This window comes from Streptomyces sp. NPDC058619 (assembly GCF_042717785.1).
In the GTDB taxonomy this organism is placed as follows: domain Bacteria; phylum Actinomycetota; class Actinomycetes; order Streptomycetales; family Streptomycetaceae; genus Streptomyces.
The window spans coordinates 1-52,471 of the sequence record NZ_JBHXQN010000045.1 but is presented as its reverse complement, the minus strand read 5'-3'; the positions used below and the strand labels follow the sequence as shown (position 1 = coordinate 52,471).

At 73.4% G+C, this 52,471-nt stretch carries 39 protein-coding genes; 27 read left to right on the top strand and 12 right to left on the bottom strand.

Going from position 1 to position 52,471, the window contains the following annotated elements; genetic code table 11:
* Positions 1-192 precede the first annotated feature (192 nt).
* Positions 193-786, bottom strand: coding sequence for a biotin transporter BioY (locus tag ACFWTC_RS30110; RefSeq protein WP_384028017.1), 594 nt, complete (start codon positions 784-786; stop codon positions 193-195).
* A gap of 231 nt (positions 787-1,017) precedes the next feature.
* On the opposite strand from ACFWTC_RS30110, the gene ACFWTC_RS30105 reads away from it, so the two are divergent.
* From ACFWTC_RS30105 to ACFWTC_RS30095, 3 genes are all read left to right on the top strand, one after another.
* On the top strand, positions 1,018-2,400 hold the full coding sequence (locus ACFWTC_RS30105) for an amino acid permease (protein ID WP_383930287.1): 1,383 nt from the start codon (positions 1,018-1,020) through the stop codon (positions 2,398-2,400).
* Positions 2,401-2,544: 144 nt separating this feature from the next.
* A complete protein-coding gene (locus ACFWTC_RS30100) occupies positions 2,545-3,960 on the top strand; it encodes an amino acid permease (protein ID WP_383930285.1) in 1,416 nt (471 codons plus the stop codon).
* A gap of 202 nt (positions 3,961-4,162) precedes the next feature.
* Complete coding sequence (locus tag ACFWTC_RS30095) at positions 4,163-4,822, top strand: superoxide dismutase (protein WP_384028018.1); 660 nt, start codon at positions 4,163-4,165, stop codon at positions 4,820-4,822.
* Positions 4,823-4,985: 163 nt separating this feature from the next.
* Here ACFWTC_RS30095 and ACFWTC_RS30090 read toward each other — a convergent pair whose 3' ends face one another.
* Positions 4,986-5,633: a DsbA family protein gene (locus tag ACFWTC_RS30090; RefSeq protein WP_383930280.1), complete on the bottom strand. Its 648-nt coding sequence runs from the start codon at positions 5,631-5,633 to the stop codon at positions 4,986-4,988.
* A 129-nt stretch (positions 5,634-5,762) separates the two neighbouring features.
* Here ACFWTC_RS30090 and pepN (ACFWTC_RS30085) point away from each other — a divergent pair, with 129 nt between their 5' ends.
* From pepN (ACFWTC_RS30085) to ACFWTC_RS30065, 5 genes are all read left to right on the top strand, one after another.
* Positions 5,763-8,321: an aminopeptidase N gene (gene pepN / locus ACFWTC_RS30085; protein ID WP_384028019.1), complete on the top strand. Its 2,559-nt coding sequence runs from the start codon at positions 5,763-5,765 to the stop codon at positions 8,319-8,321.
* 187 nt (positions 8,322-8,508) lie between these two features.
* Positions 8,509-9,471 carry a hypothetical protein gene (locus ACFWTC_RS30080; RefSeq protein WP_384028020.1) on the top strand — a complete coding sequence of 321 codons (963 nt, stop codon included), beginning with the start codon at positions 8,509-8,511 and terminating at the stop codon, positions 9,469-9,471.
* Positions 9,472-9,583: 112 nt separating this feature from the next.
* A complete protein-coding gene (locus ACFWTC_RS30075; protein WP_384028021.1) occupies positions 9,584-10,108 on the top strand; it encodes a CGNR zinc finger domain-containing protein in 525 nt (174 codons plus the stop codon).
* 325 nt (positions 10,109-10,433) lie between these two features.
* Positions 10,434-13,751 carry a S8 family serine peptidase gene (locus tag ACFWTC_RS30070; RefSeq protein ID WP_384028022.1) on the top strand — a complete coding sequence of 1,106 codons (3,318 nt, stop codon included), beginning with the start codon at positions 10,434-10,436 and terminating at the stop codon, positions 13,749-13,751.
* A gap of 243 nt (positions 13,752-13,994) precedes the next feature.
* Positions 13,995-15,023, top strand: coding sequence for an aspartate-semialdehyde dehydrogenase (locus ACFWTC_RS30065; RefSeq protein ID WP_383930265.1), 1,029 nt, complete (start codon positions 13,995-13,997; stop codon positions 15,021-15,023).
* Positions 15,024-15,086: 63 nt separating this feature from the next.
* Here ACFWTC_RS30065 and ACFWTC_RS30060 read toward each other — a convergent pair whose 3' ends face one another.
* Positions 15,087-15,617 (bottom strand): DUF1203 domain-containing protein, encoded by a 531-nt coding sequence (locus ACFWTC_RS30060; RefSeq protein ID WP_384028023.1) that lies wholly within the window; start codon positions 15,615-15,617, stop codon positions 15,087-15,089.
* Between the two features lie 138 nt (positions 15,618-15,755).
* On the opposite strand from ACFWTC_RS30060, the gene pepN (ACFWTC_RS30055) reads away from it, so the two are divergent.
* Positions 15,756-18,353, top strand: coding sequence for an aminopeptidase N (gene pepN / locus ACFWTC_RS30055; protein WP_383930262.1), 2,598 nt, complete (start codon positions 15,756-15,758; stop codon positions 18,351-18,353).
* A 151-nt stretch (positions 18,354-18,504) separates the two neighbouring features.
* Here pepN (ACFWTC_RS30055) and ACFWTC_RS30050 read toward each other — a convergent pair whose 3' ends face one another.
* The 3 genes from ACFWTC_RS30050 to ACFWTC_RS30040 are packed head-to-tail and all read right to left on the bottom strand — an operon-like array spanning position 18,505 to position 21,347.
* Entirely contained in the window at positions 18,505-19,407 is a 903-nt protein-coding gene (locus tag ACFWTC_RS30050; protein ID WP_384028024.1) for a LysR family transcriptional regulator, read from the bottom strand.
* 10 nt (positions 19,408-19,417) lie between these two features.
* Positions 19,418-20,371, bottom strand: coding sequence for a DMT family transporter (locus tag ACFWTC_RS30045; protein ID WP_383930256.1), 954 nt, complete (start codon positions 20,369-20,371; stop codon positions 19,418-19,420).
* Positions 20,372-20,414: 43 nt separating this feature from the next.
* Positions 20,415-21,347, bottom strand: a complete 933-nt coding sequence (locus tag ACFWTC_RS30040; protein WP_383930253.1) for an EamA family transporter — start codon at positions 21,345-21,347, stop codon at positions 20,415-20,417.
* A 244-nt stretch (positions 21,348-21,591) separates the two neighbouring features.
* Between ACFWTC_RS30040 and ACFWTC_RS30035 the strand changes: the two genes are divergently transcribed.
* Positions 21,592-22,089, top strand: a complete 498-nt coding sequence (locus ACFWTC_RS30035; RefSeq protein WP_383930250.1) for a MarR family winged helix-turn-helix transcriptional regulator — start codon at positions 21,592-21,594, stop codon at positions 22,087-22,089.
* A 109-nt stretch (positions 22,090-22,198) separates the two neighbouring features.
* On the opposite strand, the gene ACFWTC_RS30030 is transcribed toward ACFWTC_RS30035, so the two are convergent.
* Positions 22,199-22,438 (bottom strand): hypothetical protein, encoded by a 240-nt coding sequence (locus ACFWTC_RS30030; RefSeq protein WP_267718618.1) that lies wholly within the window; start codon positions 22,436-22,438, stop codon positions 22,199-22,201.
* Between the two features lie 20 nt (positions 22,439-22,458).
* Complete coding sequence (locus tag ACFWTC_RS30025; protein ID WP_383930247.1) at positions 22,459-24,564, bottom strand: 4-alpha-glucanotransferase; 2,106 nt, start codon at positions 24,562-24,564, stop codon at positions 22,459-22,461.
* 226 nt (positions 24,565-24,790) lie between these two features.
* Here ACFWTC_RS30025 and ACFWTC_RS30020 point away from each other — a divergent pair, with 226 nt between their 5' ends.
* Positions 24,791-27,817, top strand: a complete 3,027-nt coding sequence (locus tag ACFWTC_RS30020; protein WP_384028025.1) for a beta-N-acetylglucosaminidase domain-containing protein — start codon at positions 24,791-24,793, stop codon at positions 27,815-27,817.
* Positions 27,818-27,847: 30 nt separating this feature from the next.
* Here the strand turns inward: ACFWTC_RS30020 and ACFWTC_RS30015 are convergent, their stop codons facing one another.
* On the bottom strand, positions 27,848-28,390 hold the full coding sequence (locus ACFWTC_RS30015; RefSeq protein WP_383931883.1) for an HNH endonuclease: 543 nt from the start codon (positions 28,388-28,390) through the stop codon (positions 27,848-27,850).
* 287 nt (positions 28,391-28,677) lie between these two features.
* Between ACFWTC_RS30015 and ACFWTC_RS30010 the strand changes: the two genes are divergently transcribed.
* From ACFWTC_RS30010 to ACFWTC_RS29935, 16 genes are all read left to right on the top strand, one after another.
* The gene (locus ACFWTC_RS30010; RefSeq protein ID WP_383931885.1) at positions 28,678-29,766 is read left to right on the top strand and encodes a mechanosensitive ion channel family protein; all 1,089 of its coding nucleotides are present in this window, start codon (positions 28,678-28,680) and stop codon (positions 29,764-29,766) included.
* Positions 29,767-29,912: 146 nt separating this feature from the next.
* Entirely contained in the window at positions 29,913-31,130 is a 1,218-nt protein-coding gene (locus tag ACFWTC_RS30005) for an ROK family transcriptional regulator (protein ID WP_383931887.1), read from the top strand.
* A gap of 153 nt (positions 31,131-31,283) precedes the next feature.
* The gene (locus tag ACFWTC_RS30000; protein ID WP_383931889.1) at positions 31,284-32,618 is read left to right on the top strand and encodes an ABC transporter substrate-binding protein; all 1,335 of its coding nucleotides are present in this window, start codon (positions 31,284-31,286) and stop codon (positions 32,616-32,618) included.
* A 157-nt stretch (positions 32,619-32,775) separates the two neighbouring features.
* Positions 32,776-33,657 (top strand): carbohydrate ABC transporter permease, encoded by an 882-nt coding sequence (locus tag ACFWTC_RS29995; protein WP_383931901.1) that lies wholly within the window; start codon positions 32,776-32,778, stop codon positions 33,655-33,657.
* Positions 33,654-34,493, top strand: a complete 840-nt coding sequence (locus ACFWTC_RS29990; RefSeq protein ID WP_383931891.1) for a carbohydrate ABC transporter permease — start codon at positions 33,654-33,656, stop codon at positions 34,491-34,493. The genes ACFWTC_RS29995 and ACFWTC_RS29990 overlap by 4 nt, the downstream gene beginning before the upstream one ends.
* 5 nt (positions 34,494-34,498) lie before the next feature.
* Positions 34,499-35,764, top strand: coding sequence for a 6-phospho-beta-glucosidase (locus ACFWTC_RS29985; RefSeq protein ID WP_384028026.1), 1,266 nt, complete (start codon positions 34,499-34,501; stop codon positions 35,762-35,764).
* Positions 35,755-36,750 carry an N-acetylglucosamine kinase gene (locus tag ACFWTC_RS29980; protein ID WP_384028027.1) on the top strand — a complete coding sequence of 332 codons (996 nt, stop codon included), beginning with the start codon at positions 35,755-35,757 and terminating at the stop codon, positions 36,748-36,750. Before ACFWTC_RS29985 ends, ACFWTC_RS29980 begins: the two co-directional genes overlap by 10 nt.
* Positions 36,751-36,954: 204 nt before the next feature.
* Positions 36,955-38,334: a hypothetical protein gene (locus ACFWTC_RS29975; protein ID WP_383931903.1), complete on the top strand. Its 1,380-nt coding sequence runs from the start codon at positions 36,955-36,957 to the stop codon at positions 38,332-38,334.
* Between the two features lie 143 nt (positions 38,335-38,477).
* The gene (locus tag ACFWTC_RS29970) at positions 38,478-39,419 is read left to right on the top strand and encodes a glutamate ABC transporter substrate-binding protein (protein WP_383931905.1); all 942 of its coding nucleotides are present in this window, start codon (positions 38,478-38,480) and stop codon (positions 39,417-39,419) included.
* Between the two features lie 89 nt (positions 39,420-39,508).
* Complete coding sequence (locus tag ACFWTC_RS29965; RefSeq protein WP_383931897.1) at positions 39,509-40,783, top strand: hypothetical protein; 1,275 nt, start codon at positions 39,509-39,511, stop codon at positions 40,781-40,783.
* Positions 40,780-43,776, top strand: coding sequence for a tetratricopeptide repeat protein (locus tag ACFWTC_RS29960; RefSeq protein WP_384028028.1), 2,997 nt, complete (start codon positions 40,780-40,782; stop codon positions 43,774-43,776). Before ACFWTC_RS29965 ends, ACFWTC_RS29960 begins: the two co-directional genes overlap by 4 nt.
* Positions 43,777-43,779: 3 nt before the next feature.
* Entirely contained in the window at positions 43,780-45,390 is a 1,611-nt protein-coding gene (locus tag ACFWTC_RS29955) for a protein phosphatase 2C domain-containing protein (RefSeq protein WP_384028029.1), read from the top strand.
* Between the two features lie 33 nt (positions 45,391-45,423).
* Positions 45,424-46,749 (top strand): VWA domain-containing protein, encoded by a 1,326-nt coding sequence (locus ACFWTC_RS29950; RefSeq protein ID WP_383917309.1) that lies wholly within the window; start codon positions 45,424-45,426, stop codon positions 46,747-46,749.
* A gap of 47 nt (positions 46,750-46,796) precedes the next feature.
* Entirely contained in the window at positions 46,797-47,864 is a 1,068-nt protein-coding gene (locus ACFWTC_RS29945) for an FHA domain-containing protein (protein WP_383917307.1), read from the top strand.
* A 93-nt stretch (positions 47,865-47,957) separates the two neighbouring features.
* Positions 47,958-48,620 (top strand): HAD family hydrolase, encoded by a 663-nt coding sequence (locus ACFWTC_RS29940; protein ID WP_384028030.1) that lies wholly within the window; start codon positions 47,958-47,960, stop codon positions 48,618-48,620.
* Positions 48,620-49,471 (top strand): DUF1932 domain-containing protein, encoded by an 852-nt coding sequence (locus tag ACFWTC_RS29935; RefSeq protein WP_384028031.1) that lies wholly within the window; start codon positions 48,620-48,622, stop codon positions 49,469-49,471. Before ACFWTC_RS29940 ends, ACFWTC_RS29935 begins: the two co-directional genes overlap by 1 nt.
* Before the next feature lie 6 nt (positions 49,472-49,477).
* Here the strand turns inward: ACFWTC_RS29935 and ACFWTC_RS29930 are convergent, their stop codons facing one another.
* Genes ACFWTC_RS29930 through ACFWTC_RS29920 form a run of 3 tightly spaced genes read right to left on the bottom strand, consistent with a single transcriptional unit; the run spans position 49,478 to position 52,305 of the window.
* Positions 49,478-50,974 carry a hypothetical protein gene (locus ACFWTC_RS29930; protein ID WP_384028032.1) on the bottom strand — a complete coding sequence of 499 codons (1,497 nt, stop codon included), beginning with the start codon at positions 50,972-50,974 and terminating at the stop codon, positions 49,478-49,480.
* Positions 50,975-51,028: 54 nt separating this feature from the next.
* Positions 51,029-51,685 (bottom strand): guanylate kinase, encoded by a 657-nt coding sequence (locus ACFWTC_RS29925; RefSeq protein WP_384028033.1) that lies wholly within the window; start codon positions 51,683-51,685, stop codon positions 51,029-51,031.
* Complete coding sequence (locus ACFWTC_RS29920) at positions 51,682-52,305, bottom strand: AAA family ATPase (protein ID WP_384028034.1); 624 nt, start codon at positions 52,303-52,305, stop codon at positions 51,682-51,684. The genes ACFWTC_RS29925 and ACFWTC_RS29920 overlap by 4 nt, the downstream gene beginning before the upstream one ends.
* Between the last annotated feature and the right edge of the window lie 166 nt (positions 52,306-52,471).

Sequence of the window (52,471 nt, the reverse complement as noted above, 5' to 3'; positions counted from 1 at the left end):
GAGACTGGGCCTGGGGTGTGGCCCGCTACTGGCGCCGCACGGCCGCCGAGCGCGCCTCGGTCTGACCTGTGGGGGGGGGGGGGGGCGGCGCGGCCGTCGCCCGCCCCGCCCCGCCCCGGAACGACAGCAGCCCCGGACCGCCGCTCGCGGTCCGGGGCTGCCGTACAGGCGCCCTACTGGGGGACGGGCCGCTCAGCCGAGGCGGCCCACCAGCTTCCAGGCGGCGGGCAGGGCGCCCATCGCCAGCGCGGCCTTGAGCGCGTCGCCGATCAGGAACGGGGTCAGGCCCGCCGCGACGGCCGCGGTCAGGGACATCCCGGTCGAGGCCATCAGGTAGGGCACGCCGACCGCGTAGATCACGGCCGAGCCGAGCACCATCGTGCCCGCGGTACGCAGGACCGAGCGGTCGGCGCCGTGCCGCGCGAGGGCGCCCACGACGGTGGCGGCCAGCAGCATGCCGAGCACGTAGCCGAAGGAGGCCCCGCCGGCCCCGGAGGTGCCGTTCGCGAACCACGGCACCCCGGCCGCGCCGACGAGGGCGTACAGGGCGAGCGCGAGGAAGCCTCGGCGGGCACCGAAGGCCGTGCCCACGAGCAGCGCGGCGAAGGTCTGCCCGGTGACGGGGACCGGGGAGCCGGGAACCGGTACGGCGATCTGCGCGGCGAGCCCGGTGAGCGCGGCTCCGCCGACGACGAGCGCGATGTCGCGGACGCGGCTCGCGGGCAGCAGGTCGGCGAGGACGGCGCCGGGCCGGAAGACGGCGGGCGAGACGGAAGCGGTGCTCATCGTGGCTCCGAGGGTGCGGGGTTCGACCGGGACACCGTGACGCTAACCCCGCCCCCCCGCCCGGCCCCACCGTCGCCCGGGACAAAGCGATGATCCCCGCAGTGGTGGGGTGTTCACAAAAAACCTCTACCAAGAGGTAACCAGAGCGTCCGAAGTGATGCGGATCACCCCTGCGATAAGCGCGTGAGGTCCGTTTTGCGTCGCCGCTCCTGACTCGGAGAGACTGTCGGAATGTCACAAGCACCCTTGTCGGACCTCCCGGCGGAACCGCTGAGCCACGGCCTCAAGCAGCGCCACCTGACCATGCTGGGCCTCGGCGGCGTGATCGGCGCCGGCCTCTTCGTCGGCTCCGGCGCGGGCATCGGGATCGCCGGTCCGGCGATCATCTGCTCCTACCTGCTCGCGGGCGTCCTCGCGATGCTGGTGATGCGCGCGCTCGGCGAGATGTCCGCCGCCATGCCCGCCTCGGGCTCCTTCTCCGTCTACGCGGAGAAGGCGCTGGGCCGCTGGGCCGGCTTCTCGGCGGGCTGGCTCTACTGGTTCCTGCTGGTCGTGGTGCTGGCCGTGGAGGCGACCGGCGCAGCGAAGATCGCGAACGGCTGGCTGCCGTCGGTGGACCAGTGGGTCTGGGTGCTGATCTTCATGGTGGTCTTCACCGTGAGCAACCTGGCCGCCGTGAAGAACTTCGGCGAGTTCGAGTTCTGGTTCGCCGCCCTCAAGGTCGGCGCGATCGTGCTCTTCCTGATCCTGGGCACCCTCGCGATCTTCGGCCTGCTCCCCGACACCGACCCGGTCGGCATGGCGAACCTGACCGGCCAGGGCGGGTTCTTCCCCGCCGGCATGGGCGGGGTGGTCGCCGGCATGCTCGCCGTCGTCTTCGCCTTCGGCGGCCTGGAGGTCGTCACGATCGCCGCCGCCGAATCGCAGGACCCGGCCCGCTCCGTGGCCCGCGCGGTGCGCAGCGCGGTGTGGCGCATCCTCTTCTTCTACGTCGGCTCCATGCTGGTCATCGTGACCCTGCTGCCGTGGGACTCGCTGGAGCCCGGCGAGAGCCCGTACGTCGCCGCGCTGGACTCCATCGGCATCCCGGCGGCCGGCCAGATCATGAACATCGTGGTGTTCGTGGCGCTGCTGTCGGCGCTGAACGCGAACCTGTACGGGTCCTCGCGCATGGTGTTCTCGCTGGCCGAGCGGGGCGAGGCGCCGACGTCGCTGCTGAAGGTCTCGGGCGGCGGGGTGCCGCGCCGGGCGGTCTTCGCCTCGGTGGCCTTCGGCTTCGTGTCGGTCGTGCTGAACCTGCTGTGGCCGGACACGATCTTCCTCTACATGCTCAACGCGGTCGGCGCGGTGCTGCTGTTCGTGTGGGCGCTGATCGCGGTCTCGCAGCTGAAGCTGCGCCGCGTCATCGAGCGGGACATGCCGGAGCGGCTCACGCTGCCGATGTGGCTGTTCCCGTACCTGACGTGGGCCGCGCTGGTCGGCATGGCGGCGGTGCTGGTGCTGATGCTGTTCGACGACTCGGCCCGGCCGCAGCTGCTGTGGTCGACCGGGGCCGCCGCCCTCGTGCTGCTGGTGGCGTGGGTGCGGGAGATCCGCGAGCGCCGGGCCGGCTGACGCCCCGACACGCGCCGCGGGTGCCCGGGGCCTTCGGGTCCCGGGCACCTGCGCGTCGTACGAGGAGGATCACGGCCGGTGAAACCGGTGTCCGAATGATGGACACACAACGTCCGATTATCGGACGATCGGCACACTGGGCGCATGAGTCAGCGCACGATCACGCACCCCGAGCAGCAGGCGCCGCCGCAAGCCGACGCCGGCTCCCCCCTCGGCAACGGACTGAAGCAGCGCCACCTTTCGATGATCGCCCTCGGCGGTGTCATCGGCGCCGGCCTCTTCGTCGGCTCCGGCGCCGGCATCGCGGCCGCCGGTCCCTCGATCGTGCTGGCGTACGCCGCGTCCGGGGTGCTCGTGATGTTCGTGATGCGGATGCTCGGCGAGATGTCCGCCGCCGATCCCGCCTCCGGCTCCTTCTCGGTGCACGCGGAGCGGGCGATCGGCCCCTGGGCCGGGTTCACCGCGGGGTGGATGTTCTGGACGCTGCTGTGCGTGGGCGTGGCCATCGAGGCCATCGGCGCGGCGCACATCATGACCGGCTGGTTCCCGGGCACCCCCTCGTGGATGTGGGTGCTGGTCTTCATGGCCGTGTTCTGCGGGTCCAACCTGGCCGCCGTCTCGAACTTCGGCGAGTTCGAGTTCTGGTTCGCCGCCCTGAAGATCGGGGCGATCGCCCTCTTCCTGGGCCTGGGCGTGCTCGCCGTCCTGGGCGTCCTGCCCGGCGCGGACGCCCCCGGCACCGCCAACCTCCTCCACGACGGCGGCTTCCTGCCCAACGGCGTGGACGGCCTGCTGGTCGGCCTGCTCGCCTCGGTCGTCGCGTACGGCGGCCTGGAGACCGTGACCATCGCGGCCGCCGAGTCCGAGAACCCGGTCAAGGGCGTCGCCCGGGCCGTGCGGACCACGATGTGGCGGATCGCCATCGTCTACGTCGGCTCGATGCTGGTCATCGTGACCCTGCTGCCGTGGAACGACCCGGCCGTGACGCAGGACGGACCGTACGCGGCCACCCTGGACCGCCTGGGCATCCCCGCGGCCGGCGAGATCATGAACGTGGTCATCCTGATCGCCCTGCTGTCCGCGATGAACGCCAACATCTACGGCTCCTCCCGCATGGCCTACTCCCTCGTCTCCCGCGGCCAGGGCCCGAAGGCGCTGGGCAAGGTCACCGGCCGGGTGCCGCGCCGCGCGGTGCTCGCCTCCTCCGGCTTCGGCTTCGTCACCGTGCTCCTCTCCTACTGGTACCCGGACACCCTGTTCGCCTGGCTGCTGAACATGGTCGGCGGGGTCATCCTCGTCGTCTGGGGCTTCATCGCCGTCTCCCAGCTCCTGCTGCGCCGCCGGCTGGAGCGCGAGGCCCCCGAGAAGCTGGTCGTGCGGATGTGGGGCTTCCCGTACCTGACGTGGGTGGCGCTCGCCGGGGTGGCCGGAGTCCTGGCGCTGATGGCCCTGGACGCGGACACCCGGGTGCAGGTCGTCTTCACCGGCGGGCTGACCGTCGCCCTCGCGGCGACCGGCTGGATCCTGCAGCGCCGGGCGGCCGTCCGCGCGGCGGGATAAGGCTCCCGTCCGGCGCGACACCCCCGCCGGACGGCAGGTCAGAGGCCGGGCCCATGCGCACGCATGGGCCCGGCTTCCGGCGTTCCGGGGGACTTGATCAGAGAGGTAACCCTTACGTGTCGTCCGGAATAGATACTGCTAGCGTGCAGTTGCGCATTGACTGCAATAAGCAGTTGGCACGCTGAGGGGACCGGACACACGCATGGCCATTTACACGCTTCCTGAGCTTCCCTACGACTACGCGGCGCTGGAGCCGGTGATCAGCCCGCAGATCATCGAACTGCACCACGACAAGCACCACGCGGCCTACGTCGCGGGCGCCAACACCACGCTGGAACAGCTGGAGGAGGCGCGCGACAAGGAGAACTGGGGCGCGCTGAACGGCCTGGAGAAGAACCTCGCGTTCCACCTCTCCGGCCACATCCTGCACAGCATCTACTGGCACAACATGGCCAGCCCCAAGACCGGTGACGGCGGCGGCATCCCGGACGAGAAGGACGGCCTCGGCGACCTGCCGGCCGCCATCACGGAGTCCTTCGGCTCCTTCGCCGCCTTCCGCAAGCAGCTGACCTTCGCGTCCTCCGCGACGCAGGGCTCCGGCTGGGGCGTGCTCGCGTACGAGCCCCTCAGCGGCCGCCTGATCGTCGAGCAGATCTACGACCACCAGGGCAACGTGGGCCAGGCCTCCGTGCCGATCCTGGTGTTCGACGCCTGGGAGCACGCCTTCTACCTCCAGTACAAGAACCAGAAGGTGGACTTCATCGAGGCCATGTGGAACGTCGTCAACTGGCAGGACGTGGCCAAGCGCTACGCCGACGCCAAGGCGAACACCCCGCTGCTGATCCCGGCCGACAAGGCCTGATCGGCGCCACCCGCCCGTCCGCCTCGTGATCGTCTTCTCAACCTTCACCGGCGGGCGTGTCCACCAGAAGGCCCCCGCGAGGACATGACTCGCGGGGGCCTTCTGCGTGCTCGGCGGAAGCCGCCGGCGTTCGGCCGTGCGTCCGTGCGCAGGCCCGGACGGGCTACTCGAAGGAGGGGCCCTGGGTGCGGGTGCGCTTGATCTCGTAGAAGCCCGGCGTGGAGGCGACGAGCAGGGTGCCGTCCCACAGACGGGCGGCGGCCTCGCCGCGCGGGGTCGGGGTGACGACCGGACCGAAGAACGCGACGTCGTCGCCCTCGGCGCCGGGGACGGAGATCACCGGGGTGCCGACCTCCTGGCCGACCCGGTCGATGCCGTTGTTGTGGGAGGCCCGCAGCACCTCGTCGTACTCGTCGGAGTCGGCGTAGGCGAGCAGCTCGGCCGGGAGGCCGGCCTCGTCCAGCGCCGCGGCGATGACCTCGCGGGTCGGGCCGTGACCCTCGTTGTGGATCTTGGTGCCGAGGGCGGTGTAGAGCTTGCCCGTGACCTCGGCGCCGTGCTTCTGCTGTGCCGCTATGACCACGCGCACCGGAGCCCAGCCCTTGGGGCCGAGCAGCTCGCGGTAGGTCTCGGGGAGTTCGTCGAGCTTGTTCTCGTTGAGGACGGCCAGGCTCATCACGTGCCAGCGGACCTCGACGTCGCGGACCTTCTCGACCTCGACCATCCAGCGCGACGTCATCCAGGCCCAAGGGCAGAGCGGGTCGAACCAGAAGTCGACCGGAGTCTTCTCGCGCACCTGGGTGTCGGTCATGTCTCTCCTCAAGTCAGACAAAGGCATCACTGGGACCACGTCCTCCGTCGCCAACCAGGCCGGGGCCCCGCGCATTCCCCCCGTGCGAGGATTCGACGGAAGAACGCGATCACGCACGAAGGAGTGCAGGTGCCCGGAGAGAATCTGTCCCGCGACGAGGCCCGTGGGCGGGCCGAGCTGCTGTCCGTCGACGGCTACGAGGTGGTCCTCGACGTCCGCTCCGCGGTCGAGGAGGCCGAGCCGGCCGAGGGTCCCCGGACCTTCCGCTCCGTGACGACGGTCCGCTTCCGGGCCGCCGCCCCGGGCACCGCCACCTTCGCGGACCTGATCGCCCCTTCGGTGAACTCCGTGACCCTCAACGGGCGCGCCCTGGACCCCTCGGCCGTCTTCGACGGGTCGCGGATCGCCCTGGACGGCCTGGACGCCGAGAACGTCCTGGTGGTGGACGCGAACTGCGCGTACAGCCGGACCGGGGAGGGCCTCCACCGGTTCGTGGACCCGGAGGACGGCGAGGTCTACCTCTACACCCAGTACGAGCCGGCGGACGCCCGGCGGGTGTACGCGAACTTCGAGCAGCCCGACCTGAAGGCGCCGTACCGCTTCGAGGTGACCGCCCCGGCGCAGTGGCAGGTGTGGAGCAATGGCGCCGAGGAGTCCCGGGAGGGCGGGGTCTGGCGGTTCGCCGAGACCGCGCCGATCTCCACGTACATCACGTGCGTGGTGGCGGGCCCGTACCACTACGTCACGGACTCCTACACGCGCGGGGACCTGACGATCCCGCTGGGCGCGATGTGCCGCAAGGGGTTGGCGAAGCACTTCGACGCGGACGACGTCTTCCTCGTGACGAAGCAGGGCTTCGACCTCTTCCACGAGATCTTCGACTACCCGTACCCCTTCGGGAAGTACGACCAGGCCTTCGTGCCCGAGTACAACCTGGGCGCGATGGAGAACCCGGGGATGGTGACCTTCCGCGAGGAGTACATCTTCCGCGGGAAGGTGACGCAGGCCGCGTACGAGCGCCGTGCGAACACCATCCTGCACGAGATGGCGCACATGTGGTTCGGCGACCTGGTCACCATGAAGTGGTGGGACGACCTGTGGCTGAAGGAGTCCTTCGCGGACTTCATGGGCTCCTTCGGGCTGGTCGAGGCCACCCGCTTCGACCAGGCGTGGGTGACGTTCGCCAACAGCCGCAAGGCGTGGGCCTACCGGGCCGACCAACTGCCGTCCACGCACCCGGTCACGGCCGACATCCGTGACCTGGAGGACGCGAAGCTGAACTTCGACGGGATCACGTACGCCAAGGGCGCAGCGGTGCTCAAGCAGCTGGTCGCGTACGTGGGGCGGGATGCCTTCCTGGAGGGCGCGCGCCGCTACTTCCGGGCCCACGCGTACGGGAACACCACCCTGGACGACCTGCTGTCGGTGCTGGCGGAGGTGTCCGGGCGGGACATGGCCGAGTGGTCGCGGGCCTGGCTGCAGACCGCGGGCGTGAACGCGCTGACCCCGGTGGTGACGTACGACGCGGGCGGGCGCGTGACCGAGCTGGCGGTGCTCCAGGAGGGCGGGGAGCTCCGGCCGCACCGGGTCGCGGTCGGCCTGTACCGGCTGGAGCCGGACGGCACCCTGGTGCGGTACGCGCGGGCCGGGGTGGACGTGGTCGGCGTGCGGACCGCGGTGGCGGAGCTGGCCGGGAGCGAGCGGCCCGACCTGGTCCTGGTCAACGACGAGGACCTCACCTACTGCAAGATCCGCTTCGACGAGGGCTCGCTCGCCACGCTGCGCGCGCACCTGGGCGACCTCACGGACCCGCTCGCGCGGGCGCTGTGCTGGTCCGCGCTGTGGAACCTGACGCGCGACGGCCTCATGCCGGCGCGGGACTTCACCGCGCTGGTGCTGGCGCACGCGGGACGCGAGAGCGACGTCGGCGTCCTGCAGATGGTGCACGCGCAGGCACTGACCGCGGTCACGCACTACGCGGCGCCGCAGTGGCGCGAGCAGGGCGGCCGGGAGCTGGCGGCCGGCGCGCTGCACGAACTGCGGCTGTCAGAGCCGGGGTCGGAGCACCAGCTCACCTGGGCCCGGTTCTTCGCGGCGGGCGCCACGACCGAGGGCGACTTCCAGCTGCTCCTGGGGCTGCTCGACGGTTCGGCGCGGATCGACGGCCTGGACGTGGACCAGGAGCTGCGGTGGGACTTCCTGCTGCCGCTCGCCGCGCACGGGGCGGTGGACGAGGGCGTGCTCGCCGCCGAACTGGCCCGGGACGACACCGCGTCGGGCAAGCGGCACCAGGTGCGGTGCCTGGCGGCGCGTCCGTCGGAGGCGGTCAAGGACCAGGCGTGGGCGGCGGTCGTCGAATCGGACGGCCTGTCGAACGCGCTGGTGGAGGCGACGATCGCGGGCATGCAGCAGCCCTCGCAGCGCGGGCTGCTGGCCGCCTACACCGGGCGGTACTTCGAGGTCCTCGAACGGGTGTGGGCCGAGCGGTCGATCCAGATCGGGATGGACGTGGTGAAGGGGCTCTACCCGTCGCTCCAGGACTCCGCGGAGACGGTGGGCGCCACGGACGCCTGGCTGGCCGGCCACCCGTCGGCCCCGCCGGCCCTGCGGCGGCTGGTCCTGGAGTCCCGCGACGACCTGGCCCGCGCCCTGCGCGCCCAGAGTTGCGACGCGGCCGCCTCCGCCTGACGCGCGACGGGCCGGGGCCCGGGGGCGGTTCCCCCGGGTCCCGGCCCCGGGACCTGCCCGTTCGCGGCGGGGAGCGGGCACCCCATCGGCAGTCGAACGCCCGTACTTTAGCCCCGCCTTGTCCCGGTTTGTCGACGGACGTGTAACAAGGGTTAGCGAGGCCATGGCCTGAGGGAACCTCAGCGTCATGAACCACAACGCGCCCCTCCCCCTCGCCCACCTCACCGGCACCCGCCCCCGCGTGCTGACCCTCGCCCAGCTGCGCCAGCACGGCGTCTCCGCCTCCGACGCCGCCGAGCGGCCCTGGCGGCAGATCCTGCCGGGGGTCTTCCTGCTCCACCCGGGGCCGGCCACGAGCGAGGAGCGGCTGCACGCCGCGCTGCTGTACGCCGAGCGCCGGGGCAACGGCGAGGCCATGATCACCGGACTGGCGGCGCTCGCGCTGTACCGGTTCTCCTCGGTGCCCGCGCTGCTGGCGCTCTCCCACATCGACGTGCTCGTCCCCGGCACCCGCCGGCTCCGCTCCACCGGCGACGTGCGGATCGTGCGGGCGCACGTCCCGCCCCGGTCGCAGGAGGTGACCGGGCTGCCGGTGGCTCCGGTCGCGCGGGCCGTGGCCGACGCCGTCGCACAGCTCGCGGACGCCGGCACCGTACGCCGCCTGCTCAGCGAGGCCGTCCGCGGCGGGCACTGCGAACCGGTCGCCGTCGTACGGGAGCTGACGCTGGCCCGGCTGCTGAACCGGCCGCACGTGGTCGACGCCGTCGAGTCGCTCCTCGCCGAGGGGCGGGCCATCGCCGAGGACCGGCTCTACCGGATCGTACGGGGCTTCGACCTCCCCGAGCCGGTCTGGAACGTGGACCTGCGGCTGCCCGGGGGCCCGCACCTCGGCGGGGTGGACGCGTTCTGGCCCGAGCAGGGTGTGGCTCTGGAGATCGACACCCGGGCGCCGCGCCAGGGCGAGGACGAGCAGTGGTCGGAGTCCGCCCGCAAGCGGGAGACCCTGGAGCGGCTCGGGATCACCGTCCTGCACGTCACCCCGCGCAAGCTCCGCGACTGGCCCGAGCAGCAGGCCGCGGTCGTCCGTACCGCCCTGACGGCGGCCGCCGACGACGAGCCCGCCGCGTACCTGGTGGTGCTCCCCCGGTGAGCCGCCGGAGGCGGACGGGCCGGGGCGCGCTCGGGGCGCCCCGGCGTGACCGCCGGCGCCGGCCGGCCCCGTACGCTTGAGGGGTTGGCGAGACGGTACGGAGGGGCAGGACATGGCGGCGGCGGACCCACGACCCCTGACCGGGGAGCCGGTCGTCCTCGACCTGCTGAACACCCGCTGGACCGTGGACGGCACCCCGCTGGACCTCTTCGCGGGAGCCGCCGGACTGACCCGCGTCGAGGGAGTCGCCGTCTGGCTGGAGAGCGCCGGCCTGGCCGACCGCTTCCGCGCCGATGCCCCGGCCCTGGTGCACCTGCTGACCGCCCGCGAGGCCCTGGCCCGGGCGGTGGCCGACCCGGCCGACGCGAGCGCCCGCGCACTGCTCGACGCGGTTTTGGAACACGGCCGCGTCCGCATCACCCTGACCCCCGAAGGCCCCGGCGAGCGGGCCGAGTTCGCCGATCCGGCCTGGGGGCCCGCCTGGACGGCGGTGCGCGCCTACCTGGACCTGCTGGGCTCCGCGCCCGGCCGCATCCGCACCTGCGCGTCCGATGACTGCGGGCTGCGCTTCCACGACACCTCGCCCGACGGCATCCGGCGCCGGTGCGGGACGGCCGCCTGCGGAGACCGGGCGTAGGCCCCGCTCCGCCCCCTCGTCACATCCGTACGCGCGCACGCGCGTGCGCTGGACGGATGGAATGTGTCACACCCGAGCCGGGAGCCGACCGCGCCCGGGCACCGAGGTGCGGTCGTGAAGTCTACAAATCCACTCTCCACCGCCGTCGTTTCACCCTGGTACGCCCCGGTACGGGCTCACTGGCGCATACCGCACCGTGGCGGGAGTCCGCCATGTCAGGTCTCGGTCAATGACATCCCTCCCCAAAGAGCGGTCACTTGCGCAAGGCTGACCGGTCATCCGGCACCGAAATCCGGACCGTATCTTTCACCTACCAGGGATGCTGATGACCCTCGAATCCCCCAGCTCCATATCCGGGCCCAGACGAGCGGCCCGAATAGCCGCCGCCGCGGGCCTCGTGGCCGCGCTCTGCGCGACCGGAGCCATGCCCGCCTTCGCGGCGGGAACCGTCGACGGGCCGCGCGCCACACCGCCGGTGAAGTCCGCGGACCAGAAGCTCGGCTCCGCCGATGCCGAGCTGCTGCAGGAGGCCAAGTCCAAGGGTGACAAGACCGTCACCGTCATGGTCGCGACCGCCCCCGGCGAGACGAAGCAGGTCGCCCAGCAGCTCGGCGCCGTCGAGGGTGCCTCGGTGGGCCGTACGTACGACGACCTCGGCTACGTGCGCGCCACGCTGCCCACCGGGAAGGCGGACGCCGCCCTCAAGGCGGCCGTCAAGCTGAACTCGGTGCACGGCATCGACCTGCGCCACGAGATCCAGCTGCCGGACCCGCGCCCGGACGCGGACCGCGAGGGCGCCGCGGCCAAGAAGACCGCGGCCGAGGCCTACCCCGCGCCGGACGCCAACACCCCGGCGAAGAACCCGTACAACCCGTCCTTCGAGACCGGCGCGGTGGACTTCGTCACGAAGAACCCCCAGGCCGACGGCCGCGGCGTGACCATCGGCATCATGGACTCGGGTGTCGACCTCGGCCACCCCGCGCTGCAGACGACCACGACCGGCGAGCGCAAGATCGTCGACTGGGTCACGGCGACCGACCCGATCACCGACAACGACGGCACCTGGCGGGCGCAGATCACCCCGGTCGCCGGCGCCTCGTTCGCCGCGGGCGGTTCGACCTGGAAGGCGCCCGCGGGCGCGTTCCAGTGGAGCCGCTTCACCGAGTCGATCACCGCGAACGGCGACATGGCCGGTGACGTCAACCGCGACGGCGACACCACCGACCGGTTCGGCATGCTGTACGACCCGGCGACCGGCACCGTGCGCGTGGACACCGACCAGGACCTCGACTTCACGAACAACGAGCCGATGAAGCCGTACAAGGACGGCTACCAGATCGGCTACTTCGGGACGGACAACCCGGCGACCCCCGTCGTCGAGCGCATCCCGTTCGTGATCGAGATCCGCAAGGACGTCCCGATGGACCCGCTGGGCGGGGACTGGGTCGGCAAGAAGGCCGACTTCGTCAACATCGGCATCATCGAGGGCACGCACGGCACGCACGTCGCCGGCATCACCGCCGCCAACAGCCTCTTCGGCGGCAAGATGAACGGCGCCGCCCCCGGCGCCAAGCTCGTCTCCTCGCGCGCCTGCACCTGGTCGGGCGGCTGCACCAACATCGCGCTGACCGAGGGCATGATCGACCTCGTCGTCAACCGCGGCGTGGACATCGTCAACATGTCCATCGGTGGCCTGCCGGCGCTCAACGACGGCAACAACGCCCGCTCGGAGCTCTACTCCAACCTGATCGACAAGTACGGCGTCCAGCTCGTCATCTCGGCGGGCAACGAGGGCCCCGGCGTCAACACGATCGGTGACCCCGCCCTGGCGGACAAGGTCCTCTCCGTGGGCGCGGCCGTCTCCAAGGAGACGTGGGCCGCCAACTACGGCTCGGGCGTGGCCAAGAAGTACAACATGTTCAACTTCTCCTCGCGCGGCCCGCGTGAGGACGGCGGCTTCACGCCGACCATCACCGCCCCCGGCGCCTCCATCAACACCGCGCAGACCTGGATTCCGGGTTCGCCGGTGAAGGAGGCCGGCTACGCGCTGCCGCCCGGCTACGCGATGCTCCAGGGCACCTCGATGTCGTCGCCGCAGGCGGCGGGCGCAGGCGCACTGCTGATCTCGGCCGCCAAGCAGGCGAACATCGCGCTGAAGCCCGCGGGTCTGCGCATCGCGCTCACCAGCACGGCGAAGAAGATCGCCGACGTCCCGGCGCACGCCCAGGGCGCGGGTCTGATCGACGTCGTCGGCGCGTGGGAGTCCATCCAGCGCGACGCGAAGGCCAACGAGTTCACCGTCAAGGCGCCGGTCGACACCGCGATCGACCAGTTCCTGAAGACCCCGGGCTTCGGCACCGGCGTCTACGACCGCGAGGGCGGCCTGAAGGTCGGCCAGAAGAAGGTCTACAACGTCGTCGTCACCCGCACCACGGGCGTCAAGTACGGCACCCGGCACGACCTGAGCTGGCGCAACAACGACGGGACCTTCAAGGTCATCGGCGGCTACGACTACGTCACGCTGCCGCTGAACAAGCCCGTCACCATCAAGGTCGAGGCCAAGGCCACGTCGGCCGGCGTGCACAGCGGCATCCTGCAGCTGGACGACGCGACGACCGAGGGCATCGACAAGCAGATCCTGACGACGGTCGTCGCCTCGACCCCGCTGGCGAAGCCGTCGTTCCAGCTGTCGGACACCTCCTCGGTGCAGCGCAACAGCCACAAGTCGTACTTCGTCACCGTCCCACCGGGCGCCAAGACCCTCGAGGTCGCCCTCGGCGGTCTGCAGCCGGGCAGCCAGACCCGCTTCATCTCGATCCACCCGTACGGTCTGGGCGTCGAGGACAGCGCGACCACCCAGTGCTACCCGAACTACGACAACCCGGCGAACACCTGCCGCCCCGACCTGCGTTCCTACGCCGACCCGCAGCCGGGCGTCTGGGAGATCGAGGTCGAGTCGCGCCGTACGTCGCCGCTGCTGGACAACCCGTACAAGCTGGACGTCTCCGTGCTCGGCGCGGCCTTCGACCCCGCGGTCAAGGTCCTGCCCGAGGTCAAGCTGGGTAGCCCGGCGCCGGTCCAGTGGACCGTCAAGAACGAGGCCGCGGCCATCACAGGCGGCAAGCTCAAGGGCGGCCCGCTCGGTTCCGCGAAGGTCGCCAAGCCGACCATCGCCACCGGTGAGACGCAGACCACCGAGGTCACGATCGGCGCGGGCGTGTCCCGCCTCGACATCGCGATCGGCAAGACGTCCGACACGGGCGCCGACCTCGACCTGGACGTGTACAAGGACGGCGTCAAGGTCGGCTCCTCCGCCGACGGCGACTCCGAGGAGGCCGTGAGCCTGGTCAACCCGGCCGCGGGCACCTACACCATCGAGGTGCTGGGCTACGCGATCCCGTCCGGCTCCACCACGTACGACTACCGCGACGTGTTCTTCTCGGCCGCTCTGGGCTCCGTCCAGGTCGACGAGGCCGCCGCGGTGAACCTCGCCACCGGCGCCACCGCGCAGGTCTCGGCGAACGTCCTGGTCAGCAGCGCGGCCCCCGAGGGCCGTCAGTTCTTCGGCCAGGTCCAGCTGCTCAACGCCGGGGGCACCGCCGCCGGCACCGGCAGCGTGCAGATCGAGAAGGTCCTCCCGTAACCCGGTAGGCACCTGACAGGCCGAGGGGGCGGCGCTCCGATGAGCGCCGCCCCCTCGTGTTTCCGCTCCGACCAGGCAAAACGGATGATCGCAGGGCGCGCGACAGGGCCGCCACGGAGACGTCGCACGGGTTCACATTCCGGACACCGTCCGTTCCTCGGACAATGGATTGGACAAGGCTCGTGGGGTCGAACGCATGATGGCTCCACGCGCGCCCGCGTCGTACGTACCAGAGGAGTCACCGTGAGGGTCGGAATCGTCGGAGCCACCGGACAGGTCGGCGGAGTCATGCGCGGCATCCTCGCCGAGCGGAAGTTCCCGGTGGACGAGCTGCGGCTGTTCGCGTCGGCCCGCTCCGCGGGCTCCGTCCTGGAGTGGGAAGGCCGGGAGATCACCATCGAGGACGCGTCCACGGCCGACTACTCCGGCCTGGACATCGTGCTGTTCTCCGCCGGCGGCGCCACCTCCAGGGCCCTCGCCGAGAAGGTCGCCTCGCAGGGCGCCGTCGTGATCGACAACTCCTCGGCCTGGCGCAAGGACCCCGAGGTCCCGCTCGTCGTCTCCGAGGTCAACCCGCACGCGATCAAGAACCGCCCCAAGGGCATCATCGCGAACCCGAACTGCACCACCATGGCCGCAATGCCGGTGCTGCGCCCGCTGCACGACGAGGCCGGACTGACCGCGCTGATCGCCACCACCTACCAGGCCGTGTCCGGCTCGGGCGTGGCCGGCGTCGCCGAGCTCGACGGCCAGGTCAAGGCCGTGGCGGGCGAGGCCACCGCGCTGGTACACGACGGCGAGGCCGTGGCCTTCCCCGAGCCGGGCGTGTACAAGCGGCCCATCGCCTTCAACGTGCTCCCGCTCGCGGGCTCGATCGTGGACGACGGCTCCTTCGAGACCGACGAGGAGCAGAAGCTCCGCAACGAGTCCCGCAAGATCCTGGAGATCCCGGATCTCAAGGTCTCCGGCACCTGCGTGCGCGTTCCGGTCTTCTCCGGCCACTCGCTCCAGGTCAACGTCCGCTTCGAGCGCCCGCTCGGCGTCGAGCGCGCCTACGAGCTGCTGAAGGACGCCCCGGGCGTCGAGCTCTCGGAGATTCCGACCCCGCTCCAGGCGGCCGGCAAGGACGCCTCGTACGTGGGCCGCATCCGGCTGGACGAGACGGCGGAGAACGGCCTCGCCCTGTTCCTCTCGAACGACAACCTCCGCAAGGGGGCGGCCCTGAACGCGGTGCAGATCGCCGAGCTGGTCGCCGAGGAGCTGCGCGGCTGATCCCGCGCCGGACGGGGCGGGGGAGGGGGCGGGCGCCGGACGGTGCCCGCCCCCTCCCCCGTCTCACGGCCGGCGGGGCTCGTGGCGGACCTCGCGGCGCACCTCGTAGAGGAAGCAGCCGTACTCCGCCGCCCGGACGTGCACGAGGGCGACCTCCGGGTCGGCGAACGCCTCGGCCAGCGCCCGCGCCACGACCCCGTCGGGCTCCTCCCCGAGGGCCAGTACCCGGCCGCCGACGATCCGGCCGGCCGCGTCGTAGCGCCGGGCGACCCGCAGCGCGCCCGGCGTCCCGAACGGCAGGACGCCGCCCTCCCCGGGGCCCGCGCACGCGTCGGCGTGCACGAACACGGGCCCCTGCTCGTCGTACGCCCCCGGGTCCGCACCGGACCGCGCCGCCCAGCGGCGCAGCGGCGCGTACGCGACCAGGGCGATGCGCTCGCCGGCGCGGCTGCGCCGCAGGCAGCAGCGGAGCGGGGCGCCGCCCTCGGGGTCCTGGTACGGCAGGCAGGGGCGGCCGGCGTCGTCGCCGCGGCGCAGTTGCGTCAGGACGGACGGGGCGATGGGGAGCACGGCGGGGCGGTTCGGCGGGGTCATGGGGCCGATCCTCCCGGCCAGGACCGGCCGAAGCTGGCGGATATCGGACGTCGCGTTCGCCCGTGGATTACTCGGGAGCCCCGGGCGGGGCTCCCGTGGAAGGATGGCCGGGACGTCACCATCGAAGGAGATGAACGCGTGCCAGGCACGAACCTCACCCGTGAAGAAGCCCAGCGGCGGGCCCAGCTGCTCACCGTCGACTCCTACGAGATCGAGCTCGATCTCGGCGGTGCGCAGGAGGGCGGCACCTTCCGGTCCGTGACCACGGTGCGCTTCGACGCCGCCGAGGCCGGCGCCGAGACCTTCATCGACCTGGTCGCCCCGGCCGTCCACGAGGCCGTCCTCAACGGCCACTCGCTCGACGTCGCCGCCGTCTTCCGGGACTCGCGGATCGCCCTGCCGCACCTGGCGGCCGGGACCAACGAGCTGCGCGTCGTCGCGGACTGCGCGTACACCAACACCGGTGAGGGCCTGCACCGCTTCGTCGACCCGGTCGACCAGCAGGCCTACCTGTACACCCAGTTCGAGGTGCCGGACGCGCGACGGGTCTTCGCCAGCTTCGAGCAGCCCGACCTGAAGGCGACGTTCCGGTTCACCGTGACGGCCCCCGAGGGCTGGACGGTCATCTCGAACTCCCCACGGGACACCTCTCAGGGGGCCGAGCCGAAGGACCGGGTGTGGGCCTTCGAGCCGACCCCGCGGATCTCCTCGTACATCACCGCGCTGATCGTGGGCCCGTACCACGCGGTGCACAGCTCGTACGAGGGCAAGGACGGCCAGTCCGTACCGCTCGGCATCTACTGCCGGCCCTCGCTCGCCGAGTTCCTCGACGCGGACGCGATCTTCGACGTGACCCGGCAGGGCTTCGACTGGTTCCAGGAGAAGTTCGCCTACGACTACCCGTTCGCCAAGTACGACCAGCTCTTCGTCCCGGAGTTCAACGCGGGCGCCATGGAGAACGCGGGCGCGGTCACCATCCGCGACCAGTACGTCTTCCGCTCGAAGGTGACGGACGCGGCGTACGAGGTGCGCGCCGAGACGATCCTGCACGAACTCGCCCACATGTGGTTCGGCGACCTCGTCACCATGGAGTGGTGGAACGACCTCTGGCTGAACGAGTCGTTCGCCACGTACACCTCCATCGCCTGCCAGGCCTACGCCGAGGGCTCGAAGTGGCCGCACGCGTGGACCACGTTCGCCAACTCGATGAAGACCTGGGCGTACCGGCAGGACCAGCTGCCGTCGACGCACCCGATCATGGCCGACATCCGCGACCTGGACGACGTCCTCGTCAACTTCGACGGCATCACGTACGCCAAGGGCGCCTCGGTGCTCAAGCAGCTCGTGGCCTACGTCGGCATGGACGCCTTCTTCAAGGGCGTGCAGGGCTACTTCAAGGCGCACGCGTTCGGCAACACGCGCCTGTCCGACCTGCTGGGCTTCCTGGAGGAGACCTCGGGCCGCGACCTGACCGCCTGGTCGAAGGCGTGGCTGGAGACGGCCGGCATCAACGTCCTGCGCCCCGAGGTGGAGACGGACGGGCAGGGCGTCATCACCGCGTTCGCCGTGCGCCAGGAGGCCCCGGCGCTGCCCGCGGGCGCGAAGGGCGAGCCGGTCCTGCGTCCGCACCGGATCGCGGTCGGCCTGTACGAGCTCCAGGACGGCCGCCTCGTGCGCACCGACCGGATCGAGCTGGACATCGACGGTCCGCTGACGGCGGTGCCGGAGCTGGTGGGCCGCGCCCGCCCGACGGTCGTGCTCCTCAACGACGACGACCTGTCGTACGCCAAGGTCCGCCTGGACGAGGTCTCCCTCGCCAACGTCACCGCCCACCTCGGCGACTTCACCGAGTCGCTGCCGCGCGCGCTGTGCTGGGCCTCGGCCTGGGACATGACGCGCGACGGCGAGCTCGCCACCCGCGACTACCTCGCCCTGGTCCTCTCGGGCATCGGCAAGGAGTCGGACATCGGCGTCGTCCAGTCCCTGCACCGGCAGGTGAAGCTGGCCGTCGACCTGTACGCCGACCCGGCGTGGCGCGCGGAGGGCCTGGCGACCTGGACCGAGGCCACCCTGGAGCACCTGCGGGCGGCCGAGCCGGGCAGCGACCACCAGCTGGCGTGGGCCAGGGCCTTCGCGGCCACGGCCCGGACCGAGGGGCAGCTGACGTACCTGTCGGCCCTGCTGGACGGCGCGGCGGAGATCGAGGGCCTGGCCGTCGACACCGAGCTGCGGTGGGCCTTCCTGGAGCGCCTGGTGGCCACCGGTGTCGCGGACGAGCCCGCGATCGCGGCGGAGCTGGAGCGGGACGCGACGGCGGCCGGCGAGCGCCACGCGGCGACCGCCCGGGCCGCGCGCCCGACGGCGGAGGCCAAGGCCGCGGCGTGGGCCTCGGTGGTGGAGTCCGGCGACCTGCCGAACGCGGTGCAGGAGGCGGTGATCGGCGGCTTCGTCCAGACCGATCAGCGCGAGCTGCTGGCCCCGTACGCGGAGAAGTTCTTCGCGGCGGTCAAGGAGGTCTGGGACACCCGCAGCCACGAGATCGCGCAGCAGGTCGCGGTGGGGCTGTACCCGTCCCTCCAGGTCACGCAGGAGACCCTGGACGCGACGGACGCCTGGCTGGCCGCCGCCGAGCCGAACGCGGCCCTGCGCCGCCTGGTGTCGGAGTCGCGCGCGGGTGTCGAGCGGGCCCTGAGGGCCCAGGCGGCCGACGCCGCCGCCGCTGCCGCCCAGGTGTGACGCCCGGCGCCGGCGGGCCGGGACCCCCTGCCCGCCGGCGCCGCGGCCCCTCGTCCGCGGCACGTCTGCGGCGGCGCGGCTGCGGCGGCTCCACCCCCGGCCCGGGCAGCGCACGGGGGCTCCGCGCAGCGGCACCACGCCCCGGCCCCGGCTACGGCCGGCCGGCGGCGGCCCGTCGCAGGGCGTCGAGGACGCGGGCGACGGCGGGGGCCGCTTCGGAGCCCCGCCGGACGGCGGCGATCACGTGCCGGGCCGGCCGCTCGTGCGAGAGCACCCGCACCACGGGCCCCGACGCGCGGCCCGACACCGTCCGGGGGACCAGGGCCACCCCCATGCCGGCGCCGACCATCGCCAGGATCGCCGTCCAGCCGGACGCGGAGTGCGCCTGCTCCGGGACGAAGCCGGCCGCCTCGCACGCGTTGCGGGTGATCTCCGACCAGGGGCCGCTGCCGCCGTAGATCCACGGGTCGCCCGACAGGTCCGCCAGCCGCAGGTCGGCCGCGTCCGCCAGCGGGTGGTCCGGCGGGAGCGCCACGTCCAGCGGGTCCTCCAGGAGGGTCAGCCGGGTGAAGCGGCCGTCGCGCGCGGTCGGCGCGTGGGCCGCCAGCGACAGGGCCAGGTCCACCGCTCCGGCGGACAGCAGCGCGTAGGACTCGGCGGCCTCCGCCTCCCGTACCCGGACCTCGATCCCGGGGTGCGTGCGCCGCAGCGCCGCCACGGCCGGGACCACCAGCGCCGGCACGGCGGTGGAGAAGGCGCCGATCCGCACCTCGCCCGCGTCCCCGGCGAGGTACCCCGACAGCTCCGCCTCGGCCCGCTCCAGCTGGGCGAACACCGCCTCCGTGTGCCGCAGTACGAGGTGCGCCGCGTCGGTGAGCCGGACCCGTCGGCCCTGGGCCTCCAGCAGGGGCACCCCCAACTGCCGGGCGAGGTTCGTCAGCTGCTGCGAAACGGCCGAGGGCGTCATGTGCAGCGCCTCGGCCGTCGCGGTCACGGTCCCCCGTTCGGCCAGGGTCCGCAGGATCCGCAGCTTCTTGATGTCCCACTCGGTCATGGGACCGAACCTACCGCCGGGCACCCGCGGCGCTCCCCAGTCCCACACCACCGAGGATCAGCGCCATGCACAGCAGTTGCGCCGGGCCGGTCCGCTCGCCCAGCAGCAGCAGGCCGAGCCCCGCCACGCACACGGGCTGGAGGTAGTACACGATTCCCGCGCGGGCGGCGCCGATGACCGCGACCGCCCGGTTCCAGGCGAAGAAGGCGACGGCCGAGGAGAACACCCCGACGTACAGCAGGGGCCCGACCGATCCGGGGGTGAGCGCGAAGCCCCCCTGGACGGTGAGCGAGACGGCGTAGGCGGGGGCCAGCATCAGCGCGCCCAGCGCGAAGGTGGTGATCAGGAAGGCGGGTCCGCCGAGTTCGGCGGGCTTGCGCTTGAGAAGGGCGCTGTACGTGGCGAAGGACAGGGCGGCGCCGAACATCCACAGGTCGCCGGCGCCGAAGTCGAAGCCGAGGGAGCCGTCCCCGACCAGCAGCAGCACCCCGAGGGCGGCCACCAGCATCCCGACGGTGCGCCGGGGGCCGAGCCGGTCGCCGCCGAGGCGGGCGTAGCAGGCCATGACGACGGGCGAGGCCGCCATGATCATGCCCATGTTGGAGGCGGAGGTGGTCAGCCCGGCCTGGTGCACGAGGGTGTTGTAGAGGGTGACGCCGAAGAGGGTGGCGAGGGCGACGTAGCCGAAGTGCTGCCGGATCACGGCCCGTTGCCGCCAGGCCTGCCGGGCGGCGAAGGGGGCGACGGCGATCAGCGCGATGATCCAGCGCCAGAAGACGGCCTGGACGGGCGGGACGGTCTCGGCCATCCCCCGGGTGGCGACGAAGCTGCCGGACCAGACGACCGTCGCGAGCAGGGCCAGGAGCACGCCGACGCCGAGTCCGGCGGTGGCGCCCGTCCTCTCCGTGCCGTGGGACTGCTGCTCTGCGTTCGGGACGGTGCGGGCGCGGTCCGTGACGGCCACTGCGGGTCTCCCCCTCGGGGTTCGGTGTCGTAGGTCGTGGGGACTACCGTCGCACCGGCCCATCGGTCAGGTCTATCGAAATGTTTTGATCAGTCTTTTCAGCTGAACTGAACGGTCGGGCGGTGCGCGCGACGGCGAGCTGCCCGGCGACGGTGGCGCCGAAGGCGATCGCCATGCCCACGAGCTGTACGGGCGACAGCGCCTGCCCGAGGGCCGCCCAGCCGATCACGGCGGCGGTGAGCGGGGAGAGCGGGCCCAGCAGGGTGACCGAGGTGGCGGAGAGCTGCCCGATGCCGCGGAACCAGAGCCAGTACGCGATGCCGGTGTTGATCAGCATCATGTAGCCGTAGCCGAGGAGGGCGTCGCCGTCGAGGGCGGGCGGGGCCCCTTCCACGAGGGCGGCGACGGGGATGATGACCAGTCCGCCGGCGGTGAGCTGCCAGCCGGTCACCGCCAGCGGGCCGACGCCCTCGGGGCGGCCCCAGCGCTTGGTCATGACGGTGCCCGCGCCCATGGAGGCGGAGGAGACCACCCCGGCGATCACGCCGACCAGGTCGAGCCCGGCTTCGGCGGTGAGCACCACCATGCTCACGCCGAAGGCGCCCACGACGGCGGCGAGCACGGTGCGCACGCCGGCCCGCTCCCCCAGCAGGAGGGCCGCGAGCCCGACGACGAACAGCGGTCCGGCGGCGCCGAGCACGGCCGCGACCCCGCCGGGGAGCCGGTACGCGGAGAGGAACAGCAGCGGGAAGAAGGCGCCGATGTTGAGCGTGCCGAGCACGGCGGACTTCCACCACCACGCGCCCGTGGGCAGGGTGCGGGCCAGCGCCGTGAGCAGCAGCCCGGCGGGCAGGGCCCGCATCACCCCGGTGAACAGGGGCCGGTCGGGCGGCAGCAGCTCGGTGGCGACGGCGTACGTGGAGCCCCAGGAGACGGGGGCGAGGGCGGTCAGGGCGACAGTGGCGAAACGCTTCACGGGGGTGACTCCTCGGGCAGGTGAGGAAGGCGGGGACTGCGGTGCGCGGGGCGGTTCAGGCGGCCGCGGGGGCCGGCGGTTCGGCGTGGACGGCCTCGGCGGGCAGGTGGCGGTCGGCACGCGCCGTGACGGGGGAGACCGCCGAGCCCCCCGAGTAGGTCGATTGAAAGTAGCTTACCTCTAAGTTACTTTCCGTCAAGCAACTTTCTTGCGAACGAGTGAGGGAACGTCGGATACTGCACCCATGACCGACGCCAACAAGGACGCCGTCGACGCGATCGCCGCCCAGTGGTACGCGGTACGCCCCGACCTGGACACCGCCCCCATGGCCGTCTTCGGCCGCATCTACCGCATCGCCAAGGCGATGGGCGACTCGACGGAGCGGACCTACAACCGCTACGGCATCTCCCGCGGTGAGTTCGACGTCGTAGCCACCCTGCGCCGGTCCGGGAGCCCGTACACGCTCTCGCCCCGCCAGCTGTCGGCCACGCTGATGCTCACCACGGGCGGCATGACCGGGCGCCTGGACAAGCTGGAGAAGGCCGGGCTGCTCTGCCGCAAGCCCGATCCGCACGACCGCCGCGGCCTCCAGGTGACGATCACCGACCGCGGTCTCGCCCTCGTCGACGAGGCCGTGTCCGCCGGGCTGGAGGTGCAGAGCGCCGCCCTGACCGGGCTGGAACCCGAGGAGGTCGAGCTGCTCACGGGCCTGCTCCGCAAGCTGCTGGCCGGGGTCGCGTGAGCACGACGGGGCGCCGGGGGTCCGCACCGGCGGCTTGACGCACCGGCTCCGCGGACCCCCGGCGCCCCGGAGGTCTTCTGTGCGCCGCCCCCGCGGGGGCGGCCTGGGTTCAGCTCTGGTTCTGCGGCTTGCGCGACTTGTCGCCGACCATCACGAGGCCCGCGATCACCAGGAACAGGATGATCGGCGTGGCCACGAACAGGCCCAGCGTCTGGGCAATGCTCAGGCCCGGGGCCGGGTCGTCGCCGTCGTCGCGGGTCAGCGCGAGGGCGGGAGACGTCATCAGCAGCATCATCAGCGTCGTTCCGGCCGTGACGGCGCCGGCGCGCAGAGCGTTCTTCTTGTCCACGGTGCAAACGTAGCGAACACCTAAACGGCCCGCGCGCCCGGGGGTGCCGTACGGGGTGCGCCGCCCTCCCGCACCGCGCTCAGCAGGGCGTTCGCCCGGGGCGAGGCGGCCAGGTCCTCCAGGGTCAGCGGCCGCCCGGCGGCGTCGGCGAGCGGCAGCCGCCAATTGGGGTACTGGTCCCAGGTCCCCGGCAGGTTCTGCGGCCGCCGGTCCCCCACCGCGTCCGGCAGCCAGACCCCGACCATCCGGGCCGGGGTGCGCAGCAGGAAGGCGTACAGGGCCTGTACGGCGGCCTCCTCGTCCTTGGTCTCCAGGCCGAGGCCGTCCAGCAGCTCCAGCCACTCGGCGGTGTCGGCGGCGTCCTCGGCAAGCTCCAGCGCGACCGGGCGGGTGAGCAGGCCCAGCCGGTCGCGCAGTTCCACGTGGGCCCCGGCCAGCTTGGCGGCGGAGGGCGGCAGGTCGTGCGTGGTGGCGGTGGCCAGGCAGTCGGCCCGCCAGGCCCCGGGGGCCAGCGGTTCGCCCGCGCCCGCCCAGTCCCGTTCGAACCAGAGCACCGAGGTGCCCAGCACCCCGCGCCGGGCCAGCGCCTGGCGGACCCACGGCTCCACCGTCCCGAGGTCCTCGCCGATGACCAGCGCCCCGGCCCGGTGGGCCTCCAGGACCAGGACGGCGAGCATGGCCTCGCCGTCGTACGCGACGTACGTGCCGTCCGCGGCCGGGGTGCCCTCCGGGATCCACCACAGCCGGAACAGCCCCATCACGTGGTCGATGCGCAGGGCGCCCGCGTAGCGGAAGACCCCGCGCAGCAGCTGCCGCAGCGGCGCGAACCCGGCTTCGGCCAGCCGGTCCGGGCGCCACGGCGGCAGCCCCCAGTCCTGGCCGCGCGCGTTGAAGGCGTCCGGCGGGGCGCCCACCGAGACGTGCCGGGCGTGGAAGGGCTCCGTGAGCGCGTCCGAGCCGTCGGGGTGCACCCCCACCGCGAGGTCGTGCACGATGCCGACGGACATGCCGGCCTCGCGGGCGGCCCGCTGGGCGGCGGCGAGCTGGGTGTCCGTCAGCCACACGAGCCAGCGGTGGAAGTCCCCGCGTTCACGGGGCTCTTCCCCGGCCGCGGAGGCGCACCAGGCGGCGTGCCGGTCCAGCGCGGGCCCCTGCTCGGTGCGGAACCGGCCGTAGGCGGCGGCGCGTTCCGGGGTGCGCGGGACGGCGTACAACAGCTCCAGGGCCCGGCGTTTGAGCGCCCAGACCGCGTCCCGGTCGATCAGCGCGCCCTTCTCCAGCACCTGGCGGCGCAGCTCCCCGCCCCGGGCGGCGAGTTCGTCGAGGGCCCCGCGGTCGGGGCAGTCCGCGTACTCGGGGACGTCCTCGATCCGCAGGTGGACCGGGTCCGGGAAGCGGCGCGACGACGGGCGGTACGGGGAGGGGTCGGTCGGCGTGCCCGGGACGCCCGCGTGCAGCGGGTTGACCTGGATGAAGCCGGCGCCGTGCACCTCGGCGGCCCAGCGGGCCAGCGCGGCGAGGTCGCCGAGGTCGCCCATGCCCCAGGACCGTTCGGAGAGCAGCGAGTAGAGCTGGACGAGGAGCCCGTGGGTCCGCTCGGGCGGTGCCGGTGCCCGAGCGGGAGCCAGGATCAGGGTGGCTCCGGCGGTGCGGCCGTCCGGCAGGGTGGCGGTGATGCGGTGGACGCCCAGCGGCAGCCCGCCGGGCAGCGCTCCGCCGGGCCCGGTCTCCCAGACGACGGGCGCGACGCCCTCCCCGCCCCTAGCCCCGCCGCCTTCCCCGCCGCCTTCCCCGCCGCTCGCCCCGCCTCTCGCCCCGGCGGTGTCCGCCGAACCCTCCGCGTCCGCGTCCAGCCTGATGCGGGTGCCCGGCGGCAGGGCGGCCAGCGCGGCCGGCGGCTCCTCACCCGCCCAGCCGACCAGGACCGGCGGCAACAGCCGCGCCGCGCGCAGCCCTTCGGCCCGCTCCAGCTCGGCCCGGACCTCGTCGGGGGTGTCGGTGCGCACCCCGATCAGTCCGAGCACCGCGACCACTGTGGCCGGCGGGACCGCGACGGTGGTGTCCGCGGCGGGCTGGTAGGTGGTGGCGATGCCGTGCAGGTCCGCGAGCCGGGACAGGTCGTCCATCTACGGGCACTCCTTCGTGCGTGAGGGCGGGTCAGAAGGGTGGTGCAGAAGGCGCCGCAAAGGTGGGGGCATCGCCGGGGAACACCGCAGCCATACCCATTCGAAGGCGTCGCATTCGTGGCGTATCCCGGTCAGACCACCCCCGTGCATTGACACTCCGCCCGCACGGGTGGTGGGCTCGGGCGCGTTCGTCCGAATGGGGGACGTCTCGGGACGGGGAGGTTCTGTGCAGCTCAGGGGCAGGAAGCGGGCGACCGCCGCCGCGGTGGCCGTGATCGGGACGCTGCTGGGCGGCGCCGGCGCGGCCGCGCCGCCAGCGGCCCTGGCGGTGGCGGGCGCGCCGGAGGGGCCGGCCCGCGAACCGGCCCCCGCAGCGGGCCGGGGCGCCGCCGCCGCGCCCGCCACCGCCGCCGCGCCCGCCAGCGCCTCGCCCGCCGCCGACCCCGGCGCGGAGGCCGTGCGCGCGGCCGCCGAGGGGCCCGCCGTGTGGCCGCGACCGCAGTCCATGACCGCCGATCCGGCGCGCGCGGTGCCGTTGGGCGCGGAGGCCGTGCTGGTGGCCCCGGCCGACGCGGACCCGTACGCCGTCCAGGTCGTGCGGGACGCCCTGCGCCGGGCGGGCGTGCGGACCCTGCACGAACGCGCCCCGGGGGCTCCGCTGCCCGGGCACGGCACCGTCGTACGGCTCCAGGGCCGGGGGGCCGAGGAGGCACTGCGGGAGCTGGGCGCGGCCGGGGCCGGCGACCTGCCGGACGGCGGCTACCGGCTGGCCGTGGGGCGGTCCGGCGGCCGGGGCACGGTCGCGCTGGCCGGCGTGGGCGCCGGCGGGCTGTTCCACGCGGCGCAGACGCTGCGGCAGTTGCTGGACGCCGGCGGGCGGACGGTGCCGGGGGTCCGGGTCCGGGACTGGCCGGCGGCTCCCGTGCGCGGGATCACCGAGGGCTTCTTCGGGCAGCCGTGGACGTGGGAACAACGGGTCGCCCAGGTGGAGTTCATGGGCCGCACCAAGCAGAACCGGCTGCTGATCGCCCCGGGCGACGACGCCTACCGCACGACGGACTGGCGCGAGGAGTACCCGCGCGAGCAGCGGGAGGAGTTCCGCGCGCTGGCCGAACGGGCCCGCGCCCAGCACGTCGTACTGGGCTGGGCGGTCACCCCCGGCCAGTCGATGTGCCTGTCGTCGGCGGCCGACCGGGCGGCGCTCGCGCGCAAGGCGGACGCGATGTGGGAGCTGGGATTCCGGGCGTTCCAGGTGCAGTTCCAGGACGTCAGCTACACCGAATGGGGCTGCGCTGCGGACCGCGAGCGGTACGGGAAGGGCCCCGCGGCGGCCGCGAAGGCACACGCGGAGGTCGCGAACGGCCTGGCGGAGCACCTGGCGGCGCGGCACCCGGGGTCGGCGCCGCTGTCGCTGCTGCCCACCGAGTACTACCAGGCGGGGGCCAGCGCCTACCGCACGGCCCTGGCGGGCACGCTCGACCGGCGGGTGGAGGTGGCCTGGACGGGCGTGGGCGTGGTGCCCCGCACGATCACGGGCCGGGACCTGGCCGGGGCCCGCTCGGCGCTCGGCCACCCGCTGGTCACCATGGACAACTACCCGGTGAACGACTGGGATCCGGCCCGGGTCTTCCTCGGCCCCTACACGGGCCGCGAGCCGGTGGTGGCGGGCGGGTCGGCCGCGCTACTGGCCAACGCCATGCCGCAGGGCGCCCTGTCCCGCATCCCGCTCTTCACGGCGGCGGACTTCGCGTGGAACCCGCGCGGCTACCGGGCCGCGGAGTCCTGGGCGGCCGCGGTGCGCGAGCTGGCCGGTTCCGATCCGCGCAGCCGCGAGGCGGTGGCCGCGCTGGCCGGGAACACCGCGTCCTCGGGCCTGGGGCAGGAGGAGTCGGCGTACCTCAGGCCGCTGGCCGAGCAGTTCTGGACGGCCCGCGCCGCGGGCGACCCGGCGGCAGGGGCGGAGCTGCGCAGGGCCTTCACGGTGCTGCGCGAGGCCCCTGCCAGGCTCCCGTCCCTGGCGGGCGAGGCGGGACCCTGGCTGGACCGGCTGGCGCGCTACGGAACGGCCGGCGAGCTGGCGGTGGACGTCCTGCAGGCGCAGGCCCGCGGCGACGGGGCCGCCGCCTGGCAGGCCTCCCGGGCCCTGGCGGACGCCCGCGCGGCCCTGGAGCGGCCGGGCCCGGCCCGGGTGGACGGGGCCGTACTGGACCCGTTCCTGGCGCGGGCGGCGGCCGAGGCGGACGCCTGGACGGGCGCGGCCCGCCCGACGGGCACCGTGACGAAGGACGCGGACACCTGGACGGTGCGGCTGGACGGGGCGCGCCCGGTCGCGGCCGTGACGGTGATGACGGACCCGCTCCCGGCGGGCCTGCGGGGCGCGGCGGTGGAGGCCCACGTACCGGGCGAGGGCTGGCGCAAGGTCGGCGAGGCGGCGGCCTCGGGCTGGACCCAGGTGGACACGGCGGGCCTGCGGGCCGACGCCGTACGCCTGTCCTGGGCGGGTCCGGCCCCGGCGGTGCACCGGGTGGTCCCCTGGTTCGGGGACGGCCCGCAGGCCCGCTTCGAGCTCGGCGGCGGGGCGGTGGTGGACGCGGAGATCGGCGGCGCCCCGCGGCGGGTCACGGCGGAGCTGTCCGCCCTGGGACCCGGCGAGGTCCGGGGCGCGCTCGCGGCGCGGCCCCCGGCGGGCATCGGGGTGCGCCTCCCGCAGGGCGCGGTGGCGCCGCGCGGCGGCCGGGTGTCGATCCCGCTGGAGGTCGTCGTGGCGCCCGGGACCCCGCCCGGCAGCCACCAGGTCCCGGTGACCTTCGGCGGGGAGACCCGCACCCTGACCGTACGGGCCGTGGTCCGCACCGGCGGACCGGACCTGCTGCGTGGTGCGCGGGCGGTCTCCTCGGCCGACGAGACCCCGGACTTCCCGGCCGCGGCGGCCGTGGACGGCTCCCCCGCCACCCGCTGGTCCTCGCCGGCGGCCGACGGCGCGTGGTGGCGGGCGGAGCTGGCGGCCCCGGCCCGGGTGGGCCGGGTGGAGCTGCACTGGCAGGAGGCCCACCCCGCGTCCTACCGCGTCGAGACCTCCGCGGACGGCGTCACCTGGCGGCCGGCCGCGACCGTGGCGGCCTCGCGCGGCGGGGCGGAGTCCCTGCGCGTGGACGCGCCGGACACCCGCTTCCTGCGCGTCACGTGCGACACCCGGGCGACGCGGTTCGGGTGCAGCCTCTGGTCGGCGGAGGCCTACGCGGTCCAGCCCTGAGCGGCACGGTCCTGCGCACCCGGGGAGCGGCTACGACGCCGCGACCCCGATGCCGATGCGCTCCAGCGCGTCCTCGGCCCCGTACGGCTGGAGGTACGGCATCCACCGGGGGTCCCGGTGGCCGGTGCCGATGATCCGCCAGGCCAGGCCGGAGGGCGGGGCGGGCTGGTGGCGCAGCCGCCAGCCGAGTTCCAGCAGGTGCCGGTCGGCCTTGACGTGGTTGCAGCGGCGGCACGCGGCGACGACGTTGTCCCAGGCGTGCTGGCCGCCCCGGCTGCGCGGGATGACGTGGTCGACGCTGGTGGCGACGGCCCCGCAGTACATGCAGCGCCCGCCGTCGCGGGCGAACAGGGCGCGCCGGGTGAGCGGGACGGGGCCGCGGTAGGGCACCCGGACGAAGCGCTTGAGCCGGACCACGCTGGGAGCGGGGACGGCTCGCGTCGCGCTGTGCAGAAAGGCGCCTGATTCTTCCAGGGAGACCGCTTTGTTCTCCAGGACGAGGACGAGCGCGCGGCGGAGCGGTACGACGCCGAGCGGCTCGTACGACGCGTTGAGGACCAGGACGTGCGGCACGGACTGCCTCCTTGTACGCCGGCGGCGCGTGGCTTCGCGCCGGGACGATCTGCCCTCCAGTCTCTCCTTATGGCTGGTCGAAGCGCCACCACGCGCCCGTAACGGGTCCGGGGTGTTTTCAACCACACCCCCGGCCCGTCCCCGGGTGAGTCTGGTCTCTCCCTCGAACACCGGACGGGGCGGCGGGTCATGCCCCGTTAGTGTGGTTGGTCTGCCCGCACACCCGCCGCCCGACTCCGTCGGGGGCACCCCCGGCGGGCAGGCCGCGATACCTGGAGGTTCCCGCCGTGCCCTGGCCCGCCGCCCTGCTGCCGCTCGCAGCCGACACCCCGGACGCGTCCACGACGCTCAAGGAGACGCACGAGAGCGTCACCGAGGCCGCGAGCTTCATCGAGGAGAACTGGGCCGACTGGCTGTACCTGGGCCTGAAAATCCTGCTGATCATCGTGATCGCGGGGGCCCTGCGGTCGGTGGTCCGCAAGTCGCTCACCAAGCTGATAACGCGGATGAACCGCGGCGCCGAGGCCATGGAGGGCATGGCACTGGGCGGGCTGCTGGTCAACGCCGAGCGGCGCCGCCAGCGTTCCGAGGCGATCGGCTCGGTGCTGCGCTCGGTGGCCTCGTTCCTGATCCTCGGCACGGCCGGGCTGATGGTGCTCGGGGCGCTCGACATCAACCTGGGGCCGCTGCTGGCGAGTGCCGGTGTGGCCGGTGTCGCGATCGGCTTCGGCGCCCGGAACCTGGTGACGGACTTCCTCTCCGGCGTGTTCATGATCCTGGAGGACCAGTACGGCGTCGGGGACAAGATCGACGCGGGGGTGGCCTCCGGCGAGGTCATCGAGGTCGGACTGCGCGTGACCAAGCTCCGCGGGGACAACGGCGAGATCTGGTACGTGCGCAACGGCGAGATCAAGCGGATCGGCAACCTCAGCCAGGGCTGGGCGACCGCGACGGTCGACGTCCAGGTCAAGCCGACGGAGCACCTGCCGCGGATCCGCGAGGTGGTCCAGGAGGTCGCCGACGGCATGGCGAAGGAGTCGCCGTGGGACGAGCGCCTGTGGGGCCCGGTGGAGGTGCTGGGTCTGGACGAGGTGCTGCTCGCGTCGATGACCGTGAAGGTGTCGGCCAAGACGATGCCGGGCCAGCAGTTCGCGGTGGAGCGGGAGCTGCGCTGGCGCATCAAGGAGGCCTTCGACGCGGCGGGCATCCGCATCGTGGGCGGGCTGCCGGACGGGGACGAGGAGGACGCCCCGGCGGACCCGTCGGCCGGGGTCGCCGCGCCCTCGGCGCTGGCGAACCCGACGTCGCCGCAGTCGCTGGCCACCGCCCCGATACCGCCGCAGAGCGCGTCCGGCGCCCCGAGGATCACCAAGTAGGCCCGCGCGGGAACCCCCGCCGGGTACTCCGCGCCCGCTTCCGCCGCCCCGCAGGACTTTTCCTGCGGGGCGGCGGCATTGACAGAGATCGAACCGCGATAGGAAACTTACCTAACAGTTCATCTCGGTGAGGGAGAGACCCCGACATGCCCGCCGCCACGCCCGGAACGCCCAGCCTCCTGCGCGCCATGAACGACCGGGCCGCCCTCGACCTCCTGCTGGCGCATGGCCCGCTCTCCCGGACCCGGATCGGGCACCTGACGGGGCTGTCCAAGCCCACCGCCTCCCAGCTGCTGGCCCGCCTGGAGGCCGCCGGACTCGTCGTCGCCACCGGCACCGACGGCGGCCGCCCCGGACCCAGCGCCCAGCTGTACGCCGTCAACCCCCGGGCGGCGTACGTGGGCGGGCTGGACGTCACCCCGGAGCGCGTGCTGGCGGCCGTCGCCGACCTCACCGGCACGGTGGTCGGCACCCACGAGGTCCCGTACGCCGAGGGCGCCGAAGCCGTCGACCAGGTCTGCGAGGCCCTCGGCGGCGCCGTCAAGGCCGCCGGGCTGCACCGCTCCGACCTGCACCGGGTGGTCATCGCCACCCCCGGCGCCTTCGACCCGCAGACCGGCCGGCTCCGCTACGCCAGCCACCTCCCCGGCTGGCACTCCCCCACCCTCCTCGAGGACCTGGCGGCGGCCCTGCCGATGCCCGTCGAGTACGAGAACGACGTCAACCTCGCAGCCGTCGCCGAGCAGCACCTCGGCGCCGCCCGCGGCCACGAGGACTTCGTCCTGCTCTGGAACGAGGAGGGGCTCGGCGCCGCCCTGGTGCTCGGCGGCCGGCTGCACCGCGGCTGGACCGGCGGCGCCGGCGAGGTGGGGTTCCTGCCCGTGCCCGGCCACCCGCTGGTCCGCCAGGTCACCCGGGCCAACTCCGGCGGCTTCCAGGAGCTGGCCGGCTTCCAGGTGCTGCCCCGGCTGGCCGCGGAGCTCGGCGTCGAGGTCCCGCCCGGGCCCGCGCCCGACGGCCCGTACGCCCCGCAGGTCGCCGCGGCCGTCGCGCTGCTCGCCCGGGCCGCGGAGACGCCCGAAGGGCCGTACCTGGCCTTCCTCCAGGCGTACGCCACCGGTCTGGCCACCGGTCTGGCCTCGCTGGTCGCCGTACTGGACCCGGAGATCGTGGTCCTGTCCGGAGCGGTGATCACCGCGGGCGGGGAACCGCTGCGCGGCCTGCTGGAGGCCGAGCTCGCCGAACTGGCCCCCTCCCGGCCCCGCCTGGTCGCCGGCCAGGTGCGCGAACGGCCCGTGCTGCACGGCGCGCTGGAGAGCGCGCTGGCGGCCACCCGCGACGCGGTGTTCGACACCCTCCGCTGACCGGGACCGACCGCCGGGACCGACCGTCTGGACCGGCCGCCGGGACCGACCGCCGGCCCCGGAAGACCTCCCCGAACCCTCCCCCGAAGGCCCACCCCGCACCTCCCCTGGCACCCCTCCCGGAAGTTCCTCCCGTAGAGAGCGAGCACCGCCATGCCCAGAACCGGACGCCTGACCGGCGCGGCCACCCTCCTCGCCGCGATATCCGTACTCGCCGCGGCCTGTACGGGCCAGAGCGGGAACGCGGCCGCCGACGATCCGACGAAGGACGTCACCCTCTCCTTCTGGCACGGCTGGTCCGCGCCGAGCGAGGTCAAGGCGATCGAGGAGAACATCGCGCGGTTCGAGAAGGCCCACCCGAACATCGAGGTCAAGGTCACCGGCAACATGACCGACGACAAGATCAACCAGGCCCTGCGGGCGGGCGGGGACGGCGCCCCCGACGTGGTCTCCTCCTTCACCACCGACAGCGTCGGCAAGTTCTGCAACTCCGGCGCCTTCGCCGACCTGAACCCCTTCCTGGAGAAGTCCGGGGTCGACAAGACGAAGGTCTTCCCCAAGACCCTGCTGGAGTACACCCAGTTCAACGGCAACCAGTGCACGCTGCCGCTGCTGAACGACGCGTACGGGCTCGTCTACAACAAGACCGCCTTCGCCGCCGCCGGCATCACCGAACCGCCCAGGACCTGGAGCCGGTTCACCGAGGTCGCCCAGAAGCTGACCAAACCCAAGGGCGACTCGTACGAGCAGGTCGGGCTGATGCCCACCTTCCACGGGTACGAGACCAAGCCCACCCGCCTCGCCGCCCAGTGGGGCGCCACCTACTTCGGCGCCGACGGGAAGGCGGGCCTGGCCAAGGACCCGGCCTTCGCGCAGATGCTCACCGCGCAGAAGGACCTGGTCGAGAAGCTCGGCGGTTACGAGAAGCTGGAGAGGTTCCGCAGCACCTTCGGCGACGAGTGGAGCGCTGAACACCCCTTCCACCGCGGCCAGGTCGCCATGCAGATCGACGGCGAGTGGCGGGCCGCGATGGCGAAGGAGGCGGGGGTCGGCTTCGAGATCGGCACCGCGCCGCTGCCCGTGCCCGACGACCAGGCCGCCGACTACGGCAAGGGCTACCTCTCCGGCACGATCATGGGCATCGCCTCGGTCAGCACGAAGCAGAACGCCGCCTGGGAGCTGGTCGAGTACATGACCACCGACACCGAGGCGGTGGTGGCCTTCGCCAACGCCATCCACAACGTGCCGTCCACCCTGGCGGCGCTGGAGTCCCCCGACCTCCAGCTGACGCCGGAGTTCAAGACCTTCGTCGACATCGCCCGGCACCCCAAGTCCAGCACCACCCCCGCCCGGGCCGACGGCGGCACCTACCAGCTGACCTTCGAGGACTTCGCGTACGGGGTCGAGAAGGGCGCCGTCGCCGACATCACGGCCGGCCTCGCCAAGGTCGACCAGCAGATCGACACGGACATCGCGAAGGCGAAGTAGCCCGATGACCGCCGCCGCCGCACGCACCGCGGCCCCCACCGCCCCGGACGGGGCCCCCGGCACGGCCGCGGACGACGCCGCGGACGACGCGGCCGTCCGCACCGCCCGCGCCGCGCGGACGAGGCGCCGGCGGTCCGCCCTGCGGACCGCGGCCTTCATGTCCCCCTGGCTGATCGGGTTCGCGGTCTTCTTCGCCTACCCGCTCCTGTCCACCGTGTACTTCTCCTTCACCCGGTACGACGGCTTCCGGCCGCCCGTCTTCAACGGGCTCGACAACTGGTCCTACGTCTTCACCGACTCGCCCGCCTTCTGGCCGGCGATGCGCAACACCCTGTGGCTCGTCGTGGTGATGGTCGGCTGCCGCGTCGCCTTCGGCCTCGGCATCGGCCTGCTCATCACGAAACTCAAGACCGGCACCGGGATCTTCCGGACCCTCTTCTACCTGCCCTACCTGGCCCCGCCGGTCGCCGCCACGCTGGCCTTCGTCTTCCTGCTCAACCCCGGCACCGGACCCGTCAACACCCTGCTGGACACGGTCGGACTGCCCACCCCCGGCTGGTTCACCGACCCGGTCTGGTCCAAGCCGGCGCTCACCGCCCTCGCCCTGTGGGGCGTCGGCGACCTGATGGTCATCTTCATGGCCGCCCTGCTCGACGTGCCGAGGGAGCAGTACGAGGCCGCCGAACTGGACGGCGCCGGCGCCTGGGCGCGCTTCCGCCACATCACCCTGCCGAACATCTCCCCGATCGTCCTGTTCGCGGTCGTCACCGGGGTCATCCAGGCCATGCAGTACTACACCCAGCCGCTCGTGGCCGGGAAGGTGGCGGCCGGGGTGATCGGCGGCTCGGGCCAGCAGTTCGAACCGGGCTACCCCGACAAGTCCACCCTGACCCTGCCCCAGCTCGTCTACAACCTCGGGTTCCAGCGCTTCGACTACGGCACCGCCTGCGTCATCGCGCTGGTCCTGTTCGCCCTGTCCATGGCCTTCACCGCGCTCCTGATGCGCCGCCGTGGCGGACTGATCGGAGCAGATGAGTGAGCACGCGCAGCCGCAAGGCCGTACTCCACTGGGTCGGGGTGCACTCCCTAGGCGTGGCCGCCGCCCTGTTCTTCGTCCTCCCGTTCGTCTTCCTCCTGCTGACCTCCCTGATGGGCGACCGGCAGGCCCTGACCCGCGACCTGTGGCCCGACACCTGGGAATGGGGCAACTACGCCGCGGTGTGGAACACCCCGGGCTTCCTGACCTGGTGGCGCAACACCCTGCTGTACGCCGGGCTCGGCACCCTGCTGACCGTGGTCTCCTCGGTGCCCGTGGCCTACGCCCTCGCCAAGTTCCGCTTCCGCGGACGACGCCTGTCGCTGATGCTCGTGATCGCCATGATGATGCTGCCGCCGCAGGTGGTGGTCATCCCCATGTACCTCTTCTGGGCGAAGCAGCTCGGCCTGACGGGCAGCCTGTGGCCGCTGATCGTCCCGATGGCCTTCGGCGACGCGTTCTCCATCTTCCTGCTCCGCCAGTTCCTGCTGACCATCCCCGACGAGTACCTCGACGCGGCCCGCGTCGACGGCTGCGGCGAGCTGCGCACCCTGCTGCGCGTCGTCCTGCCGATGGCCAGGCCCGGCATCGCGGCCGTCGCCCTGTTCCAGTTCTTCTACGCCTGGAACGACTACTTCGGGCCGCAGATCTACGCCTCGGACAACCCGGCCGCCTGGACCCTCAGCTACGGGCTGGAGTCCTTCAAGGGCGCCCACCACACCAACTGGAACCTGACCATGGCCGCGACCGTACTGGTCATGGCACCGGTGATCGTCCTCTTCTTCTTCGCCCAGAAGGCGTTCGTCGAAGGCGTCACCCTGACCGGAGTGAAAGGCTGATGACCATGAAACTCGCAGTGGTGGGCGGCGGTTCCACCTACACGCCCGAGCTGATCGACGGCTTCGCCCGGCTGCGCGACAGCCTGCCGGTCTCCGAGCTGGTGCTGATCGACCCCGCCGCCGGGCGGCTGGAGCTGATCGGTGGCCTGGCCCGGCGGATCTTCGCCCGGCAGGGCCACCCCGGGAGGATCACCACCACCTCCGACCTCGACGCCGGGGTCGAGGGCGCCGACGCGGTGCTGATCCAGCTGCGCGTCGGCGGCCAGGCCGCCCGGCTCCAGGACGAGACCTGGCCGCTGGAGTGCGGCTGCGTCGGCCAGGAGACCACCGGCGCGGGCGGCCTCGCGAAGGCCCTGCGCACCGTCCCGGTGGTCCTCGACATCGCCGAACGGGTGCGCCGGGCCAGCCCGGACGCCTGGATCATCGACTTCACCAACCCGGTCGGGATCGTCACCCGGGCCCTGCTGCAGGCCGGGCACAAGGCCGTCGGACTGTGCAACGTCGCCATCGGCTTCCAGCGGAAGTTCGCGGCCCTGCTCGACCTGGCGCCCGCCGACATCCACCTGGACCACGTCGGGCTCAACCACCTCACCTGGGAGCTGGGCGTCCGCCGGGGCGGCCCGGAGGGCGAGGACCTGCTGCCGCGGCTGCTCGCCGACCACGCGGACGCGATCGCCGGTGACCTGCACCTGCCGCGCGCCGTGCTGGACCGGCTCGGCGTGGTGCCCTCGTACTACCTGCGCTACTTCTACGCGCACGACGAGGTCGTCCGGGAGCTCGGCTCCAAGCCCTCGCGGGCCGCCGAGGTGGCCGCGATGGAACGCGAACTGCTCGCCCTGTACGGCGACCCCGCGCTCGACGAGAAGCCCGCGCTGCTGGCCGAGCGGGGCGGCGCCTTCTACTCGGAGGCGGCCGTGGACCTCGCGGCCTCGCTGCTGGGCGGCGGCGGGCCGGCCGTGCAGGTGGTCAACACCCGCAACAACGGCACCCTGCCGTTCCTCCCCGACGACGCGGTCGTCGAGGTGCAGGCCCGGGTGGACGGCTCCGGCCCGGTGCCGCTGGCCGCGCCCCGGCTGGACCCCCTGTACGCCGGGCTCGTCGCGCACGTGACGGCGTACGAGGACCTCGCACTGGACGCGGCGGTCCGCGGCGGGCGCGAGCGGGTCTTCAACGCCCTGCTGGCGCACCCGCTGGTCGGCCAGTTCGACCGGGCCGAAGCGCTGACCGACCGCCTCCTCGCGCACAACAAGGAGCACCTGGCATGGCTGTGACCCTCCCCGCGGTGCTGGCGATCGACGCGGGCAACAGCAAGACGGACGTGGCGCTCGTCGCGCCGGACGGCTCGGTGACGGCCACCGGCCGGGCCGGGGGCTTCCAGCCGTTCCGCACGGGGGTCGCCGCGGCCGTCGACGTGCTCGCCGAGGCGATGGCCTCCGTCGGGCTGGACCACCGCGGGGAGGGCGGCACCGGGCCGTGCGCCGAGTACGTCTCGGCCTGTCTGGCGAACGCGGACTTCCCGGTGGAGGAGCGGGAACTGGGCCACGAGATCCGGCGCCGCGGCTGGGGCCGCGTGACGGCGGTGCACAACGACACCTTCGCGCTGCTGCGCGCCGGACTGCCGCCGGGCGCCGCGCCGCGCGGCGTCGCGGTGGTCTGCGGCGCCGGCATCAACTGCGCCGGGATGACCCCGGACGGGCGGACCGCGCGCTTCCCCTCGGTCGGCCGCGTCTCCGGCGACTGGGGCGGCGGAGGCGGACTGGCCGAGGAGGCCCTGTGGTTCGCGGCCCGGGCCGAGGACGGACGCGGCGAACCGACCGAACTGGCCCGGGCGCTGCCCGCGCACTTCGGCCTGGCCTCGATGTACGCGCTGATCGAGGAGCTGCACCTGGGCCGGGTCCCCGCCGAGCGGCGGCACGAGCTGACCCCGCTGCTGTTCGCGGTGGCCGCGGCGGGCGACCCGGTGGCGCTGGCCCTGGTGCACCGGCAGGCGGACGAGGTGGTGTCCATGGCGACGGTGGCGCTGCGCAGGCTGGACCTGCTGGACGAGGAGGCGCCCGTGGTCCTCGGCGGCAGCGTGCTGGCCGCCCGCCACCCGCAGTTGAACGACCGGATCGCCGCGGGCCTCGCCGAACGCGCTCCGCACGCACGGATCTCGGTGGTCACGGCGCCCCCGGTGCTCGGGGCCGCGCTGCTCGGCCTGGACGCGCTCGGCTCCGAACCCTTCGCCCACAGCAAACTCCGTGCCCGTTTCGGGTGAACCCGCCCGAACGGGCCGCGCGTCTGGAACCGTGGCGGTCGCAGGGACGTATTGACGGTGAAGGGGCGCAGGGGACGCCCCCGGGGACGTATCGCCCAAGATCGAGGACCGGTGCTGTGACGGGCCGTCCCTGCGTCCATACTGCTGCGCAGGCTCCCGGCCACATCCGGGGGTGCACAGACCGAGGGGGAGGTCACGGTGGCCATCACGACACGCGCGCCCGCGCCGCCGGGCGCTCACGCCGGGCCGCCCGGCGGGCCGCCGGGACGGGGCACCGCATGGGCCGAGGGCGTGGAGCGGCTGCGCGCGGCCGCGACGACCGAACCCGGCCGGCTGCGGATCGTCGGCGCCGCCGTGGCCGCCCTGATCCTGCTCTTCGGCACGGTGAGCGTCTGGGAGATGTCCGGCCGGGTCGGCGCCGCCGAGGACGTCGTGGGCCGCAGCCAGCCGCTCAGCGCGGACGCCGCCAGCATCTACCGCTCCCTCGCGGACGCCGACACCACTTCCTCCAACGGCTTCCTCGCGGGCGGCCAGGAGCCGCGCGAGGTGCGCCGGCGGTACGAGAAGGACATCGCCAACGCCTCCAAGCTGCTCGTGAGCGCGGCCGCCAACACCCGGGTCGACGAGGAGTCCCGCGCGCAGATCTCCCTGCTGAGCGAGGGTCTGCCCCGCTACACCGGGCTGATCGAGCAGGCCCGCGCGACGAACCGGCAGGGCCTGCCGCTGGGCGGCGCCTACCTCCGGTACGCCAACGAGCAGATGACCACCCAGCTGCTGCCCGCCGCCCAGCGGCTCTACGAGGCGGAGACCCGGCGGCTCTACACCGACCATGACGAGGCCCGGTCCTGGCCGCTGGCCTCGATCGGCACCGGCCTGCTCGCCCTCGCCGCCCTGGCGTGGGTGCAGCGGCGCAACTACCGGCGTACGAACCGGGTCTTCAACCACGGCCTGGTCGCCGCGACGGCGGCCTCGCTGGTGGTGCTGCTGTGGCTGGTCGTGGGGCACACGGTGGCCCGGGCCGACCTGAGCCAGGCGCGGGCCGACGGGCAGGAGTCGCTGAAGGTCCTCAACGACGCGCGGATCGCGTCGCTCCAGGCGCGGGCCGGGGAGAACCTGACGCTGATCGCGCGGGGCGCCGTACTGGCCGAGGACAAGAAGTCCGACAAGTACGACGTGGACTTCACGCACAACATGAAGCAGCTGGACACCGGCCTGGCGGCGGCCCTGCGGCTCGCCGACGACCAGGCCGGCCGCGAGCCCCTGAGCCGGGCGGCGAACGGCGTGGAGCAGTGGAAGACGCGGCACGCGGCGGCCCGGGAGTCGGATCTCAAGGGGGACTACGCCGCCGCCCGGGACCAGGTCGTCGGCAACGACGCGCACAAGGAGAGCAGCGGCGCCGCCTTCGACACGGTGGACGCCTCCCTGGCACAGGCGGTTGCCCACGAGCAGCAGCAGTTCACCCGGGCGGCCCGGGACGGGCTCGGCGCCCTGGGCGGTTTGATGACGGGCGCGGCGGCCCTGGCGGCCCTCGGCGCGGCGGCGGCGCTGCTCGGTATCGGGCGCAGGCTTTCGGAGTACAGGTGAGAGCGATGCGGAAACGAGCGGTACGCGCCCCCGGGGCGAACGGCGCCGGCGCGGACCACGGGGTCCCGGCGGCGGAGCCGGGCGAGGCCGGCGGCGTCCGGCGGGCCTCCCGGCGCCTGCGCGGCTGGGGCGGGGTCAGCGCGATGGCCGCCGCCTGCGCGGTCACGGCCGCGGCCGTCCTGCTCCCGCTGGCCCAGGCCGCCCCGGACACCGGCCGCCCGGCCGCGGTCCACGGACCGGCCTCCCTCGCGGTCGCCCCGGCCGCGCCGGCCGACACCTGCCAGAACCCGGAGGCGAGCCTGCGCCCGTCCACCGTGGACGGGGCGACCATCGCCCGGATCAGGTCAGCGGGCAAGCTCGTGGCGGGCGTCGACCAGAACAGCTTCCGCTGGGGGTACCTCAACCAGGCCCGCGGCGGTGTCCTCGACGGCTTCGACATCGACCTGGTCCGGGCCATAGCCAAGGACATCCTCGGCGACCCCGACGCGGTCATCTACCAGGCCATCCCCACCAGCCAGCGCGTCCCCGCGCTCCAGGAGGGGCGGGTCGACGTCGTCGTGCGGACCATGACGATCAACTGCAAGCGCCTGGAGGACGTCGCCTTCTCCACGGCCTACTTCGAGGCGGGGCAGCAGGTGCTGGCTCCCAAGGGGTCGCCGATCACCGGTTACGACACCTCGCTGAAGGACAAGCGGATCTGCTTCGCGGCCGGTTCCACGGCGGAGGCGACGCTGACGGCCCAGTCGTACGGCTCGGTGCCGGTCACCGTGCCCAACCAGCTGGACTGCCTGGTGCGCCTCCAGCTCGGCGAGGTCGACGGCATCGTCACCGACAACGCCCTCGCCGCCGGCCAGGCCGCGCAGGACCCCTCGGTGCAGCTGGTCGGCTCGCCCTTCACCCGCGAGTTCTACGGCGTGGCGATGAACAAGGACGCCTCCGACCTCGTCCGCCGGGTCAACAAGGTGCTGGAGGACTACCGCGCGGGCGGGGGCGGCAGCCCGTGGATGACCTCCTACGGCGTCCACCTCAGGGCCGTGCTGCCCAACGTCGGCGGACCGCCCGAGCCCAAGTACCGGGACGGCTGAGGCCGGTGGCGGAGTCGCAGTCGCAGTCGCAGTCGCAGCAGCGGGCGCCGTCGGGTGGCGCGGAGTCGGGGGAGGCGGGATCGGCAGTGATGGACCGGGACGACGTCGACCGTGCGCTGGCCCGGCTGGGCTCGGAGCACGAGGCCGTGGAGACCTCCCTGCTCGCCCTCCAGGACCACGCCGGCCGCCGGCTGCTGGAGGGCGCCGCGCTGACCGGGATCACCGCGGAGCGCTGGGCGGCCGCCGACGCGGACATCACCCGGCTGTGGACGTACTTCGACGCCTACAGCGGGGCGCTGACCGCCGCCCGCAAGATCCGCGAGCGGCGCCGCTGGCCGAACCGCGAGGAACTGGCCGAGCTCACCGAGCGGCTGCGCGGGCCCGGGGTGCTGATCGCGGGGGCCGCGGTGGAGGGGTCCGCGCTGGCGGAGCGGTTCTCGCTCGCGGAGCTGGTGGCCCGGATGAACGAGCTGTACGCCCGCTCCCTCGACGTGGTGGTGGCCGCCGACGCGGTCTGGTCGGCGCTGCCCGCCCGCATAGACCTCCTCGGCGCCGAGTTGCACCGCACCCGCTCGCTGGCCCACTCGGTGGGCGTGCGCCCCGGCGAGCACCCCTCCGGCGACGACCTGGAGGACATCACGGCCGAGCTGACCGGGCTGCGGGCGCGGGTGATCGAGGACCCGCTGGCGTTCTGGGTGCCGGTCGCGGGGAGTTCCGCGCCCGGCGGCGGCCGGCCCGACACCGGGCGCTACGACCGCGCCGCGCTAGCGCTGGAGGACGTACGCCGGGAGGTCGAGGCCGTACTGGACGTGCGGCAGGACGCCGAGCAGCGGCTGATCAGCCTGCGGGACGTGCTGTCGCGCGCGGACCGGACCCTCGCCGAGGCGCGGACCGCGCGCGGCGAGGTGCTGGCGAAGATCGCCGCGTCCGAGGTGCCCGCCGTGAGCGGGCCGCCCACGGCGCTCCAGGAGCAGCTCGCGGCGGCGGCCGAGCACCGGCGCAGGTCCCGGTGGCACCGGCTCTCGCCGCTGCTGGAGTCCCTGGAGGAGCGCGCCGAGGAGGAACTGCGGCGGGCCCGTGAGTCGTTGACGGCGGTGACGGCCCCCCTCGCCGTCCGGGCCGAGCTGCGCGGACGCCTCGACGCGTACCGGGCGAAGGTGGCCCGGCACGGAATGGCGGAGGACCCGGTGCTGATCGAGCGCTACGACACGGCCCGGCGGATGCTGTGGAGCGCGCCCTGCGACCTGCGGGCCGCCGAGATGGCGGTCCTGCGCTACCAGCAGGCGACCGCCGAGTCACTGCTGCCCCAGCAGCCCCTGCCGGATCACCACTGGCCCACCGGGCCGGGGAAGGAGGACGCATGAGCCTGACCGGAACGACGTGCGTTCGCCCCGGCTGCCCGGGGACGTACGAGGACATGGGCGGCGGCGAGCTGTACTGCGACACCTGCGGGCTGGCGCCGGCCGGCGCGGTCGCCGCGGGGGCGGAGGAGCTGGTCTCGCCGCCGACGGGGATGACCAGCGCGGCGAAGGGCTCCCTGGGGTCCGGCGGGTCCCGGGGCTCGGGGGGCTCGGCGGGCTCGCACGGCTCCCGGGGTTCGCACGGCTCCCACGGCTCGGCGCGGTCCTCGGGGTCGGCGCGGTCCTCGCGCTCGTCCCGTTCCTCGCAGTCCCGGCGCTCCGTGTCGGGGCGGCTGTCCCGGGCCCTGTCCGGGACCGCCTCCACCCGGTCGGTGTCGGTCCGCAGCTCGGGCTCGGCCTCCTCGTCCTCGGGGCGCGGGCGGCTCGGCGCCGGGCTGGTGACGATGCCGGAGGTGCCGCGTCCGGACCCCTCGGCGGCGGTCCTGGAGAACCCGGAGGTGCCGGAGCGCAAGCGGTTCTGCTCGCGCTCGGACTGCGGGGCCCCGGTGGGGCGTTCCCGGGGCGAGCGGCAGGGCCGGACGGAGGGGTTCTGCACCAAGTGCGGGCACCCGTACTCCTTCGTGCCCAAGCTGCGCGCGGGCGACGTGGTGCACGGCCAGTACGAGGTGGCGGGCTGCCTGGCGCACGGTGGGCTCGGCTGGGTGTACCTGGCGGTGGACCGGGCGGTCTCGAACCGGTGGGTGGTGCTGAAGGGCCTGCTCGACACCGGGGACCAGGACGCGATGGAGGCCGCGATCTCCGAGCGGCGCTTCCTCGCGGAGATCGAGCACTCCAACATCGTGCGGATCTACAACTTCGTGGAGCACCTGGACCAGCGGACCGGTTCGCTGGACGGGTACATCGTCATGGAGTACGTCGGCGGCAAGTCGCTGAAGGAGATCGCCAACGAGCGGCGCCGGCCGGACGGACGGCGCGATCCGCTGCCGGTCGAGCAGGCGTGCGCGTACGGGATCGAGGCGCTGGAGGCGCTCGGCCACCTGCACAGCCGGAACCTCCTGTACTGCGACTTCAAGGTCGACAACGCGATCCAGCAGCAGGACCAGCTGAAGCTGATCGACATGGGCGCGGTCCGCCGGATGGACGACGACGAGTCGGCCATCTACGGGACCGTGGGCTACCAGGCGCCGGAGGTCGCGGAGCTGGGCCCGTCGGTCGCCTCCGACCTGTACACGGTGGCGCGGACGCTGGCGGTCCTGACCTTCGACTTCCAGGGCTACACCAACGTGTTCGTGGACTCCCTGCCCGACCCGGAGCACATCGAGGTGTTCGGGCGGTACGAGTCCTTCTACCGGCTGCTCGTCCGGGCCACCGACCCCGACCCGGGGCGGCGGTTCGCGTCCGCGCAGGAGATGGCCGACCAGCTGACGGGCGTGCTGCGGGAGGTGGTCGCGCTCCAGACGGGCCGGCCGCGGCCGCAGCTGTCGACGCTGTTCAGCCCGGAGCTGCGGGTGCCGGACACCCGGCTGTTCGCGGACGAGCCGGGCCGGGAGGTCTCGCACCTGGGCGTACGGCCGGTCTCCGCCCGGCGGCGCGGCCCGTTCGGCCGCGGCGCGGCGGGAACGGACGGAGCGGGAACGGGCACTGCGGCACGCGGGGTTGCGGGAAGCGGGGTTGCCGGAAGCGGAGTTGCCGGAGCCGGCGGTACGGGAGCCGGCGGCGGCCCGTCCGGCGGCACCGGACCGGTCGGACCCGCCGCGCACGGCGCCGTGGCGCACCCCGGTCCGGCCGCGCCCGGCGTGCTGCCGTACCCGGTGGCGGGTCCCGCCGCGGGCCACGGGCCGGGGGGCCGCGCGGCCGCGGTCCACGGGCCCGGGGGCGCGGCCGCCCCGCCCGGCGCCGCGTACGGGACCGGGGCGCCGCTGCCCGCGCTCGGGACCACCGCCACGCACGTGGCGGGCGGCGCCGTGCCCGCGCCCCGGCAGGCTCCGGCCGCGCCCCCCGCGCCGCGGCACGCGGCGCCGCCCGCCTCCGGACCCGCCCCGGCGGTGGCCGCGGCGTCCCGTACGGCGGGCCTGGCGCGGCTCGACGCGCGGGACACGGCGCTGGCCCTGCCGGTTCCGCTGGTGGACCCGGCCGACCCCAACGCCGGTTTCCTGGCCGGACTGCTCGCCTCCGCCCCGGCCGACCTGCTGGGCGCGCTGGGCTCGGCGCCCGCCGACTCTGCCGAGCTGCGGCTGCGCGAGCTGCGGGCCCGGCTGGAGCTGGGCGAGCTGTCGGTCGCCGGGAGCACCCTGGCCGAGCTGGAGGACCGGCACCCGGACGACTGGCGGGTGGTGTGGGCGCGCGGCATCGCCTCGCTGGCCGCCGGGGACGACGAGATCGCGGCCCTGTCCTTCGACGCGATCTACGACGCCTTCCCGGGCGAGCCCGCGCCGAAGCTCGCCCTCGGGCTGTGCGCGGAGGTCCTCGGCCAGCTCGACAACGCCGCCGAGTACTACCGGCTCGTCTGGATCACCGACCCCGGGTTCGTGAGCGCGGCCTTCGGGCTGGCCCGGGTCCAGTTGGCCGCCGGAGACCGGGACGGGGCCGTGCACACGCTGGAGTCCGTGCCGGAGGCGTCCATCCACTACACCGCCGCGCGGGTGGCGGCCGTACGCGCACGTCTGCGCGACCGGTCGCCGCAGGAGCCGCTGCTGGCCGATCTGCGGGCCGCCTCCGACCAGGTGGAGGCGCTGCGGCGGTTCGGGCTGGACCCGGAACGGCAGGAGCGGCTGGCGACCGAGGTTCTGGGCTCGGCCCTGGACTGGGTACTGTCGGGTGGCCGGGGTTCCGACCCCGGCCGGACCTCGCTGCTCGGCAGTCAACTCGACGAGCGCGGACTGCGCTTCGGACTGGAGCGCTCGTACCGCGTCCTCGCCCGGCTGGCACAGCGGGGCGAGGAGAGGATCGAACTGGTGGAGCGGGCTAACCGTTTCCGTCCCCGGACGTGGGTGTGATTGATGTCGATGCATCGGCTGTCGGGCTGCCCCGGCTGCGCGGAACCCCTGGAGGACGGTGACCGCTTCTGCGGCGTCTGCGGCTACGCCGTCACCGCCCCTCCCCCGGCTCCGGCCGCGGACCACCCCACCATCCCCCTCCCGCCGCCACCGGGCGCCGCACCCGCGCCGGCCGCGGCGCCTACCCCGGCTCCGGCCCCCGCTCCGGCTCCGGCCCCCGCTCCGGCTCCGCCCGGCGACGGCCACGGCGCGGCCGGACCTGCGCCCGGCTGGGGCAGCGTGGCGTCGGCCGCGCCGACCCTCGTCGGCGACCCCGCGGGCTGGACCGGCGCCCCGCCGGAGCCGGGCGCCGCGTACGGGACCGGCGGCGAGCCGGCGTACGCCACCCCGCGCGCGGCCACCGCGCCCCCCGCGGCCCCGCCCGCACCCGCCGCCCGGCACGACCACCCCGGCAGACCCCCCGGGGACACCGGGCCGGAGCCCGGCGCCGAGCCGGCGCAGGAGCACCACCGGTACGACGGCCCCCCGGCCACCCCGCAGGGCGCGACCTCCGGGCACGAGGGCTCGTACGCCGCCCCGCAGGGAACGGCCCCGGGCCACGGGGACCCGTACGGCACCCCGCAGGGCGCCGGTCAGGGCGGCAACGGCACGCCGCCCGAGGGAACGCCCGCCGGCGGGAGGACCTGCGTCGCCTGCCGGGCCGGACACGTGGACACCGACGGCTACTGCGAGCACTGCGGGCACGCCCAGCCCAGGGAGCGGGACCACCAGGAGGAGGAGCTCGGCAGCGTCGCCGCCGTCAGCGACCGGGGGCTGCGCCACCACCGCAACGAGGACGCGTTCGCCGTGGCGGCCACCGCCCTGCCCGACGGCTCCGCCGCCACCGTGGCCATCGTCTGCGACGGCGTCTCCTCCGCGAGCCGCCCCGACGAGGCGTCGGCGGCGGCCGCCGCAGCAGCGAACGAGGCCCTGCTCGACGCGCTCCCCCGCGGCGCGCACCCCCAGGAGGCCATGCACGAGGCGATCCTGGCCGCCGCCACCGCGGTCAACGCACTGGCCCCGGAGACCCCGGGCGCGCAGAACGCCCCCGCCTGCACCCTGGTCGGCGCGGTCGTCAGCAGCGGACTGCTGACCATCGGCTGGGTGGGCGACAGCCGTGCGTACTGGGTGCCGGACGACCGGGCCGCCCTGCCCCGCCGCCTCACCGAGGACGACTCCTGGGCGGCGCAGATGGTCTCGGCCGGCCTGATGGGCGAGGCCGAGGCCTACGCCGACGTACGCGCCCACGCCATCACCGGCTGGCTCGGCGCCGACGCGTACGACCTCGAACCGCACACCGCCACCTTCAAGCCGGACCACCCCGGCGTGGTCGTCGTCTGCACCGACGGCCTCTGGAACTACGCCGAGTCCGCCCGCGACATGGCCCGGGTGCTGCCCGCGGACGCCGCCGTCCGCCCCCTGCACAGTGCGCAGGTCCTGGTGGGGCACGCGCTGGACGGCGGCGGCCACGACAACGTCACCGTGGCCGTCGTGCCGTTCGCGGCGCAGCCCGATCCCCAACCGGAACCGGGAGCCGGACCCGAAACGGAACCGGCACCGCGCCCGCAGGCCTGACCCGCCTGCCCGAGCCTTCTAGGAGACCGACCGATGGCGAACTTCGCCAAACCGAGCGCCCCGCGCTTCACGCTGGAGGTGTACCAGAACGAGTTCCTCCCCGAGGGCGGGCGGGACGTCCACGCGATCGTGACGGCCACCTCCACCGGCGGGGCCACGGCCACCCGGGCGTCGGCCCTCCAGGGCACGGCGGCCGTCGTGATCATGGTCGACTGCTCGGGGTCGATGGAGTACCCGCCCGAGAAGATGCACGGGGCCCGCGAGGCCACGGCCGCCGCCGTGGACACCCTGCGCGACGGCACCTCCTTCGCCGTGATCGCCGGCACCCACGTGGCCAAGGAGGTCTACCCGGGCCAGGGCCGCCTCGCCGTCGCCGGGCCGGCGACGCGCGCCGAGGCCAAGGAGGCGCTGCGGGGCCTGCGCTCGGGCGGCGGCACCGCCATCGGCACCTGGCTGCGGCTCGCCGACGGCCTGCTGCGCCAGTCCGCCGCGGTCATCCGGCACGGCATCCTGCTGACCGACGGCCGCAACGAGCACGAGGAACCGGCCGTGCTGCGCGCCACCCTCGACGCCTGCGCGGGCCGCTTCACCTGCGACGCCCGCGGCGTGGGCACCGACTGGGAGGTCAAGGAGGTCACCGGGATCGCGAGCGCGCTGCTCGGCTCGGCCGACATCGTGGCCGACCCGGCGCACCTCGCCGGGGACTTCACGCACATGATGGAGAACGTCATGGGCAAGGAGGTCGCGGACGTCGCGCTGCGCCTGTGGACCCCGGTCGGCGTGGAGATCCAGTACGTCAAACAGGTGGCTCCCGCCGTCCAGGACCTGACGGGCCGCCGCTCCGAGGCGGGTCCGCGGGCCGGCGACTACCCGACCGGCTCCTGGGGCGACGAGTCCCGCGAGTACCACGTGTGCGTGCGCGTCCCGAGCGCCTCGGTCGGCCAGGAGATGCTCGCGGCCCGCGCCACGCTCGTCCTGCCGGGGGCGGCCGGCGAGCCGCCGTCCGTCCTGGCCCAGGGACTGGTCCGCGCGGTGTGGACGGACGACCTGGCCGCGTCGACCGCGATCAACCCCCAAGTCGCCCACTACACCGGGCAGGCGGAGCTCGCGCAGGCTATCCAGCAGGGCCTGGAAGCGCGCAAAATGGGCGACGTCGACGGCGCCACGGCAAAGCTCGGCCGGGCGGTGCAATTGGCGAACGTGTCCGGAAACTCCGACACCGCGAAGCTTCTGTCGAAGGTGGTGGATGTCGTGGATGCGGCGGCGGGTACTGTGCGGCTGAAAGCCAGGGTCACCGACGCCGACGAGATGACTCTCGAAACCCGGTCGATCCAGACCGTCCGAGTGAAGAAGACCTGAGAAGACCTGACGTGATGACGCAGGGAGAAGAAGGGGGAAGCGCCGCCATGCCGACCTGCCCGAACGGGCACCAGTCCGCCTCCGACGACTGGTGCGAGGTCTGCGGCCACCGCATGGCTGCCCGGGAGAGCGCCCCCGCCGCGCCCTCCTACGGCTACGGCTACCCTCCGACCTCCGGCGAGCCGACCACCCAGGCCGAGCTCTGCCCGCAGTGCCGGACCCCGCGCGAGGCCATGGCCCCGTTCTGCGAGGAGTGCCGGTACAACTTCCTGACGCGTACGCCGACCTCGTACGCGCCGCCCGCCACCCCGGACCAGGGGCCGCAGGGCAACCAGGGTCCGCAGGGCGGCCGGGGTCCGCAGGGCAGCCAGGGCCCCCAGGGCAACGGCCCCGGCGGGCCGGGCACCACGCCGCCCCCGCCGCCGCCCGCGCAGAATCCCGGCGCGTACTCCCAGGACCACTTCGAGTACCAGGGCTCGCGGCCCTCCCGGGTGAACCGCGGGGCCGAGCCGCTCCAGCGCGAGGACGACTGGCTGCTCCCGCCTCCCGCGCACGAGCCGCAGCAGGAGTACCAGCAGCCTCCGCAGCAGCACCAGTACCAGCAGCAGCCCCCGCAGCAGGAGTACCAGGAGTACGCGCCGCACCAGCACCAGCCCTCGTACCAGCAGCACCAGCCCCACCCCCCGCAGTCCTTCGCTCCCCGGGGCGGCGGCTCGTGGTCGGCGACGATCGGCCCGGACCGCTCGTACTTCATGGCGATGATGCAGCGCAGCGGCCCGGAGGCGGCCGCGCTCAACCTGCCCGCGTACTCCCCGGAACAGCACCTGCCGCTGTCCGGCGGCCAGATCACCATCGGCCGCCGCCGCGCCTCCACGGGCGAGTCCCCGGACATCGACCTGTCGGTGCCCCCGGAGGACCCGGGCGTCTCCCACCAGCACGCGGTCCTGGTCCAGCAGCCGGACCTCAGCTGGGCGGTGGTGGACCAGAACTCCACCAACGGCACCACGATCAACGGCGGCGAGGAGCCGATCCAGCCCTACGTCCCGGTCCCCCTGGCAGACGGTGACCGCGTCCACGTGGGCGCCTGGACCACCATCACGGTCCGCCGCACCTAACCACCCCCGGTCCGCCGGGGCTGCTCGCCAGCCCCGGCAGGCCCGTGCGTCCCATCCACCGGACCGGCGGGCCGTACCCGCTACGCTGCGGTGGTGCAGCGCCTCGCTCTTTTCGACCTGGACGACACGCTGATCGACCGCCGCCACACCCTCAGCGCGGTGATCACCCGGTTCGCGTGCCGTCACGGTCTCGACGCCGCCGAGCGTGCAGCGGTCCTGGACCTCGTGGCGGAGCGTGCCCGTCCTGACGACTTCTCCGCGGTCCGCAGCACATACGGTCTGTCCTCCTCCGCCGAGGACCTGTGGCGGGCGTACGTCGAGGACACGGCCGAGCTGACATCGTGCCCCGAAAACGTGCTGGAGGGCCTGGACACGCTGAGGGGGAGCGGCTGGAGAGTGGCCGTCGCGACGAACGGACCCGCTGACATCCAGCGGGCCAAACTGCGCGCCACCGGCATCGCGGGTCACGTCGACGCGGTGTGCGTATCCGGGGAAGTCGGTGTGCGGAAGCCGGACCGAGGGCTGTTCGCGGCCGCCGCCCAACTCTGCGGGATGTCCGTGGAAAAGGGTGGGTGGATGGTGGGCGACGACCCGGTCAAGGACATCGCGGGCGGCAGGGCCGCCGGACTCCGCACCGTCTGGATCGGCAGCCCTTCCCAATGGCCCGCCGCCCATACCCCGCCCGACCGGGCAGCGCCCACCGCACGGGCAGCACTGGAGCTGCTCGTGGAGCACTCCCGACCGAGGAGGATCTGATGCCGGCCGCCGCAATCACCGTGGGGCTGCTGCACCCCGGCAGCATGGGGGCCGCCTTCGGTGCCCAGCTCCGCACGAAGGGAACGACCGTGCTGTGGTGCCCCGCGGGTCGCAGTGACGCGACGCGAAGCCGGGCTGAAGCTGCCGGAATCGAACCGGTCGCCCTGCCGGAACTGCTGGACCGGTCTGACGTCGTCCTGTCCCTCTGCCCGCCCGCCGCAGCCGAGAAAACCGCCGCCGAGGTCCAAGCGTACGGCTTCGCGGACCGGACGTACATCGAGGCCAACGCGATCGCACCGGAGCGGATGCGACGCATCACGGAACTCCTCATCGGGGCGCACGTCGTCGACGCCGCGGTGATCGGATCACCTCCCGTCGGCGGCAAGAAGCCGGCCCTCTACCTGTCGGGATCAGAGGCCCACACCCAATGGGCCGCGCGTCTCTTCGACGGCACCGACATCAGCGCACGGGACCTGGAAAGGGAGATCGGCGCCGCATCCGCTCTGAAACTCGCCTACTCCAGCTATCAGAAGACCTCTCGCGTCCTGGCTGCCCTCGCCTACGCGGCCGCCCGGACGCACGGTGTGGGCGAAGAGCTCGTCTCCATCGCGGCCAAGCGCGCCGGCAGCTATCTCACGGAGACCGACTACATCCCAAAAACCGCCTCCCGGGCATGGCGTTGGGGGCCGGAACTCGACGATGCCGGTGACCTGCTCAGCGATGCGGGCCTGCCTGACGACCTGATGCGGGCGGCTGCCCGCACCCTCGAACACTGGGACGCTGCACGCGACAGCTCCTTGAACGTCGACGAGGCACTCGCCCTTCTGACCTCTGATCCCCGTCAGAGTTGAGGGCCCTCACCGCACGAGCTTGCGGATGACGATGCCGACGGTCAGCGTGGTGAAGAGCAGCCCACCCCCTGTGCATCCCACTGCCAGCGCGGTCCAGGCATGTGTCTTCAACTCGGACGGGGCACCCACTCCGATGTTGAGCCAGAGGGCGCAGGCCAAAGTGAGGGCCTTGCCTGCGGCGACCACGTCAAGCAGTCCGCCGTCGGCAGAACCGCCCCCCAGACCGGACAGATGCAGTAAGGCGCCCGTGGACACCATTGCGCCGCCGAGCGTGCGCGCCGGGTTGCGCGCCCGGACGCCCCAGCCGAGGACTCCGCCGAGTAAGCCCCGTCCGACGAGGCGATGGAGCAAGGACCCGCCCTCCGCCTCCCGCTGGCGGGTGAAGTAGTAGAGCTGGTCACCCTCCGCCATCCGGCGCCTCTGCTGCAGAGTCGTGCGTACCGCCTCCAGTGCGCCCGGGCTCACGCGGGTGAAGACTCGTTCGAGGAACCCGGTGACCTGCTCGTCGTTGCGGAAGATTGCATCCCCGAGATCGACTTCGCGGATGCTGCTCGTTCCGGCCAGTCGGAACCGCGCGGGTCCACTCGGCAGTGCGAGCGACTGCACCGTGCTGTCCGCCAGCTCCACCACCAGTGGAGAGACCTCGTCCGCCCCGGCACGGAGCCGGGCGATGCTCGAGGAGCGAATGGCCAGTTCTGCCATACCGACTGCTGCGACCGGCTCCGGTATCCCGGGTTCCCGACGCTGTGCAGGAACGGTGGCCACATGGCGCAGCCCCCGCACCTCGGCCGTTCCCCGGACCTCGCTGTCCGAGAGGGCACTCGCCTCCCCCGGGACCACCATGCCGTTGATGCGCAGCCCGTCCCTGCAGCGCACTCCCGTGCCGCGGAAGGGGGCGTCCACGCGGACCCGCCGGAGCAGCAGAGTCGACACGTCGACCTCGTCCAGCGTGAGACCGGCCAGCCAGAGGTCGTCGAGCGACATCGTCTCGGTGATGTTCAAGCTCTCCAAGGCAACCGTCGGGCGACGCCGCCGTCCGACGGCTGCCTGACTTCGCAGGCTCACCGTTGCCGCCCGCAGGCGCTTGAGGTGGACGGGGCCCCGCATGGCCACGATCTGGACCGAGTCCGTCACCCGTACGCCTTCGAACCTCGTCAGGCCGCACGAATGCACGTCCAGGACCTCGAGCGTCGATTCGCTGACGTCGATCTCACAGTTCAACGGGGTATTGCGGATGATCAGCCGGCCGATGCGCGAGTTGCTGACCAGCAGGGCGTCGGCCGTGCAGTGGTCGATGATCAGCTCCTCGACGACGCAGGACCGCACGGCGATGATTCCGTCCGTGCTGACCCGTGTCAGAGCCAGCCGTCCTGCGGTCAGCGAGTCCAGGACGAGGGAGTCGTCGATGTCGCGCTGGCTGATCGCCAGGTTCCGCTCCCCGCCCGTCGGCACCTCCACCCGCGCGACGCGCGCCAGCGCGTCCAGCGTGCTGATCGCCCCCATCACTCCCCCTCCGTCCCGGCACGTGCGCGTCCGCCGGGCGATTCCCCATGGACCTCACGGGTGAGCCGTGACGATCCCTTCAAGCAGCTCGGACAGCCCCCCGGGTCGCGCGTACTCCCACCCGGGTCGCGCGTAGAACGTTTCCACCAGCTCGGCGGTGCGGTCCGGATCGGAGTGATCGGAACGCACCAGGAGGTGGAAGAGCCGCTCGTCCTCGGGCACTGCGGCGAGATCGGCCAGGGCTTCGTCCCAGGCCGCGAGGCGGTCGGCCGTATCGTGGTCGCCCCGGCCCCGAGACCTCTCGCCACACACCACGCGGGGCACCCACAACAGCACGCACAGCCAGGGTTCTTCGACTGCGGCGGTGAAGGAGCGCAGGTGATCGACGCTCCCCATGTGCACCACGGGTATGCCCCCACCCGCACGCATTGCGTCCATGTCGGCACGGTCGATGGCGTAGGTGTTGCCGTAGCGCTCCGTCTCCAGGACCACCCGTCCTGCTGAGCGCAGGGACACGAGCTCGTCACGGGTGGCCATCCGGTACCCGGCGGCGCGCCCCGATCCGACCTTGACCTTGGGCAACTGACCGAACCGTGCGTCGCGCCGCGCCAGGGCAGCGCTGATCGTGTCCTTCCCCGCTGTCGGCGGACCGAAGAGGACGACTCCTCCGCCCGTTCCGCCGTCTTTCCCGGGTCCTGGTCCCACGGTCACGCGCCGGCCTCCTCGTAGCGGTCGGCCAGCACCGCGGCGACCGATTCCACCTGCTCCGCGAGCGGAGTCATCGCGGTGACACGGTTGTCGACCAGGTGGAACTCGCCGACGGGGCGTCGCTCCGACGGAATCGAGGCCGCGTACTGCCGCCAGTTCGTGAGCTTCCAGGTATCCCGTGAGGCGTTGCGTGAGGTGAGTCGTTCACGCATTGAGGACGCGTCGCTGTCCACCCACACCATCTCCAGGCCCGCGCCCAGTCGGGAACAGTGCCGACGAGTACGGCTGACCCACTGCGGGTCGGTGACCTCGCCCAGGAACGGCGCCACCGCGACGACGGTCACCCCGCATTCGAGGTTCTCCCAGCAAGCCTTCATCAGGGCCTCGTACTCGAGCGGCCGCACGGTCTCGACGTACAGACTGCTCTGCCGGTCGTCGGGGTCACCGTTGAGCTGTCTCAGTAACGACTCCGTCAGGGGCCGGGTCAGCGTGTCCTTGTCCAGCAGGGGCCAGCCGGTCGCCTGCGACATCATCTTCCCCGCCTCCGACTTCCCGGACCCGGCGTATCCGGTGACCAGGACGAGGGCGACTGTCCGACGGGGCGGCGCGGAATCAGTACTCAACGAGACTCCCCCAGGTGTGACCGTTGTACCCAGCGCACTCTAGCGCCCAACCCCGTTGACGGGCGCGAGAGTTAGACCGACCGGCAAATGGATCATTTGAGGCGCCGGGTGGTGGGGCGGCCGTCCCAGCGGTAGCGGCTCGTTGCTCGGCGGATGAGCATGCGGA

Bases quoted from the DNA above. Each gene is read 5' to 3' on its own strand.
- ACFWTC_RS29980 (WP_384028027.1), top strand. From the start codon at position 35,755: ATGGCTGTGACCCTCCCCGCGGTGCTGGCGATCGACGCGGGCAACAGC.
- ACFWTC_RS29955 (WP_384028029.1), top strand. From the start codon at position 43,780: ATGTCGATGCATCGGCTGTCGGGCTGCCCCGGCTGCGCGGAACCCCTG.
- ACFWTC_RS29970 (WP_383931905.1), top strand. From the start codon at position 38,478: ATGGCCGCCGCCTGCGCGGTCACGGCCGCGGCCGTCCTGCTCCCGCTG.
- ACFWTC_RS30035 (WP_383930250.1), top strand. From the start codon at position 21,592: ATGACCGACGCCAACAAGGACGCCGTCGACGCGATCGCCGCCCAGTGG.
- ACFWTC_RS30100 (WP_383930285.1), top strand. From the start codon at position 2,545: ATGAGTCAGCGCACGATCACGCACCCCGAGCAGCAGGCGCCGCCGCAA.
- ACFWTC_RS30070 (WP_384028022.1), top strand. From the start codon at position 10,434: ATGACCCTCGAATCCCCCAGCTCCATATCCGGGCCCAGACGAGCGGCC.
- ACFWTC_RS30110 (WP_384028017.1), bottom strand. From the start codon at position 786: ATGAGCACCGCTTCCGTCTCGCCCGCCGTCTTCCGGCCCGGCGCCGTC.
- ACFWTC_RS30025 (WP_383930247.1), bottom strand. From the start codon at position 24,564: ATGGACGACCTGTCCCGGCTCGCGGACCTGCACGGCATCGCCACCACC.
- ACFWTC_RS29930 (WP_384028032.1), bottom strand. From the start codon at position 50,974: ATGGGGGCGATCAGCACGCTGGACGCGCTGGCGCGCGTCGCGCGGGTG.
- ACFWTC_RS30075 (WP_384028021.1), top strand. From the start codon at position 9,584: ATGGCGGCGGCGGACCCACGACCCCTGACCGGGGAGCCGGTCGTCCTC.
- ACFWTC_RS29965 (WP_383931897.1), top strand. From the start codon at position 39,509: ATGGACCGGGACGACGTCGACCGTGCGCTGGCCCGGCTGGGCTCGGAG.
- ACFWTC_RS30050 (WP_384028024.1), bottom strand. From the start codon at position 19,407: ATGACCGAGTGGGACATCAAGAAGCTGCGGATCCTGCGGACCCTGGCC.
- ACFWTC_RS30000 (WP_383931889.1), top strand. From the start codon at position 31,284: ATGCCCAGAACCGGACGCCTGACCGGCGCGGCCACCCTCCTCGCCGCG.
- ACFWTC_RS30095 (WP_384028018.1), top strand. From the start codon at position 4,163: ATGGCCATTTACACGCTTCCTGAGCTTCCCTACGACTACGCGGCGCTG.
- ACFWTC_RS29950 (WP_383917309.1), top strand. From the start codon at position 45,424: ATGGCGAACTTCGCCAAACCGAGCGCCCCGCGCTTCACGCTGGAGGTG.
- ACFWTC_RS30080 (WP_384028020.1), top strand. From the start codon at position 8,509: ATGAACCACAACGCGCCCCTCCCCCTCGCCCACCTCACCGGCACCCGC.
- ACFWTC_RS29935 (WP_384028031.1), top strand. From the start codon at position 48,620: ATGCCGGCCGCCGCAATCACCGTGGGGCTGCTGCACCCCGGCAGCATG.
- ACFWTC_RS29995 (WP_383931901.1), top strand. From the start codon at position 32,776: ATGTCCCCCTGGCTGATCGGGTTCGCGGTCTTCTTCGCCTACCCGCTC.
- ACFWTC_RS30090 (WP_383930280.1), bottom strand. From the start codon at position 5,633: ATGACCGACACCCAGGTGCGCGAGAAGACTCCGGTCGACTTCTGGTTC.
- ACFWTC_RS30005 (WP_383931887.1), top strand. From the start codon at position 29,913: ATGCCCGCCGCCACGCCCGGAACGCCCAGCCTCCTGCGCGCCATGAAC.
- ACFWTC_RS30060 (WP_384028023.1), bottom strand. From the start codon at position 15,617: ATGACCCCGCCGAACCGCCCCGCCGTGCTCCCCATCGCCCCGTCCGTC.
- ACFWTC_RS29945 (WP_383917307.1), top strand. From the start codon at position 46,797: ATGCCGACCTGCCCGAACGGGCACCAGTCCGCCTCCGACGACTGGTGC.
- ACFWTC_RS29985 (WP_384028026.1), top strand. From the start codon at position 34,499: ATGAAACTCGCAGTGGTGGGCGGCGGTTCCACCTACACGCCCGAGCTG.
- ACFWTC_RS30105 (WP_383930287.1), top strand. From the start codon at position 1,018: ATGTCACAAGCACCCTTGTCGGACCTCCCGGCGGAACCGCTGAGCCAC.
- ACFWTC_RS29960 (WP_384028028.1), top strand. From the start codon at position 40,780: ATGAGCCTGACCGGAACGACGTGCGTTCGCCCCGGCTGCCCGGGGACG.